The sequence below is a fragment of the Candidatus Pelagibacter sp. HIMB109 genome (assembly GCF_052048155.1).
Lineage (GTDB): Bacteria > Pseudomonadota > Alphaproteobacteria > Pelagibacterales > Pelagibacteraceae > HIMB114.
This window is the reverse complement of record NZ_JBNAIK010000008.1, coordinates 1-41,830: the sequence shown is the minus strand read 5'-3', so window position 1 is coordinate 41,830 and position 41,830 is coordinate 1. Positions and strand designations below refer to the sequence as shown.

Genomic DNA, 41,830 nt, shown 5'->3' with positions numbered 1-41,830 from the left:
TCAAAGTTAGATCAGATTCCACAAGAGTTTAGAGAAGTTGCAGAAGAATTTTCTGAAAAGGGTTTTGTTACCATTGCAAGTGACACTTTAATTAATTGGGCGAGAACTGGATCATTACATTGGATGACATTTGGACTTGCGTGTTGTGCAGTTGAAATGATGCAAGCATCAATGCCTAGATATGATCTTGAAAGATTTGGCGCAGCGCCAAGAGCATCACCAAGACAATCCGATGTTATGATTGTAGCAGGAACTTTAACAAACAAGATGGCACCAGCTTTGAGAAAAGTTTATGATCAAATGCCAGAGCCCCGTTATGTTATCTCAATGGGCAGCTGTGCAAATGGTGGTGGTTATTATCACTATTCTTATTCTGTAGTGAGGGGCTGCGATAGAATTGTTCCCGTTGATATTTATGTTCCAGGATGTCCTCCAAGTGCAGAGGCTTTGTTGTATGCAATATTACAATTGCAAAAAAAAATAAGAAGAGAAGGATCTTTGCAACGATAATGAAAACATTAGATGAAGTAAAAACTATCATTGAAGGAAGCCCAAATTTTAGACTTGCTAAAATTGAAATTCAAAATGATAATTTAGTTTGTAACTGTAATGCAGATCTATTGATTGATAATGTTGTTCAATTAAAAAGACATTCAGATTTAAAATTTAGACAACTAGTTGATATTCTTGCAGTAGATTATCCAAATAGAGAAAAACGTTTTGAAATTATTTATTTATTTTTAAGTCATGAAAATAATTTAAGAATAAGTATTAAAATTGATTTAGAGGATCAACAAAAAATTCAAACTCTAACCAATGTGTTTCCTTCTGCAAACTGGTTGGAAAGAGAAGTTTTTGACATGAATGGTATTGAATTTAGTGACCATCCTGACTTAAGAAGAATTTTAACAGATTATAATTTTGAAGGTTTTCCTTTGCGAAAAGATTTTCCTTTAACTGGTTATAAAGAAGTCAGATATGATCCAGAGACAAAAAAAGTAGTTTACGGCCCAGTAAAGTTGCAACAAGCCTATAGAGATTTTGATTTTAAAAGTCCTTGGCAAGGACCTGATTACATTAAAAAAGAACAAGAAAAGAGTGGGGAATAATGTCTAAAGAATTTAAAACAGTTAACTTAAACTTTGGACCTCAACACCCTGCAGCGCACGGTGTTTTAAGACTTATTTTAGAATTAGATGGTGAGGTTGTTGAAAGAGCAGATCCTCACATTGGATTATTACATAGAGGAACTGAGAAACTTATAGAGCATAAAACGTATACTCAGGCCGTTCCATATTTTGATAGACTCGATTACGTAGCGCCAATGAATCAAGAGCATGCATTTGCGCTTGCTGTAGAAAAATTACTTAATATTGACGTTCCAATTAGAGCTAAAAACATCAGAGTTGCTTTTTGTGAAATTGGTAGAATTTTAAGTCATATTTTAAATATCACTACACAAGCTTTAGATGTTGGAGCGCTAACACCTTCTCTTTGGGGGTTCGAAGAAAGAGAAAAATTAATGGTATTTTATGAAAGGGTTTCAGGTTCAAGATTACATGCTAATTACTTTAGACCAGGTGGAGTTCATATTGATTTACCAACCGGATTAGACAAAGATATTTTAGAGTTTTGTAAATCTTTCCCAAAAGTAATTGATGATTTAGAAAATTTATTAACTGATAATAGAATTTTTAAACAGCGAAATGTTGATATTGGAATTGTTTCTGTTCAAGAAGCTTTAGATCATGGTTTCTCAGGAGTTATGATTAGAGGTTCAGGCATACCTTGGGATTTGAGAAAATCTCAGCCATATGATGGTTATGAAAACTATGAGTTTAAAGTACCGGTTGGAAAAAATGGAGATTGCTATGACAGATACCTTTGTCGTATTGAAGAAATGCGAGAAAGTGTAAAAATTATAATTCAAGCTCTTTCTAATTTACCAGATGGTCCGATTATGACTTTAGATACTCGAGTTGGACCTCCCAAGAGATCAGATATGAAAACTTCAATGGAAGCATTGATCAATCACTTTAAACTTTACACTGAAGGTTACAGTGTTCCAAAAGGCGAAACTTATGCAGCTGTTGAAGCTCCTAAAGGTGAATTTGGAGTTTATTTAGTAGCTGATGGAACAAACAAACCTTATCGTTGTAAAATTAAAGCACCAGGTTTTACACATTTACAAGCAATGGATTATTTAATTAAAGGCCATATGTTAGCTGACGTTCCAGCATTACTCGGATCAATGGATATTGTTTTTGGAGAAGTTGATCGATGAGCGGAAAACATGTAGCCAAAAATCAACCTTCATCTTTTGCGTTCACAGATGAAAATAAAATGAAGATTGAAGAGGTTTTAAAAAAGTATCCTGAGAGTAAAAAAAAGAGTGCGGTGATGCCTCTTTTATATATCGCTCAAAGACAAAATAATAATTGGATACCACTCGCTGCAATACAATTAATCGCAGATATGTTAGAAACTACATATATCAAGGTATATGAAGTAGCTACGTTTTACACAATGTATAATCTAGCGCCTGTTGGAAAATATTTTGTACAAGTATGCACAACAACTCCATGCATGATTAGAGGATCAGGAAAAGTTGTTGAAGTATGTAAAAAACATATCTCTGAAAAACAAGGACATTTAAATAAGGAATTAGATAGTTCATGGATAGAAGTTGAATGTTTAGGAGCTTGCGTTAACGCTCCAATGGTTCAGATTAATGATGATTATTTTGAAGATTTAAATGCTGAAAAAGCTGAAGCTATAATTAAAGGTTTTAAAGAAGGTAAATTGCCAAATATAGGCTCTCAATCCGGGAGAAAAGGTTCTGAACCAATTCAAAACCGTACAACACTATTAAATAAAAATGCTTAAAGATACAGACAGAATTTTTAGGAACTTATATGGAGATGAAAGCTTTAATCTTTCCAACGCTTTGAATCGAGGTGATTGGAAAGATACAAAAGAAATTATTGCAAAAGGAAAAGAGTGGATCATTGATCAAGTAAAAAAATCTGAATTAAGAGGAAGAGGCGGTGCAGGATTTCCAACTGGAATGAAGTGGTCTTTTGCTCCAAAAGAACCAACTACTGATAGACCTCATTATCTTGTTATTAATGCAGATGAGTCTGAACCAGGAACTTGCAAAGATAGAGATATACTTAGATATGAACCACAAAAATTGATCGAAGGTTCTTTAATAGCTGCATACGCTGTGGGAGCTAAAGCTTGTTATGTTTATATTAGAGGAGAGTACGTTAATGAGGGTAAAGTTTTACAACAAGCTATCGATGAAGCTTATGAAAAAAATCTAATTGGAAAAAATGCTGCTGGCAGTGGTTGGGATTTTGATATGTATATTCATTTCGGTGCTGGTGCATATATTTGCGGTGAAGAAACTGCACTGCTAGAAAGTTTGGAAGGTAATAAAGGTCAGCCAAGATTAAAACCACCATTTCCAGCATTAGTTGGTTTGTATGGCTGTCCAACAATTGTAAATAATGTGGAAACTATTGCTGTTGTGCCTACAATTTTAAGACGCGGACCCGAATGGTTTGCCTCTTTTGGAAGGCCTAAAAATAGAGGAACAAAAATTTTTTGTATATCAGGTAACGTTGTTAATCCTTGTAATGTTGAAGAAGAAATGAGCATACCGTTAAAAGAATTGATTGAAACTCATGCAGGTGGTGTCATAGGTGGATGGGATAATTTGCAAGCTGTAATTCCAGGTGGATCTTCAATGCCATTATTACCGAAAAAAGTTTGTGATAATATTTTGATGGACTTTGATGCTTTAGTAGAAGCTAAAAGTGGGATGGGAACTGCAGGAATAGTTGTGATCGATAAATCACAAGATATTGTCTCTTGCATTTCAAGAATTTCAAGATTTTATAAACACGAAAGTTGCGGTCAATGCACACCATGCAGAGAAGGGTCTGGTTGGTTATGGAGAATGATGGAAAGAATTAATAGAGGTGAAGCTGAAATACATGAAATTGATATGTTATTAGAAGTTACAAAACAAATTGAAGGACACACGATTTGTGCATTTGGAGAAGCCTCAGCTTGGCCAGTTCAAGGTTTATTAAGACACTTTAGAGAACAAATGGAAGAGAAGTGTTCAAACTTAGCTAATAGAAAGATTGCTTAATGCCAAAAGTAACTGTTGATGGAATAGAAGTAGAAGTTGAATCTGGGTCAACAGTACTGCAAGCGTGCGAAGCTGCAGGAAAAGAAATCCCAAGATTTTGTTATCATGAAAGATTATCAATAGCTGGTAATTGCAGAATGTGTTTAGTTGAAATGGAAAAATCACCTAAACCTGTAGCATCATGTGCGATGCCTGTAATGGATGGACAAGTGATAAAAACAAATACTCCAATGGTAAAAAAAGCAAGAGAAGGAGTCATGGAGTTTTTATTAATTAACCACCCATTAGATTGCCCGATTTGTGATCAAGGAGGCGAATGTGATCTTCAAGACCAGGCATTTAATTATGGAGGCGGTAGATCCAGATATGAATTAAACAAAAGATCAGTTGATCAAAAATATATGGGTCCTTTGATCAAAACCCACATGAATAGATGTATTCACTGTACTAGATGCGTTAGATTTTCTGAAGAGGTAGCAGGGGTTTCTGAAATCGGAGCAATCAATCGTGGTGAAAATATGGAAATTACAACCTTCTTAGAAAACACAATTGAATCTGAAATGTCTGGAAATGTAATTGATTTATGTCCCGTTGGTGCACTCACTTCAAAACCTTATTCATATGAAGCAAGACCGTGGGAGCTTAATAAAGTTGAAACTATCGATGTTATGGATGCTGTTGGCTCCAATATTAGAATGGACTCAAAAGGTTGGGAAGTTAAAAGAGTTTTACCAAGAATTAACGATGAAATTAATGAAGAATGGATATCAGATAAAACCCGTTATGCTTGTGACGGTTTATTAAACAATAGAATAGATACACCTTTCATTAAAAAAGATGGTGAATTCAAAGAGGCATCATGGAAAGAAGCTTTAAATTTTATAAACCAAAACTTAGAAAATAAAAAAACTTTTGGCGGACTAGTTGGTCAACTTGTTGATCTTGAAACAAGTTATGCTTTTAAAAAGTTATTCAAGAATGTTTTTAATTCTGAGTTAGTTGATTTTAGACAAAAGGATATTTTATTTGATACATCAAATACTTTTAATTTTAAATTTAACACAACAATAAGCAAAATTGATGAAGCTGATTTTATTTTATTAGTTGGAGCAAATCCTAGATTAGAAGCTACGATAATAAGTTCAAGAATTAGAAAAGCAGTTAAATCTGGATGCAAAGTATTCTCAATCGGAGATCCTGGAGACCAGCATTATAAACTTAAGGTTATTGGCAATAATATCTCTATTTTAGATGATTTGGTATTTGGCAATATATCAGAATCAAAACTATTTAAAGAAGCAAAAAATCCTGTAATTATAATAGGTGAGAGTGTTTTAAAATCTGAAATATCTAAAAATGTAATTTCTTCAGTTCAAACCTTATTAAAAGATATTAACAAATTAGATAGCTTTAATATACTTCACCAGTCTGCATCAAATGTAGGTTCATTAATTTTAGGTTTGCAAACAGAAAATTTACAGAAAGTTTATGATGCTGATGTTTTATATTTATTAAATGCTGATGAAGTGAATATAGATAAAAAAAATAATCAATTTATTATTTATCAAGGTTCGCACGGTGGTGAAAATTCTAGATTTGCTGATGTTATATTACCAAGTGCTGCCTACTCAGAAAAAAATGGTTCTTTTGTAAATTTAGAAGGAAGGGTACAAAGATCTTATAAAGCCAGCTACCCTCCAGGTTTTGCAAAAGAAGATTTTGAAATATTTAATGATATTGCAAAAGGTAAAGGATCTAATCATCATTATGTTTCTTTTGAAAGTTTAAGAGAAGAAATGATTAATGAGCATAAATTTCTAGGCATTTATGATGAAATTCAACCATCAGATATTGAAAATCTTAAAATTGAAAGACATGTTAAAAAAGAACATCTAATTGAAATAAATAATGTCGATTACTACCAGACTAATATTGTAGCAAGATCTTCTCAAACAATGAATGAATGCAAATTAGCTAAACAACAACCAAGAAAAACTGGAACAGAAAATTAATGTTAAACGATTATTTAAATATCATATTTTTTGATGTCTTAAAAATTATGTTTTTGCTCGTACCTGTTCTTATTGCAGTAGCAATGATTGTTTGGGTAGATAGAAGAGTTTGGGGTTTGGTTCAATTAAGAAGGGGACCAAATGTTGTAGGACCTTTTGGTTTGCTTCAAACTGCAGCGGATGCTTTAAAATATATTTTTAAAGAAATTATAATTCCTGCTGGTGCAAACAAAGTAATATTTATTTTAGCTCCAGTTGTTACGATGTCATTAGCTCTTTTAGCTTGGGCCGTTATCCCATTTGGTGAAAATATTTATGTAGCTAATATCAATGTTGGTATTTTATATTTATTTGCTGTTTCATCTCTTGGTGTTTACGGAATTATTATGGCGGGCTGGGCTTCAAATTCAAAATATCCTTTTTTAGGAGCGTTAAGATCAGCTGCGCAAATGGTTTCTTATGAGGTTTCGATTGGTTTTATTATAGTGACGGTTTTATTGTGTGTTGGATCCTTGAATCTAATTGATATTGTAGTTGCACAAAAAAAAGTTTGGTTTGCAATACCACTTTTTCCAATGTTTGTAATTTTTTTTATATCAGCTTTAGCAGAGACGAATAGACCGCCATTTGATTTACCAGAGGCAGAAGCAGAGTTGGTTGCAGGTTATCAAACAGAATATTCTGGTATGATGTATGCTCTTTTTTGGTTAGGTGAGTATGCAAATATTTTATTAATGTGTGCCATGGGTTCTATATTATTTTTAGGAGGGTGGTTACCTCCAGCAGATATTTTTCCATTAAATGTAATACCTTCTCCTTTATGGTTAGTTCTAAAAATTCTTTTATTGTTTGTTGCGTTTGCATTAATTAAAGCAATTGTTCCTAGATATAGATATGACCAATTAATGAGATTAGGTTGGAAAGTTTTTTTACCTGTATCTTTAACTTGGGTAATTCTTGTGTCAGGTTTTTTAGTTTATTTTAAAATGTTGCCGGTAAATTAATATGAAATTTAATAGATTATTAAAAACAATATTTTTAAGTGAGTTTGTTAAAGGATTATATTTAGCAATCAAATTCATGTTCAAGCCAAAAGCAACAGTTAACTATCCCTTTGAAAAAGGTCCTATTAGTCCAAGGTTTAGAGGTGAGCATGCTCTTAGAAGATATCCTAATGGTGAAGAAAGATGTATAGCTTGTAAACTTTGCGAAGCTGCGTGCCCGGCTCAAGCAATTACCATTGAGTCAGAGCCTAAAGACGATGGCTCAAGAAGGACCACGAGATACGACATTGATATGGTGAAATGTATATATTGCGGTTTATGCCAAGAGGCTTGTCCAGTAGATGCAATTGTTCAGGGACCTAATTTCGAATTTACAACTGAAACCAGGGAAGAATTATACTACACAAAAGAAAAGCTTCTCGAAAATGGCGATCGTTGGGAGACTGAAATCGCAAATAACATTAAATTGGATAAACCTTATAGGTAATTATGTTAGCGCACGCTTTAATTTTTTATTTATTTTCTTTTATTGCCATTTCTTCATCATTGGCTGTTATTTCATCAAAAAATACCGTGCATGCTGTATTTTTTTTAATTTTAGATTTTGTCAGTATATCTTGCCTCTTTATTATGATGGGTGCTGAGTACTTAGGTATGTTGACATTGATTGTTTATGTAGGCGCGGTGGCAGTATTATTTTTGTTTGTAGTAATGATGTTAAATGTAAATTTTAAAGATCTTAGAACTGGCTTTCTAAGTTACTTACCTTTTGGTTTATTAATCGGAATAGTAATAATCATTGAGCTTGGAATGATGATTGGTACGTGGAAATACAAAGACTCTTTTATCAAAACATCAGAAATTAAGATAAGTTCTAAAGTTTCAAATACAGAAGCATTAGGAAATGTTTTGTATACTGATTTCATTCATTATTTTCAAATTTCAGGGATAATTCTATTAGTTGCAATGATTGGTGCAATTTTATTGACCTTTAGACAAAAAGAAAATTTAAAAAGACAAGACATTACCAAGCAAGTTTCAAGAGAAAGAGATGATGGTGTTTCATTAGAAGAAGTTGAAAGCTTTAAGGGAGTAAAATTAAATGATTGATATTTCACTAGGTCATTATTTATTTTTAGGAGCTATAATTTTTACTATTGGAATTATTGGTATATTTTTAAATAGGAAAAACGTTATTGTTCTTTTAATGTCAATTGAGTTGATTTTGATTTCAGCGAACATTAACCTTGTAGCTTTTTCAGTTTATTTACAAGATATAGTTGGACAGGTTTTTACAATGTTTGTTTTAACGGTTGCAGCAGGTGAAGCTGCCATTGGTTTGGCGATATTAGTAGTATTTTTTAGAAATAAAGGAAGTATTCATGTTGAAGACATCAATACTTTAAAAGGTTAGAGCGTGGCTTATACAATTATTTTCGCACCTTTGATCGGTTTTTTAATAACAGGATTATTTGGAAGAAAAATTGGTGACCTTGGTTCACAGATTGTTACAAGTTCACTAATTTTCTTATCAGCTATAATATCTTGTTATTATTTATATCAATTCATCATTGGATCTAATGTTTTAAATTTTGTTATTTTTAACTGGATTTCATCAGGTCAACTTAATTTAAATTGGTCTATCTATATCGATACACTTACAGCTGTAATGCTTGTAGTTGTAACATCAGTCTCATTTTTAGTTCATGTATACTCAATTGGTTACATGAGTCATGATCCAGATAAACCTCGTTTCATGAGTTATCTATCCTTATTTACATTTGCAATGTTAATGCTGATCACTTCAGATAATTTTTTACAATTATTTTTTGGATGGGAAGGTGTTGGGCTAGCTTCATATTTGTTAATTGGTTTTTGGTTTAAAAAACCAAGTGCAAATGCTGCTGCAATAAAAGCATTTGTGGTTAATAGAGTGGGTGACTTTGGTTTGGCAATTGGAATATTTTTAATTTATAAATATACAGGCTCTTTAAACTTTTCAGAAGTATTTAAAGCAGTTCCAAGTTTACTTGATAAAAAGATTAATTTTATAGGAACAGATGGAAATTTAATTACTTATATTTGTGTGTTTTTGTTTATAGGTGCTATGGGAAAATCAGCTCAACTTTTTCTCCACACCTGGTTGCCAGATGCCATGGAGGGCCCTACACCAGTTTCAGCACTAATTCATGCAGCTACAATGGTTACTGCAGGTGTATTTTTAGTAGTAAGATGCTCCCCGATTTTTGAATTTTCACCTTTTTCACAAAGTTTAATTGTAACCATTGGTGCTTCAACTGCTTTTTTTGCTGCCACTATTGGTTTGGTTCAAAATGATATTAAAAAAGTCATAGCTTATTCTACATGCAGTCAGCTAGGTTATATGTTTTTTGCAGCAGGTATAGGCGCTTATCATATTGCAATATTTCACTTGTTTACTCATGCTTTTTTTAAAGCTTTATTATTTTTGTGTGCAGGCTCTGTAATTCACAGCTTACATGAAGAGCAAGATATTCGAAAAATGGGAGGAATTTATAAAAAAATTCCATACACATATGCCTTTATGGTTGTAGGAACTCTAGCCATAACTGGGTTTCCTTTTTTGTCAGGATTTTATTCAAAAGATGCAATTTTAGAAGCTGCATATTTTTCAACAAATAGTATGGGCATGTACGCAACATCAATTGGTGTTTTCACCGCTTTGCTAACGTCAATTTATTCTTGGAGATTGATTTATAAAACTTTTCATGGAAATTATAAAAATGAAAGTTATGAATTCCATAAGGTTCATGAGTCACCTCCAGTAATATTAATTCCGTTATTTGTATTAACGATAGGCGCAATATTTGCAGGCTTTGTATTTAAAGATATATTTATTGGTACTGACCATCAAAATTTTTGGAAATCAGCTATATTTTTTAAAGAACAGTTTGAGCTAAAACATCCTCCTTTATGGTTTTTATTATTTACTCCAATTTCTGGTGTTATCATAATATTCGCTGCCTATTATTTTTATGTAAGAAATGAAAAAATTTTAGAAAATTTAAAACAAACACATAAGCCATTATATAATTTTTTACTCAATAAGTGGTACTTTGATGAATTGTATGACTTTTTATTTACAAGGCCTGCTAAAGCAATTGGCTCATTTTTTTGGTCAAAAGGCGATGTAAAAATTATAGATGGTTTTGGGCCAAATGGATTTGCAAAGATAATAAAAATTTTATCTGACCGTGCTGTATTATTTCAATCTGGGTATTTATATCATTATGCGTTTGTCATTTTAATTGGATTAACAATTTTATTAACTTATTTAATAATATGAACGAAATACCTATCTTAACATTAACAACATTTATACCTCTAATTGGTGTTTTCTTTTTACTTTTTTTAAAAGGAGAAGAAGAATTTGTTAACAGAACATCAGGTTATATTTCTTTATTAACAAGCGGAATAGTATTTTTAGCTTCAATTTTAATATTAAATAATTTTAATTATAACAATCCTGACTTCCAATTTATTGAGCAACATGACTGGATATTTAATTTTGTAAATTACAAAGTTGGAATAGATGGAATTTCTTTATCATTTATATTACTAACAACTTTCATTACTCCAATTTGTATTTTAGCAACGATTAATAGTGTTAAAAAAAGATTGAGGGAATTCTTGATTGCACTTCTATTAATGGAAACAATGATGATAGGTGTCTTTTGTTCATTAGATTTGTTTATTTTTTACTTATTTTTTGAAGCTGGGTTAATTCCAATGTTTTTAATTATTGGAATTTGGGGCGGTGAAAAAAGAGTGTATTCCGCGTTTAAATTCTTTTTATACACTCTCTTTGGATCAATATTTATGTTGATTTCAATTATCTATATTTATTTTGATGCGGGAACTTTAGATGTTGAAAAGCTTTTAAATATTCAAATTAATAAGGATTATCAAAAATATTTATGGCTTGGTTTTTTTGCATCTTTTGCTGTCAAAACACCGATGTGGCCGGTTCATACCTGGTTACCCGATGCACACGTTGAGGCGCCCACATCTGGATCAGTAATTTTAGCTGCAATTCTACTTAAAATGGCGGGTTATGGTTTTATAAGGTTCTCATTGGGTTTATTTCCAGATGCATCAGTTTATTTTGCTCCATTAGTTTTTGCCTTAAGTATTATCGCAATTATTTACACATCTTTGGTTGCTCTTGTACAAAAAGATATGAAAAAGTTAATAGCATATTCATCCGTTGCCCATATGGGTTTTGTAACAATAGGTATTTTTGTATTTAACAAACAAGGAATTGAAGGAAGTATATTTCAAATGATTAGTCACGGAATAATATCATCCGCCTTATTTTTATGTGTAGGTGTAGTTTATGACAGGATGCATACAAGAGAAATCTCAGAATATGGTGGTGTTGTAAATATAATGCCAAAGTATGCGGTAATGTTTATGGTATTTACACTAGGTAGCTTAGGTTTACCTGGAACTAGTGGTTTTGTTGGTGAGATTCTAGTTTTAATTGGGTCATTTAAATACAATTATTGGATCGCATTTTTTGCAGCAACAGGGGTCATTTTATCTGCCTGTTATAGCTTGTGGTTATATAGAAGAATTGTGTTTGGAAAAATCACAAATGAAAAAATTCAAAAATTAACTGACTTAAACAAAAATGAGTATTTAATGTTAACACCATTATTAATCATGACTATTGTTTTAGGTTTTTATCCTGCTTTAATACTTGATCTAATTTCATCAAGCGTTGACAAAGTTTCTAACAATATGACGGATTATATTAAATTGGTGGGAGCTGTAAAATAAAATGATAGAATTACAAAATATTTTTCCTGAAATTTTTCTAACGCTTTCACTTTTAATTTTATTGGTTGCCGGTGTATTTTTAAAAAATTCTTTTTCGTTGATCAAAAAAATAACCATTATATTATTATTAATTTGTATACCGCTTGTATATGTTAATTATGATAACCAAATTTTGATTTTTAATAATAATTATTCAATTAATAATTTTTCAAATTTATTAAAAATAATTATTTTAATTTCTTCAGCCTTTTCATTAATTTTTACTGGTCAATATTTAAAAAGATTAAAGATAGAAAAATTTGAATATATGATACTGATTTTATGCTCAACATTAGGAATGTTTGTAATGGTGAGTACAAACAATTTAATTGGTCTATATTTAGGTATCGAGTTACAATCATTATCATTATATGTGCTCTCTTCAATTGACAGAAATTCTTTAAAATCCTCTGAGTCTGGTGTTAAGTATTTTGTTTTAGGAGCATTATCATCAGGATTATTTTTATATGGCTGTTCATTGATTTACGGATTCACTGGTTCTACAAATTATTTAATTATTAACGAGAATTTTACTGTTGAAAATATTGGTTTAATATTTGGTTTAGTTTTTGTTATCGTTGGATTAGCATTTAAGGTTTCTGCTGTACCTTTTCATATGTGGACACCAGATGTTTATGAGGGTTCGCCAACTGCGGTTACAGCGTTTTTTGCTCTTGCCCCAAAAGTTGCCGGTATGGGAGCATTTATTCAAATTTTATTTGTTGCTTTTGGTGGAGCTTTTGCTGAATGGAAAACTATTATTATATTTATATCAGTTGCATCTATGATTTTAGGATCAGTAGCCGCGATAGGTCAAACGAATATAAAAAGACTAATGGCTTATAGTAGTATTGGGCATATGGGTTATGGCCTTGCAGGTCTTGCTACAGGATCATTATCAGGTATTTCTGCAACATTATCTTATATTTTTATTTATGTAGTGATGAATATTGCGGCTTTTACATCAATTCTTTTTTTTAGTAGAGATAAAAAATATTGTGAAGACATAAGAGATTTAGGAGGGTTATCAAAAAACCATCCAGTAGTTGCTGTTTGTTTTTGCATTATATTATTTTCACTTGCAGGCATTCCACCTTTAGCTGGATTTTTTGCAAAGTTTTACATCTTTAAATCTGTAATAGAGTCAGAAATGTATATTTTGGCTGTGATAGGTTTGTTAAGTTCCGTGATATCAGCTTTCTATTATCTAAGAATAATAAAAATTATGTATTTTGATACTGAACAGGAAAAATTTGATGATATATCTGGACTTGGCATGAAATTTTCATTGTTTTCATCGTCTTTTTTAATTTTGTTCTATTTTATAAATCCATCTTTTTTAGTTAATATAACTGAAATAGCATCTAAGGTTTTTAATTAAATTTGAATTTATCGCACGTTTCTTTATTGGACAAAACAAATAGCACAAATGAATTTTGTATTAATTTGATTAAGAATAACATCTCAACAAATGGTATTGTTTCTGCAGAAATCCAAACAAATGGAAGAGGACGATATGGAAATAAATGGGTTTCAAAAAAAGGAAATATTTTTTTAAGTTTTTATAAAAAAATTAGATTACAAAGAGATATTATAAAATATCAGTATAAAGTTTTAAAAATAGTAAAAAACTTTTTAATAAAAAAAGGCTTAAAAGAACAAAATATTCAAATTAAAGATCCTAACGATATTCTAATAAATAATAAAAAAGTATGCGGAATATTAGTTGAGAGTTATAAAAATAATAAAAGTTTATTTGTAATAGCTGGAATTGGGCTTAATTTAGCCTCGAGTCCTAACTTAAAAAAATACAAAACTACATTTTTAAATAAATATTTAAAAAAAAAGGTTAACAAATTAGACTTTTTAGAGTTTATAAAAAAAAATTTTAATAAATTATAAAATGATTTTATTAGTTGATATTGGTAATACGAGTATAAAATTAGCTTTATACAATCCCAGAAATAATAAAATTGCCAAACCAATTTCATTGCTTACATACTCAAAAAAAACTTTATCATTCATTAAATCTTATTTAAAAAAAAATAATATTAGAGTGATATTCTCAACCTCTGTTGTCCCAAAAATTTTTAATATTTTAAAATCATTTACTTCTAAGCAAAATATAAAACTTTATGAATTTAATGATAAAAAAATTACCAAATCAATTAAAATTAATGTTAAAAAAAAATCTCAAGTTGGTTCAGACCGAATTGTAAATTCTGTAGGCGCTTTAAGCTGTTACAACAAAAATTGTATTATTATTGATTTTGGCACTACTACAACATTTGATATTGTCCAAAAAAACAATATTTATCAAGGAGGAGTTATTGCACCAGGTATCGAGCTAGCTTTGAAAGCTTTAAATCGATTTACAGCAAAATTGCCTTTAGTAAAAATTACTAAACAAAAAAATGTCATTGGAAAAGATACAATTGCAGCTATCAAATCAGGTGTATTTATTGGATATACTTGTTTGATTGACGGCATTATTGATAAAATTCAAAAACAATCCAAAAAAAAATACCTTATTATTTTAACTGGTGGTTATTCAAAATTATTTAAAAAATCCTTAAAGTATAAAACAATTGTAAATCAAGACATTACCATTTATGGACTTGTTAAAACTATTAAACAGAATAGAGAAATTTTTGATGAGTTCTAAAGAAGAAATTTTGTTTTGTCCTCTTGGGGGATCCGGCGAAATTGGTGCAAATATGAATTTATATGGTTTTGGTGAGCCTAATAATCATAAATGGTTAATGGTAGACTGTGGTATTACATTTGCAGAAGAAAGCGTTCCAGGGATTGATGTTATAATTCCTGACCCAGACTTTATTTATCAAAATAAAAATAATTGTGCTGGAATTATAATAACTCACGGTCATGAAGATCACATAGGCGCCTTAACACATGTTTGGCCAAATTTAAAAACTAATATATATGCAACACCTTTCACAGGTGCATTAATTAGAGAAAAATTTAAAGAAAAAAGAATTAGTATAGATGAATATTTGAAAATAATTCCTTTAAATGGAAATATAAATTTAGAATTTTTAAAAATTGATCTTGTATCTTTAACACATTCAATTTTAGAGCCCAACGCATTGTTAATTGAATACAAGGATAAAAAAATTTTTCATACTGGTGACTGGAAATGTGATCTTAATCCAATGATGGGTAATAATATTAATGAAAAAAAATTAAAGGAAATTGGAGACAAGGGGATATTAGCAATGATTTGCGACTCAACTAATATTTTTACTGAAGGAAGATCTGGTTCAGAAAAAGATGTTAAAGAAAGTATGCTTAGAATTTTTGAAAAACAACAAAAAAGAATAATTGTAACAACCTTTGCTTCTAATGCTGCTCGAATGCAAACTGTATTTCAATGTGCTGAAAAAGTTGGAAGACATGTGAGTTTAGTTGGTAGGTCTATGCATAGAATATTTAATACTGCAAAATCTTGTGGATATTTTTCTGATATCAAACCACCATTAGATCCAAGAGATACTAAACAAATGCCAAGGGAAAAAATTGTTTACCTTTGTACTGGAAGTCAAGGAGAACCAAATGGAGCAATGAATAGAATTTGTAACGAAACACATCCTGATATTAATGTTGCTCAAGATGATACTGTGATTTTTTCATCAAGAATTATTCCAGGTAATGAAAAAAAACTTTATTCAATGCACAACATTTTAGTAAGAAGAGGTATAAACGTTATATCTGAAGAGAACGCATTTATTCATGTATCTGGTCATCCTGGCAGAGAGGAAATGCACGAAATGTATGATTGGATTAGACCAGAAATTTCAGTACCGGTTCATGGTGAGCACCGTCATTTAAAAGAGCACAACCTTTTTGCAAAGGAAAAAAAAATAAAGCAACCAATGTTGATAGAAAATGGAGATGTCCTTAAGATTTTTCCAAATAAAGCAGAGATAATAAATAAAGTAAATTCTGGTAAGCTCTTAGTCGATGGTAATAGATTAATTGATGAGGAGTCTCCAGCTCTAAAAGAGAGAAAAAATATTTCATATAATGGTTTAATGGATATTAATTTAATAATTTCAAGAAATGGTAATGTAGAAAGATCTCCTTTGATAAATCTTAGAGGACTTCCTTTGCATAATCAGGAATTAAATGAAATTAAATATGAATTAGAAGATAAAATATTAGATATTTGCAGAAGTTACTCTCTAAATAATAAAAAACAGGAAAATAATCTTATTGATAATTTAAAAAACTCTCTCAGAAAAATTTTACAATCTAGATTATCAAAAAAACCTTTTACTAATATAAATTTAATTCGTTTATAATGTCCATTACAGGATCAATTGTTGTTTTTATAATTTTATGGTGGCTTGTTTTATTTATAATTTTACCTAGAAATATAAATTCACAACATGAGAAAGGAAATATAATTGAAGGTACCGATCCTGGAGCACCTATCAACCCTAATATTGTTAAAAAATTAGTTATAACGACATTTATTACGTCTTTATTATTTGCGATCATCTTTGTTTTGACTTATTTTAATATTTTAAACATTAGAGAAGTTTTATCTTAATGAAATTATCAAATTATTTTTTACCCATTTTGAAAGAAAATCCCTCAGAGGCTAAAATTAAATCTCATCAACTAATGCTAAGAGCGGGTATGATAAGACAGTCCACCTCAGGTATTTACTCTTGGTTACCAATGGGCTTTAAAGTTTTAAAAAATATTGAGCAAATTGTTAGAGAAGAGCAAAATAAAGCTGGAGCTATAGAATTATTAATGCCAACAATTCAGTCTGCAGATATTTGGAAAGAGAGCGGTAGATATGATGATTATGGTAAAGAAATGTTAAGAATTTCTGATCGGCATGAAAGGGATTTGTTGTATGGCCCAACAAATGAAGAACTAATTACTCAAATCTTTAGAGATAATATTAAATCTTACAAAAATTTACCTTTAATGCTTTATCATATTCAATGGAAATTTAGAGATGAAATAAGACCAAGATTTGGTGTTATGAGATGCAGAGAGTTTCTGATGAAAGATACTTATTCTTTTGATATAGATAAAGTTGCCGCAGAGTTTTCTTATAAGAAAATGTTTTTGTCATATCTTAAAACTTTTCAAAAATTTGAACTTAATGCAATTCCTATGAAAGCAGAAACTGGACCAATAGGAGGAGACCTGTCTCATGAGTTTATAATTTTAGCAGATACTGGTGAAAGTGAGGTTTTTTTAGATAAAAATTTATTAGATATAGATGTTAATGAAGTAGATTATTCAGAAAAAAATATTAATGAAATTATAGAAAGATTTTCTAAATTTTATTCTGCTACAGATGAAAAACATGATGTTAATGAGTTTGAAAATAACGTATCCAAAGAAAATCAATTAAGGACGAAAGGTATTGAAATTGGTCACATCTTTTATTTTGGTGACAAATATTCAAAATCTATGAAAGCTTTAGTTAATAATAAAGAAGGAAAAAACATAAACCCTCAAATGGGCTCATATGGAATTGGTGTTTCAAGGTTACCAGCAGCAATTATTGAGGCAAAATACAATGGTACTTTTATGAAATGGCCAAAGACAGTTACTCCATTTAAAGTAGCAATTATCAATCTCGGCAAAAATGGAGATGAGGCTGATCAAAAATCCAATGAAATATATCAGTATTTAATTAATGCTAATCTTGATCCAATTTTAGACGACACATCTGAAAATCCATCTAGTAAATTTAAAAACTTTGATTTAATTGGAATTCCATATCAAATTATAATTGGATCAAAATTAAAAAAAGATGAATTTGAATTTAAAGAAATTGGTGAAGAAAAATTAATTCTATCAAAAGAAGAAGTTATTAATAGGTTAAAAGAAATCTATAACATTGATAAATAAAGCTGAAATTTTAATTATCTCAAGATATCTAAAACCAAAAAACAAAGATGGTTTTTTAAGAGTCATATCTAATTTTTCTTTTATTGGAATAATGCTAGGTGTAGCGACATTAATTATAGTAATGTCTGTTATGAATGGCTTTAGAATAGATTTGCTGGATAAACTTTTAGGGTACCAACCACATATTTCATTTCAATCTAAAGGAAAATATAATTTAGAAAAAAAAAGCATCATAAACCTTGCTAAAAAAAATAATTTAAAAATTTCAGATCTTAATTTAGTAAATAATTCTGAAGCATTAATTCTTACACAAAATAAAAATTATGGAGTTTTAGTAAAAAGTTTTTCTAAAAATGAGATAAAAGATATTTATTTTCTAAAAAATTCTATTGTTAAAGGAAAAGTAAATGAAAATGGAATTGGAGTAGGATTAGAATTGGCAAGCAAATTGTCTTTAGATATAGGTAATAATCTAACCTTATTATCAAATAATACAGAAACAACTCCTTTTGGTATTTTGCCAAGACAATTTAATTTTAAAGTTAGTTTTATATTTAATACTGGAATGTATGAATTTGATAATAACTTTTTGATTTCAGATTTAGATCAAAGTAAATTTTTTTCAAATAAAGAAAATGAAATTGAAATAAGAATAAACAACCCTGATAACTCAAATAACTTTACAAGTATCTTAAAACAAAAATATAATGATCGTCTCATATATTCATGGGTAGATAGTAATAAAACATTTTTTGATGCTCTAAAAGTTGAAAGAAATGTAATGTTTATTATTTTAACTTTAATTATAGTTGTTGCAGCTTTTAATATAATTTCGGTATTAACCATTTTGATTAAAAACAAATCTAAAGAAATATCGATTTTAAGATCAATAGGTTTTAGAAAAAATTCAATACTTAAAATTTTCCTACTAACTGGAACAACAATAGGTTTATTAGGAACGGCACTTGGTGTTATACTCGGTATTTTTATATCTTATTATCTAGAAAATATCAGAAGTTTTTTGAATAATAATTTTAATATTAATATTTTTCCTTCAGAAATATATTTTTTAAGTGAATTGCCATCTTATATTAATTATGACTCTGTTTTATTGATTTCAATTTTTTCAATTTTAATTGTTTTTATTGCATCCTTATTTCCTGCTTTAAGCGCCTCCAAACTTGAACCAATTAAAAACTTAAAAAATGAATAAAAGTTTTTTGCAAATTAAAAGTTTAAAAAAAAAATTTATTGATTCGACTGATGAAATTGTAGTTTTAGATGATATAAACCTTGATTTAACAACAAATAAATTGGTAGCATTAACAGGGCCATCAGGCTCTGGAAAATCAACATTTATTCATTTACTAGGATTGTTAGATATACCCGATAGGGGAGAATATAATTTAGATACTTCAAAGAATTTATTTAATTTAAGTGATAAAGAAAAATCTGACTATAGAAGAGGAAATATCTCAATTGTTTTTCAGAATTTTAATTTAATTTCAGATTTAACTGCATTAGAAAATGTAATGTTGCCCAATCTCTATACAGGTGAAAGCAAATCTAAATCTTTAGAGTTAGCAAAAAATTTATTAACAAAAGCTGGTTTAGAAAATAGATTAAATCATACACCAAAGGAATTATCAGGTGGAGAGCAGCAAAGAGTTGCCATTGCTAGAAGCTTAATAAACAAACCCAAGCTTATATTAGCAGATGAACCAACTGGAAGCTTAGATTCAAAAAATGCAGAAGTAATTTTAGATATGTTTATAAATTTTAAAGATGAAAATTCTTTAATATTGTTTGCAACTCACAATAAATCACTTGTTAATAAGTCAGATTTAGAATTAACAATTTCAAATGGAACTGTTAATTTTAATTAATGTCTGCAGAAGCAATTAATTTAAAAATACATTCCCAATTTTCAATTTGTGAAGGTGCAATAAAAATTGATAAATTGGTTAATTACTGCAAAGAGCATAGTGTTACAGCAGTAGGACTTTGTGACTCTGAAAATTTATCTGGAGCTTTAGAATTTTCTTCACAACTTAAGAAAGAAGGCATTCAACCTATAATAGGAACAAAAATTTATATAAAAGAAAATGTAGATGGAAAAATAACCTACGGAACAGCATCGCTGTATGCAAAAGATCAAATAGGCTATAAAAATTTACTAAAACTATCTTCTAAATCTTATCTCGATCTACAAGAACATGACGACAAGCCAAATATCAATTTAAATATATTAAAAAAATATCATGAGGGAATAATTATACTAATAGGTGGAAGTTTTAGTTTTTTTTCAGATTTATTAGTAAAAAATAAAGATGAATACTGTTTCAACGAGGTAAAAAAACTTAAAGATATTTTTAATGATCATATTTATATAGAAATTCAAAGACATGATGAGCTTCATGAAAAACAACTTGAAAAAAAGTTAATTAAATTATCATCTGATGCAAACATACCATTAATTGCAACCAATGAAGTATTTTATCTGGAACAAGATTCATATAATGCTCATGACGCTTTTATTTGTGTTGGTGAAAAAAGCTATGTTAATGAAAAAAACAGGTTAAAATATTCTAATCAGCATTATTTTAAAAAAACAAGTGAATTTGACATTCTTTTTGCTGATTTGCCTGACGCTCTCGAAAATAACAAAAACTTTAAATATAAATTTAATTATTTCCCAAAAAAAAGTAATCCATTACTTCCATCTTTTTCTGAAAATGGAAAAGATACTAATCAAATATTAAAAGATAAAGCAGAGAAAGGTTTAGAAGAAAGATTAGAAAAATACGTCTATCCAAGGTTAGGTGCCAATGCTGAAAAAAATGAAACAAGAAAAGATTATTTTGACAGACTGAATTATGAAATTTCCGTAATTTCAAAAATGAAATTTTCTGGGTATTTTTTAATTGTATCTGATTATATAAATTGGGCTAAATCAAATAATATACCTGTTGGGCCAGGAAGAGGATCGGGTGCTGGATCGCTTGTTGCTTGGTGTTTGTCTATCACAGATTTAGATCCTATTAGATTTGGTCTACTCTTTGAGCGTTTTTTAAACCCAGATAGAATATCAATGCCAGACTTTGATATAGATTTTTGCCAAGAAGGTCGCGATGAAGTTATCAATTATGTTAAAGACAAATATCCAAATAAAGTTGCACAAATCATCACTTTTGGAAAACTTCAAGCTAGAATGGCATTACGAGATATTGGTAGAGTTTTGGGTTTACCTTATGGAAGAGTGGATCAGCTTTGTAAAATGATACCATTCGACCCGTCGAGACCATTATCTTTAGCGGAGTCAATTGCAATAGAACCAAGATTACAAGAAGCTGAAAAAAATGATCCAGTAATAAAAAAATTAATTAATTACGCTTTGAAACTTGAGGGATTATATAGAAATGTAGCTACACACGCGGCAGGAGTTGTTATTGGTGATAGAAATTTAGATGAATTAGTTCCTCTTTATAAAGATTTATCCTCAACCTTACCAATTCCAGTAACTCAATTTGATATGAAATCATCAGAGGACGCTGGTTTAGTTAAATTTGATTTTCTTGGTTTAAAAACTTTAACAGTAATTAAAAAAACTATCGAGTTTATTCAAAAGGACAAGCGTGATTTCGATATAAGTAAAATTAATTTAGCAGATCAAAAAACTTTTGAGCTGCTTAGTTCTGGGGAAACTATGGGTATATTTCAACTTGAAAGCTCTGGTATGAGGGAGGTTTTAAAGCAGTTAAAACCAAATAAATTTGAAGATATTATAGCATTAGTAGCATTGTATAGACCTGGCCCAATGCAGAATATTCCAGCTTATATTTCTAGAAAACATAAAAAAGAGGAAGTTGATTACATTCATCCAAAATTAGAAAATATTTTAAAGGAAACATATGGGGTAATAATTTATCAAGAGCAAGTAATGCAAATTGCTCAAGCGTTATCAAGTTTTAGTGCAAGTAAAGCAGATATTTTAAGAAAAGCTATGGGTAAGAAAAAATCAGCAGAAATGGAGCGTCAAAAAAAGGATTTTATAGATGGGGCTGTTAAAAATGGTATTTCAAAAGATCAGGTTATTTACATTTTTCAATTAGTAGAAAAGTTTGCACAATATGGTTTTAACAAAAGTCATGCTGCCGCATATGCATTAATTGCTTTTCAAACAGCATACCTTAAAACCCATTATCCAATATATTTTTTTTGCGCTTCCATGAATACAGAACTATCAAATACTGATAAATTAAATTTATTTTATGAAGAATTAAAAAGATTAAAAATTGATATAAAGCCACCAAATATTAACTTTTCATATGCAGAATTTTTACCTCGTGATAAAACTATTTATTACGCATTATCAGCAATAAAAGCTGTTGGTTATGATGCTATTTCAAAAATTGTAGATGAGAGAGAGAGAAATGGAAAATTTAATTCAATTTCTGAATTTTTAAGCAGAGTAGAAAGTAAAAACTTAAATAAGTTACAATTAGAGGGATTAATCAAGTCTGGATCGTTAGATATTTTAGATAATAATAGAAAAAAACTTTTTGAGAATGTTCCGGAATACATAAAACAATCAAAATCCTCAGATGAAGTTAGTGATAATGAACAAGATCAATTATTTTCAAATGAATTAGAGAATGATCAAAGTAATATAAAAGAATTAAATGTATTAGATTGGGATAAAAATGAAAAAATAAAAAAAGAATTCGAGTCAATTGGTTTTTTTGTTGGAGAACATCCTTTAAAATCAAATTTTCAAGTCTTAAAAAAATATAACGTATATTCATATCAAGAATTAAAAGATAATAATACTCTTAAAGATGGAATGATTGCTGGAACATTAATTTCAATTCAAGAAAAAAAAACTGCAAAAGGCAATCCTTATGGGATCATCAAGTTAGTTGATCTCAGTTCAATGTATGAACTTTTCATATTTTCAGAAAAATTAGTAGAAAATAGATCTAATCTTGTTGTCGGTAATTCTTTTTTAGTAAAAGTAAAGAAAGAAACCACCAAAGATAATATTGAAAGAATTAATTTAGAAAATATATTTTTTATCGATGATTTGAAAAATCAAACTATTGATCAGGTAAGTTTTAAAATTGAAAACATCAAATCTTTAGATGTTATTAAAAATAGATTGAAAGAGAAAGGTTCTTCAATTGTAAATATTATTTATAAAGATAAAAATTCTAAAGAGTATTCTTTCAAAATACACCATAAATTAAATGTAAGACCATCTGATATTGAATTTCTTGAAAATTACCAGATTAAGCCAATTTTTTAGTAAATTTTCAGTTGAAATTTTAGCGACCAGATATATAAGCCACATAAAAAAACGCACAGAGAAAGTGGCTTTTGCCCCCGGTCTGCATTTGCAGTAGCTTCTCTGGAGGATTAACCGGAAAGGATAAAATGAACTTACCAGAAGTAACAGTAAAGGACCTGTTAGAGGCAGGCGTACATTTAGGACATAAAACTTTTAGATGGAATCCAAAAATGAAACCATATATTTTTGGAGAAAAAAACTCTATTCACATTATAGATTTATCAAAAACATTAGAACTTTTAAAAACAGCCCTATTAGAATTACATAAATCTGTATCAAGCGGTGGAAAAGTATTATTTGTGTCTACAAAAAAGCAAGCTTCAGAACTTATAGCTGAGGTTGCCAAAGAAACAGACAATTATTATGTAAATTTTAGATGGTTAGGGGGAATGTTAACCAATTGGAATACAATTAGTAATTCAATAAAAAGATTAAAAAACCTTAAGAAAAACTTATTACAAGAAGACTCTGGTTTTACTAAAAAAGAGTTAATCAAAATGAATCTTGAAAAAGAAAAGCTAGAAAGATCTTTAGGCGGAATTTCTGAAATGAAAAAATTACCAGATATAATTTTTGTGATAGATACAAACATTGAGTCATTAGCTATTTTAGAAGCTAAAAAACTTCATATTCCTATTATTGGAGTATTGGATAGCAATTCTGATCCAGATAACATTGATTTTCCAATTCCAGGAAATGATGATGCGCGCAGGTCAATTAATCTTTATTGTGATTTAATAAAAAAAACTATTTTAGATGCAAAGAAAAATATTAAAGTTTCTGAAAAAAAAGAAAAATCAAATGAGGATTCTAAAGATCAAAAATTAAGTAATAAAAAGGAAATAAATAAGGAAGATAAAAATGTCAGTGCTTGAGAAAGTTAAAGAATTAAGAGAAGTTACAGGAGCAGGTATGCAAGATTGCAAAAATGCTCTTAAAGAAAATAATAACGATATAGATAAATCGGTAGAGTATTTAAGAAAAAAAGGTGTTTTGAAAGCATCAAAAAAAAGCTCAAGAGACGCAGCTGAAGGATTAATTATTATTGGTGAAAATGAAAATAATTTTACTTTAACAGAAATTAATACTGAAACTGACTTTGTTGCTAAGAATAATGAATTTATAGAATTTTGTTCAAAGATTTCAGAAGTAAGTCCAAATGCAAAAAGCTTAGATGAATTACAGAATCAAAAATTAAATGATTCTAACATTCAAGATTCTATTATTAATCTAATTTCAAAAATTGGAGAAAATATTAAATTAAGACGATTTGAAAATATTAATAAAGATGGGCAAAAAATCGGTTATTATATTCATAATAAATCGAGTGATTTAACTGGAAAAATTGTATCTGTAGTTAAATATAAATCAAATAAAGGTGAATCAAAAAGTTTTGCAAATAATATTTGTATGCATATAGCCGCAATGTCGCCAATGGCATTAGATGAAAAGAATTTAGATAAAAATTTTCTTGAAAGCGAAAAAAAAATAATTGAAGAGCAATTAAGCAAAGAAGGAAAAAAACCTGAGATAATCGAAAAAATTATGACTGGAAAATTAAATAAAGTAATATCAGAAAATACTTTGTTAGGGCAAAGCTGGGTTGTTGATCAAGACATAACAGTAAAAAAGGCTATTGATAAATTTAATAAAGACAATTCAGATAATTTTGAAATAATTAGCTATTATAAGTTCAAAGTAGGAGAAGGTATTGAAGTTAAAAAAACTGATTTTAGTGAGGAAGTAAAATCTTTAGCAAAATAAAAAAATGACTACTGACAGTAGATTAAAATCTTTCGAAAAAAAAATGGAAGACTCAATTGTCTCTCTTGGAAAAGATCTTTCGACTATAAGAACTGGAAGAGCACACTCCTCAATGTTAGATTTAGTAAAAGTCGAAGTTTATGGCCAATCATTACCAATTAATCAAATTGGAACAATTAGTATTTCTGATCCTCAAACTCTATCAATTCAAGTATGGGATTCAAATAATGTAAAATTTTGTGAAAAAGCCATTAGAGAGAGTGATTTAAATTTAAATCCTATAGTTGATGGCCAGTTATTGAGAATACCAGTTCCAAAATTAAATGAAGATAGAAGAAAGGAGCTATCTAAAATTGTAGGCCAACAATCAGAAAAAATAAAAATATCTATTCGAAATATTCGAAGAAGTGGGATGGATTATTTGAAACAAGAAGAAAAAAATAAAAATATTAGTGAAGATGAAAGCAAGAAACTTTCCAATGATTTACAAAAATTAACAGATGAATTTGTAAAAAAAATAGAAGCTAAAATAAAAGAAAAAGAACAAGAAATTCTTAAAGTATGATACGCCTTAATCATGTTGCCATAATAATGGATGGTAATGGAAGATGGGGAATTAAAAATTTCAAAAATAGAACGAAAGGGCATGAATACGGTGTTAAAAATATAAAACCAATTATAGAATTTTGTATAAGAAATAAAATTAAAAATCTTACTTTGTATGCTCTGTCAAAAGATAATTTTATTAAAAGAAAAAAAGGAGAATTAAATAATATTTTCTATTTATTTGAAAAATATTTAAATGATCAAAAAACTTTTTTTGAAAAAAAAAAAATAAATTTAACTTTTATTGGTGAAAAATCTGGACTACCTAAAAATATAAAAAAAATTATGTCCTCAATTAATAAAAAGCCAAATGTTCTAAATTTAAATTTAAATCTATGTATTGCATTCAATTACAGTTCAAAATTAGAAATTATAAAATCGTTTAAAAAAACTTTATCTCAAAATAAAGCATTAAATATAAAAAATATTGAACAAAACTTATATACTGTAAAAAGTAATGATCCAGAAATTATAATTAGGACTGGTGGCATGAATAGATTAAGTGACTTTTTATTATGGCAATCAGCATACTCTGAGTTATATTTTGTCAAAACTCTTTGGCCAAGTTTTACTGTAAGAAAATTGAAAGACATTTTAAGGAAGTTTATTACAATTAAAAGAAACTTTGGTGCATGAATTCAAATTTTAAGCAGAGAACGTTATTTTCAATAACTTTTGCACCAATTGTATTACTAGCTATTTTTTTCGGTAATATCTATTTTAATATTTTATTATTTATTATTATGATTATTGGACTTTATGAAATAAGGAAATTAAAAAATCTTAATACAAAAATAATTATTTCCTTATTATTTTGTTATTTTTTATATTCATGTTTAATTTTAAATAACCACAGTAACGGAAAACATTTAATATTTTTATTATTAATTATAACTTGGTTATCTGACGTAGGCGGGTATATGTTTGGAAAATTTTTTGGTGGCAAAAAAATTGGATATATTAGTCCAAATAAAACATACACCGGCATATTTGGTAGCATTTTATTTTCGCAGTTTTCACAAATTTATATTTATTATTTTAATTTATTTTCAAATGAAAATAATTTTTATAAATTTATATTTGTATTTATCTCATGTTTTTTTGTGATTATTGGAGATTTGGTATTTTCTTACATTAAAAGATTAAATAAAATAAAAGATTACTCAAACATGTTAAAAGGTCATGGTGGATTGTTTGACAGAATTGATGGTTTAATTTTTTTAACAATTATTTTTAATATTTACTTTACTTAAAAATGAAATCTATTGCTATTATTGGTTCAACAGGTTCTATAGGAAAAACATCTCTTAAAATTTATTTAGAAAATAAAAAAAATTTTAATTTAAAGTGTTTAGCCGCAAATTCAAATCTTAAAAAACTTTTAAATCAAAAAAAAAAGTATAACCCAACTTATTCTTTTTTATTAAACAAAAATATTACAAATAAAAATTTAATTAATAAGGATCAATTTATTAATAAATTTAAAAAAAAAAAAATAGATTTCATTATTTCAGGCCTAGGTGGATATGAAGCAATAAATATAAATTTTGATTTATTAAAAGTTTGTAAAAATCTGTTAATTGCTAATAAAGAAACAATAATTTGTGGTGGAGAAATATTTTTAAAGAATGCAAAAAAAAATAAATGCAATGTGGTTCCAATAGACTCTGAACATCATTGTATAGATTTTTTTTATAAAAATTTTTTTAAAAAAAAAGAAATTAAGGAAATTTTTATAATTGCTTCAGGAGGACCCTTTTATAACAAAAGGTTAATATATAATGAAAGTATTAAAAAAGTTATAAATCATCCGAATTGGAAAATGGGGAGAGAAATTAGCGTTAATTCATCAACTTTTGCCAATAAAGTTTTGGAAATATTTGAAGCAAAAATACTTTTCAAATTACGAAACAATCAAATTAAAATAAGAGTAGAGCAAAACTCTTTAATACATGCTATAATAAAATTAAATAACAATTTTTTAATTCCTATAATCCATGCTCCAAACATGGAAATACCCATTAAAAATTCATTGGGTTTAGAAAATAATTTTAACTTGAATTTAGAATACATGAAACTTGATATTACTAATCCAAGTGTTTTCAAGTTTCCAATAATTAAAATAGGTTTTGACATCTTAAGAATGAATAATCATGCTGCTATGATATTTTTTACTGTAATCAATGAAAGATTAGTAAATATGTATCTAAATAAACAAATTAAATATGGTGAAATTGTTAAAATTTTAATAAAAACATTCAGAAATAAATATTTTTTAAAAAAAATTACAGTTAAAAATATTAATGATATAAATTACGTTATAAATTTTGCAAAAAAATTTAATCTATGAAAAAGTTTATTATAAAAATAAAGTTTATTATAAAAATATTGTTAATTTCTAGTTTACTATCGAGTATTTCTTATTCTGAAGTAATTAATAAAATTGAAATTAACGGAAATAGTAGGATTAAAAATGAGACTATTTTAGGATTAACAAATATCAAATTAAATGAAAATTATACTGCTAGTCAAATAAATAATTTTCAAAAAAAACTTTATGAGTCTAATTTTTTTAAACAAGTTAATTTTGACTTTAAAAATAATATTTTATTTATTAATGTCAGTGAAAATCCAATTATAGATTTTTACTACATTGATGGAGTTAAAAGTAAAATAAGAGAAGACTTTTTTAATAATAGTTTAAATCTTGGTCCAAATAAAATTTTTTCAGAATATTTTTTAAAAACCGATATCGAAAAAATTAAAAATAATTATTTAGAAGCGGGGTATTTAGATGTAAAAATTTTGCCAGAAATATCACAAATTTCTGGAAATGCTTTAAATATAGTAATTAATATAATTGAAGGTAAAAATTATAAAGTTAGAAGAGTTTATTTTAATGGTAATACATTTTTTTCACCCTCAACACTATTAGATGTTATATCAACATCAGAACACAGTTGGTGGAAATTTTTATCATCAGTGACAAACTATAATCAAAATAGAATAGATTTTGATAAATCGTTATTGAAAAATTTTTATTTAGATAATGGTTTCTACGACGTTCAAATTATATCTGCTGATACTAATTTTATAAAAAATAAAGGTGTTGATTTAACTTTTTCAATTAATTCTGGAAATAAATATAATTTTTCAAATTTTAAAATTTTTGATAAGAATAATAATTTAAGAAAAAAAGATATTTTAAATATTCAAAAAATAATACAAAAAGATTTAAAAAATACTTATTCCAGAAGTACTTTATTAAAAATACAAAATAAAATTATTAATTATTTAAACTTGAATAATATAGAATTTGTGGATTTAAATATATCCGCAAATAAACAAGAAAAAAATAAAATTGAAGTACTATTTGATTTTTATAAGACTGATAGATTATTTGTAAATTTAATTAACGTTAAAGGAAATTCAATAACAGAAGAGTCTGTAATAAGGAATAACTTATTATTTTCAGAAGGTGATACGTTCACAAGAAAAAAATTGGATGAATCACTAAAAAAATTGAGGAACACAGGTATTTTTTCAGATAACAAAATTACTTCAAAAAAAATAGAAAATGAATTAGTTAATATAGAGGTTGATGTTGAGGAGCAACCCACAGGGTCTATAAGTGCCGGGTTAGGTGTTGGAAGCGCAGAAAGTTCTATTGGTGGTGAATTGAAAGAAAAAAATTTATTTGGTAAGGGTATAGTATCAAATGCTAATGTCAGAATTGGAACACAAAAAATAAGCGGATCAATCAATGCAATAGTTCCAGATTATAATAATACAGGCAACAAGGTTGGTGGATCATTATTCGCATTATCAACTAAATTTGATAATGCAGGTTATGAAAGCAAAAAAATTGGCGCTAGTGCTTTTACAGAATATAATTTATTTGAAGATATATCCCTTAATTATGGTTTAGGTTTTGATTTGGATAAAATTAGCACAAATAAAAATGCATCTAGTTTATATAAATCAAGGGCTGGTAATTATATAACTTATAAAACATTTTATAATATAGATAATGATAAAAGAGATAGAAATTTTAAGCCAACATCTGGATACAAAACTGGGTTTGGTCAAAGTTTAGCTGTTCCTGGTAGTGATATTTCATATTTAAGTAATAATCTTTACTCAAACTTTTATCATCAAATTAAAAAAGGTTATGTTTTTAATGTAAAAGCTGGCCTAAATACCATTAACAGCATTGGTGATGATGATATTAAACTTAGTGACAGAAACTTCTTATCTAGCAAAAAATTACGAGGTTTTGAAAGCTATGGTATAGGTCCAGTTGATGGTAAAGATCATATTGGAGGCAATTACTCATTTTACTCAACTATTGGTTCTACATTTCCAAATCCACTTCCAGAAAAATGGAATGCAGATAGTATTGTTTTTATAGATGCGGGAAATGTGTGGGGTGTAGATTTTGACTCATCTAAGGACTCTAACAAATTGCGAAGTTCGGTTGGTATTGGTTTAGACTGGACATCTCCATTGGGCCCACTAAGCTTTACCTATGCAGAAGTTTTATCTAGTGCAAGCACTGATAAAGAAGAGTCTTTTAGTTTTCAGATAGGTAGTTCATTTTAAATTTAGATTTATGAAATCTTTTTTTTTGAAAACAGGACCTCATGATATTAACAAACTTTTGAAGCTTTTAATTTACTCTAATAAAAATAAAATAAAAAAACAAAAAGTAAATGATATTTCAAATTTAATAGACGCAAAAAGGGGAGATATTACTTTTTTTGATAATCCAAAATACATAGCAGAGTTAAAAAATACTAAAGCTTCATTTTGTATAATTCAAGAAAAATTTTTAAATTATATTAATCATGAAACAAAACCAATTTTATCAAAAAATCCACTTTTGGATTTTATTTTAATTGCAAAACTTTTTTATCCTGATGCTGATTTAGATATTTATAAGTTTAAACAAAATAAAAAATATTTAAAATATGTTAAACAAAACACACTAATTGATAACACTGTAAAAATTGGAAAAAATTTTAAAGTTGGTTTAAATACTACTTTAAAAAAAAATTTAATAATTGGAAACAATGTAAATATTGGATCAAATTGTGTTATTTCAAATTCAATAATATCAGACAATGTGACTATAAATGATGGATCTGTGATAGGGAAGATAGGATATGGTTTTAAATATATAAATAATAAATTTCATTTTATACCACATATTGGTCATGTTATTATAAAATCAAATTCTTATATTGGATCAAATTGTACAATCGATAGAGGCTCATTTTCTAATACGATTATAGGAAAAAATACAATGATAGATAATCAAGTTCATTTAGCTCATAATGTAAAGATAGGAGACAACTGTTTTATCGCCGGTCAAGTTGGCATAGCGGGTAGTTCTATTATTGGGAATAATTGTATGATCGGTGGACAATCAGGTGTATCTGGTCATTTAAAAGTTGGTAATAATGTATATATAGCTGGAGGATCTGGAGTTATAAAAAATTTAGAAGATAATATTAAGGTTATGGGGTATCCAGCTACAAATATTAAAAACTTTTTAAAAGAAAGAAAAAGAAATGATTGATAGTAATTTGCCATCAATAAATAAAAATGAAATTGAAAATTTGCTACCACATAGAGACCCTATGTTGCTTATAGATAACCTTTACAATATTAAACCCATGAAATCAGCAATTGGACATCTTAAATTAACAAATGATAAATTTTTTTTACAAGGTCACTTTCCTGGACAACCAGTTATGCCAGGTGTAATGATTGTTGAAGCTTTTGGTCAAGCTGCAGCTGCTTTAGCGGCTTATAGCATAGATAAAAAAGAAGTAGAGAATAAATTGGTTTATTTAATGTCTGTTCAAAATGCCAGATTTAGAAATCCCGTAATACCACCTTGTGATTTATATCTTGAATGCAGTGTAGATAAGATTAAAGGAAAAATATGGAGATATAAAGGTACAGCATTTTGTGATGGTAAAAAAATGGCAGATGCTGAGTGGATGGCAACTATTGTTGACAGAAATGATTAGTTCAAAAGCTTCAATTCATAAAAATGCAAAGATTGGAAAAAATGTCAAAATTGGTGACTTTTGTATAATTGGTGAAAATGTAGAAATAGGTGATGATTGTCAATTATTAAACACTGTAAATATTCAGGGAAATACTAAAATTGGAAAAAAAAATACTTTTTATCCGTTTGTTAGTATTGGAACTACACCTCAAGATTTGAAGTTTGGAGGAGAAAAAACCTTTTTAGAAATAGGTGATAATAACTCCTTTAGAGAGTATTGCAATGTAAGCGTTGGAACCGAGCAAGGTGGTAAAACGACCAAAATTAAAAACAATTGTCTATTTATGGTTGGCGTACACATAGGACATGATTGTCAAATAGGAAACAATCTAGTTATTGCAAACAATGCTGCTATTGCGGGTCATTGTATTTTTGATGATGACGTAATAATTGGTGGGAATTCAGCAGTTTTGCAATTTACAAAAATTGGTAAAGGCGCGATGATTGGCGGTATGACCGGCGTAGACAAAGATGTTCTTCCTTTCACTTTGGTTAAGGGAAATAGATCCTATTTTGAAAATATTAATCTAATTGGTTTGAAGAGAAAAGGTTTTAAAAATACAGAAATTGAAAATTATAAAAAAACAGTGAATAAATTATTTAATAGTGAAAATATGAAAAAATACACTTCCACTTTGAAAAACGATAGTGAATTAGACAATATTTTAAAAAAGTTTATTGAAAACAAAAATTCGAACAGAGATATTTGTAGACCAAAAAAATGATCGCAATATTTGCTGGCACAGGAGATTATCCAAAAGAAATAATTTATTCTCTAAAAAAAAATAATAAAAAATTTATAATTATAAATATTACAGAAAAGAGACTAAATAATTCGTTTAAATTTCAATTAGGACAATTTGGAAAAATATTGAAATTTTTAAAGAATTACAAAGTTAAAGAAGTAATTTTCGCTGGTTATGTTAAAAGACCGACCCTAAGTAATTTAAAACTTGATTTAAAAGCCGTTTCATATTTACCACAATTAATAAAAGCTTTTAAAAGCGGTGACGGAAATATTTTAAATTTAGCTAAAAAAATTCTTAATCATAATAAAATTAAAGTAGTTGAAAGTCATAAATATTCAAAAAATCTTTTATTAAATAAAACTGCTACTCAAAAAAAACCTAATAAGGTTGATTTTTTAGATGCAAAAAAAGGAAAAAAAATTTTAGATAATTTAAGCAAATTTGATAATGCCCAAGGGATAGTTATTGATGAAGGGTATATAGTTGCAATAGAAGCTGCCGAGGGCACTGATAATATGTTAAAAAGAGTAATCAAATTAAATAAAAATAAGAAAAAAAGATCTGGAGTATTAGTAAAATTTCCAAAAAAAAGACAAAATCTTAAATATGATCTACCAACAATTGGATTAAAAACTGTAGAGTTATGTATAAAATCAAAATTAAACGGTATTTTTCTAAAAAAAAATCAAAATATTTTTTTAAATCAAAAAAAATCAATCAATTTTTCAAATAAAAATAAATTTTTTATTTCAACTATGTAATGACAAAAAAAATTTTTATTATTACAGGGGAGACGTCAGGGGATCTTCTAGCATATAAAGTAATTAAAAATTTAATTTCGAGTAATATCGAAATTAAAGGAATAGTTGGGAATAATCTTAAAAAATTGAATATCAATGGTCCTTTTGAGTCAAAAGATATTACTTTTTTTGGAATTACAGATGTTATTAAAAATATTTTTTATATTAAAAAAAAAATTAATCGAGCTGTTCAATATATTGAAAATTACGATCCAGATATTGTTTTTTCAGTTGATTCACCAGATTTTGTATTTCAGGTGATAAAAAAAATTAAATTAAATAAAAAAATTAAACCCAAGTTTTTTCATTATGTCGCTCCATCAATATGGGCTTGGAGAGAAAAACGAGCTAATAAAATAAAAAAATTATTAGACAAAATTTATTTACTTTTTGAATTTGAAAAAAAATATTTTGATAAATATTCAATAGAAAATGATTTTGTTGGTCATCCTTTTTTTGAAAATTTTGAAAAAAATCAAAACAATTACAATGCTGACAGTAATATAATATCTTTTTGCCCCGGTAGTAGACAAAGCGAAATAAAAATTTTTATGCCAATTTTTTTAGAAATAATGAATTCTTTGGGAAGTAAATATACATATCACTTTGCTATTACAAATAGTACTCATTATAGTGTTCAAAAATATTTAGAAGATATAGATAAATCACAAATTATTATTACATCAGATGAAAATGAGAAAAAAAAATATTTTACTAAATCTTTAATTTCTATAGCTAAATCTGGAACAATAAGTTTGGATCTTTGCAAATCACAAATTCCTTTTTTTACAATTTACAAATTTAATTGGCTAAATTATTTTCTAATTATACCTTTTGTAAAAGTGAAATTTGTAAATATAGTAAATATAATTGCCAATAAAGAAATAATACCTGAATTTATCCAAGCTAATTGTAATTCAAAGAAAATTATGAATCATTTACATTTTTTATTGAATAACAAAAATGAACTAAAAAAAATGATTGTTGATTACAATGTAATTTTACAAGGTTTTTCTAATAAGAATACTTCTGAAAAAATTGCTCAAGATTTGGTTGATAATTTAAAATAACTTTATCTTTTAGATAAATCTTTAAATTCTCTTGGTTCTGCACCGGTATATAGTTGCCTAGGTCTTCCAATTCTAGCAGACTTGTCGACCATCATCTCTTTCCAATGCGCTAACCAACCAACAGTTCTAGCTAATCCAAATAATACTGTAAACATTGTAGTAGGAAAACCCATGGCACTTAATGTAATTCCTGAGTAAAAATCAATATTTGGATAAAGTTTCTTTTCAATAAAATACTCATCACTTAAAGCAATTTTTTCCAATTCTTTTGCAACTTGCAATAATTTATTATCATTATTACCAATTTCGCTTAACACATCATGACATGTCTTTTGCATAACTTTCGCTCTTGGATCATAATTTTTATAAACTCTATGTCCAAAACCCATCAATTTAAATGGATCATTTTTGTCTTTAGCTTTTTTTATATACTCAGGAATATTTTTAACATCACCAATTTCTTTAAGCATATTAAGAGCCGCTTCGTTTGCGCCACCATGTAATGGACCCCATAAAGAGGTAAAACCAGTTGAAATTGATGCAAATGGATTAGCACCTGAAGATGCAGCAAGTCTTACGGTTGATGTAGATGCGTTTTGTTCGTGATCTGCATGTAAAATAAATATTTTATCCAATGCTTTAGCAAATGTTTTATTTATTTTATAAGGTTCAGCTGGAACAGCAAAACACATTTTCATAAAATTTTCTGAATAATTTAATGAATTATCAGGATAAACAAATGGTTGTCCTAAACTATATTTAAAAGCCATAGCAGCGAGAGTAGGTATTTTTGCCACCATTCTTCTGGCAGATATCCTTCTTTGAGCTGGATCAGAGATATTAATCGAGTCAGGATAAAATGCCGATAGTGCAGCAACAACAGCAACCATAATTGCCATAGGATGAGCGCCTCTTCTAAAACCATTAAAAAAGGTATTTAGCTGCTCATGAACCATTGTATGGTTTTTGATTGCATCTGAGAATTCATTCCATTCGTTTTTTGATGGAAGTTCACCATACCAAAGTAAATAAGCAACTTCTAAAAAATTACTTTTTTCAGCCAATACGTCCATTGGATACCCACGGTAATAACATTCACCTTTGTCTCCATCTATGAATGTAATTGAAGACTCGCAGCTACCAGTTGATGTAAATCCAGGGTCAAAAGTAAAATGATCAGTTGCTGAATACAATTTTGAAACATCTATCACTGATGGTCCAACTGAACCTTTTTTTATGGGTAAATCTATTTCTTTTTTTCCAACTTTTAATTTAGCTACTTCAGACATTGCGAAACGTATTATCAGTTTTGATATGAATTGTCTAACTTATATGCAATTTAATTCTATTAATTGTTTCACTTATACCCAATATTTTAATGATATCTTTTATACTTGGCGCTTGATTTGAACCAGTTAAAATTAACCTAAGTGGTTGTCCCAAATCTTTAAATTTAATATTATTATTTTTTATTATATCTTGATTTATTTGTGATATTTTTTCCTCATCATATGATTTTAATTTGACAAGTTCACTATAGAACTCGTTAATAATGGTTTTATTTTTATCATTTATTACATCTAATTTTTTTTGAAAATCATAAATAAAATTTGAATTATTATAAATATCTTCAAGGGTTTTAGCTTTATTTTTAAGAATATTGATATTGTTAGTTATATTATCAATAATTTTATCATCTAGTTTTTTTTTATAAGTTTTTATGTATGTGATCAAATTTTCTATTAGAATATTTTCATTTAAATTTTTAATATAAAATTCATTTAAAGATTTAATTCTTTCAAAATCTAATTTAGATGGCGATTTACCAATATTTTTAAGAGAAAAATATTTTATACTTTCTTCATCATTAAAAATTTCTTTATCTTTATATGACCATCCCAATCTTAAAAGATAGTTTCTAAGTGCAATTGGTAAAATCCCAATCTTTTTATAATCTTCGGTTGTAGATGCATTATCTCTTTTGGATAATTTTTTTCCATCTTCAGAATGAATTAATGGGATATGAAAATACTTTGGTAATTTCCAACCCATATATTGAAAAATCATTATTTGTTTTAATGCATTTATTTTATGATCATCCCCTCGTATCACATGTGTAATATTCATTAATTTATCATCTACTGAAGCTGATAAATTGTAAGTGGGGGTATTATCTGATCTTAAAAGAATAAAATCTTCCAGTGTACTTGTGTCTATTTCAACGTCGCCTTGTACACCATCGTAAAGCATTATTTTTTTATTTTTTTCTATTTTTAATCTAATGACATATGGTAAGTTTTTTTCTTCTCTAAGATCTCTACATTTTCCATCATATATATAATTAACACTGTTTTGTTTTGCTATCTCTCTTTTTTGATCAAGCTCTTCTTGAGTACAATAGCATTTGTATGCAAAATTATTTTTCAAAAGTTGATTTGCTACTTCTATATGTTTTTTAATATTTTGAGATTGATAAAAAACATTATCATCAAAATTAACTCCTAACCAACTGAGGCTATCAATTATTTGATTTTCATGTATTTTTTTAGAACGTTCTTTATCAGTATCCTCAATTCTTAATAAAAATTTTCCTTTTTGATTTTTTGAATATAAATAATTAAATAAAGCTGTCCTGGCGCCACCAATATGAAGCTGTCCTGTAGGAGAGGGTGCAAATCTAGTAATAACCATAAATATTAAGTTGTTACTATTATAACAGTTAATTAGAAATTTCTATAAAGAGAAACTAAAATTCCTTGAATTTTTACTCTTTCAGGATTAAAAATTCTTGTTTCATATGCAGGATTTGCACTTTCAAGCGCAATTGAATTTGTTTTTTTTCTTAATCTTTTTAAAGTAGCTTCATGATCATCAATTAAGGCAACTACAATTTTTCCATTTTCAGCAGTATTTGTTTTTTTAATAATGACGGTATCACCATCATTTATTCCAGCATTTATCATGCTATCACCCTCTACTTTTAATCCATAAAATTCATCGTTTTTATCTGATAAATTTGGAGGGTAGGGAATATTTTCTGATGAGTCTTCAATGGCTTCAATAGGAAGACCAGCGGCAATTTTTCCAACAACTGGTATATATTTTTTTTCTTTCTCTTTTTTAATTTTGTCTAATCCCCCAGATATTACGCTAGGAGTAAAGTTGTTATAAAGATCTTTCACCCCGGCATTTTCTGGAAGTTTAACTACCTCAAGAGCTCTAGCTTTATGGGCTAATCTTTTTACAAATCCTCTTTCTTCTAAAGCTGAAATTAATCTGTGAATTCCAGATTTTGATTTTAAATTTAACGATTGTCTCATTTCGTCATATGATGGGGAGACACCATCATTTTTCAACTTCTCGTTGATATAAATTAATAAATTTTTTTGTTTTTTAGTTAACATAGAACAAAACCTAAACTTTTTTTGTTCTATAAAAGTTCTTTTAAAATTGCAATCTATAAAAATTCTTTAAAATCAATAATTTATTTAATAAATTTTTGGAAACACTCAGTAATTGAATCAGATTTGATTAGTGATTCACCAATTAAAAAATTGTTTATCCCAGTTTCGTTTCTTACTTTTTTTATTTCTTCATTTGAATGGAAACCGCTTTCGGAAATGACTATTTTATTTTTTAAAGCGCTTTCAAATTCTTTGTAAATATTAATCGTAGTGTCCAAGGATACGGAAAAGTTTTCTAGATTTCTATTGTTTATACCGAGTAGAGCGTTTTTGAAATTCAGTGCGATCTCCATCTCTTTTTCAGAGTGTACTTCTAAAATACTATTCATGCCCAATTCATCTGCTGTTGAAATTAATTCATTAATTAAAGTTTCATCAGATGAGTTAATAATTACTAATATACAATCTGATCCATTTTGATTTGCTTCTATTACTTGGTACGGATCAATAAAAAAATCTTTATTTAATACAGGGGTGTTAAATTTTTTTTTAATATCTCTTACAAATTTCTTATTTCCAAGAAAATATTTCTTTTCTGTTAAAACAGACAAACAAGCTGCATTATTTTTTATATATTCTTCTGCAATTTTTAAGTGATCGAAATCTTCTTTTATTATACCTTTTGATGGACTTGCTTTTTTTATTTCAGCAATAATTGCTATTTTATTTTCTTGCTTATAATTTTCTAAGGTATTTGAAAAAATATATTTTTTATTTGAAACTTTTTTTTTTAATTGATCGATTGGACTTTTGATTTTATCTAATTTGACCTCTTTTTTTTTGTCATTAATTATTTTTTCTAAAATATTCATTTTTTTATAAGATTTAAATAATGAGAAACTTTTTTTGATTTGATATATTTTTTTGCAAATAAAAATGCATCATTAAGATTTTGATATTTATCAAGAACTATTAAACCTGCAGCTGTATTAAGTGACACAATTTCAAGCAAGGCACTTTCATCTCCATTAAACAAATCTAAAATTTTTTTTGAGTTGTACTCAGCGTCATTTCCTACTATATCCTCAAAATTATATTTTTTATTTATATATTCAGTCGGGTCAATTTCAAAAGATGTAATTTTTTGGTTATTTAACTCATAAACTTTTGTTTTTTTAAAAATAGATATTTCATCTAAGCCATCATAACTATGATAAACCCAAGCTTTTTTTATATTAAGATTTTTTAATACTTTTATATATTTTTCTAATATATCATTTGAAAAAACACCTATACATTGTCTATTTACACTTGCGGGGTTACATAAGGGTCCTAACAAATTAAAAATTGTTCTTTGTTTTAAATCTTTTCTAACATTAGCAACATTTTTCATTGCTGAATGAAAGTTTGGCGCAAACATAAATGCAAAATTATTCTCTATGATTGATTTTTCCACCTCTAAAGGCTTTAAATTAATATCAATTCCTAATTTTTCTAATAAATCAGCAGATCCAGATTTTGAGGAAACGCTTTTGTTTCCGTGTTTAGCAACTTTATGACCCATACTAGCTAGAACTAAAGCAACTGCTGTTGAGATATTTATTGTATTTTTTCCATCTCCGCCAGTACCACAAGTATCTATAGCATCACCCTCTATGTTTACTTTCAAAGATTTTTCTCTTAGAACTTCAGCTCCTCCAGTTATTTCCTCAACAGTTTCTCCTTTTTCTGAAAGATTAACTAGGATTTTTTTTAAATCTTCATCTTCAATTTTTCCTTCCATGATATTTGAAAATAAATATTTACTTTCATCTTTCTGCAGGTCAGTTTTATTTATTGTTTTTTTTATTATTTCTTCAATTTTCATAATTTTATAAAGTTTTTAATAATTTGTTGCCCATATTTAGTTTTATAACTTTCTGGATGAAATTGAATGCCATATAATGGATAATTCTTATGTTCTATTGCCATAATTATCTTATCGGTAGTTTGAGCGGTAATTTCAAAAGATTGATTAAGTGTTTTTTTATCAATTATCAAGCTATGATATCTTGTTGCATTAATAATTCTTGGAATTTTTTTAAACATTTTGCTTTTTGTATTTAATATTTTAATTTTGCTAATTTTTCCATGCATTAACTTTTTAGCTTTGATAATTTTTGCCCCAAATGATTGGGCTATAGCTTGATGGCCCAAGCATATTCCAAGTATTGGTTTATTTTTAAAATAATATTCTATTAATTCTAAACATTTTCCAGCCTGGCTTGGATTTCCTGGCCCTGGGGAAATTACAATTTTATCAAAATTTCTTATTTGTTTTATTTTAAACTTGTCATTTCTGAAAACTTCAACTTCACACTTTATATTTTTTAAATAATGGTAGACATTAAATGTAAAGCTATCGTAGTTATCAATTAGTGCTATTTTCATTTTGAAGCTTCGAGTAAGGCCTTAGCTTTATTGATTGTTTCTTGGTATTCTTTAGCGGGAACACTATCAGCTACAATGCCTGCACCGGCTTGTACATAAATTTTATTATTTTTTACAAGAGCTGTTCTTAAAGCAATACACGTATCCATATCACCATTGGCTGAAAAATAACCAACGCCGCCTGCATACAATTTTCTTTTTTTATTTTCTAATTGATCAATGATTTCCATGGCTCTTATTTTTGGCGCACCAGATACTGTTCCGGCTGGAAAACCTGAAAGTAAGCCGTCTATTAGTGAAATATTTTTTTTAAACCTCCCTACAACATTCGAAACAATATGCATAACATGTGAATATTTTTCTATTTTAAATTTTTCATTAACTTTTACTGTATTATCCTCAGATACTCTACCTACATCATTTCTTCCAAGATCTAGTAACATTAGATGTTCAGATATTTCTTTTGGATCATTTAAAAGATCTTTTGCAAGCTTATTATCTTCATTTTTATCCTTTCCTCTTTTTCTAGTTCCCGCAATTGGCCTTATGGTTATTTTTTGATCTCTAACTCTTACCAAGATTTCGGGACTGCTGCCAATAATTTGAAAGTCTTCAAAATTAAAGAAATATAGAAAGGGCGAAGGGTTTGAAACTCGGATTTTCTTATAAATTTCCAGTGGATCTTTTGTTAATTTTTTTTCAAATCTTTGACTTATTACCACCTGAAAAATATCTCCTATAGATATATATTTTTTTGCCTTGTTCACCAATTTTAAAAACTCTTTTTTGGTAAAATTTGATTTTATTTTTGAATAAAAATCTCTTTTTATTTTTATTTTATTTTGAATTTTAGATGTATTGAAATCTTTTAATATTTCGTTTTTGAGAGAGTCTATTTCTTTTTTATAATTTGATTTATTATTAAAATTTAATTTTAAATAAAACATTTTATTAGTTTGATTGTCATGAATATAGATAAAATTAGGTCTAATAAGTTTGACATCAGGTATATTTAAATCATCTTTATTTTTATCAGGTATATTTTCGTAATATCTAATTATATCGTACCCTAAATATCCTGATAACATCATTGACATTTTAGGAAGGGTAGAGGGTAATTTAAAATTAAAGTCTTTAATAAATTTTTCTAAAAATAATTTTGGTTCTAATTTTTTTTTTATTTTTTTATTATTAAGAAAAATTTTTTTATTTATTATTTTGAGTGTTAAATCTGGTTTGAAACCAAAAATAGTGTACCTACCTCTAGTCTTTGCTTTTTCAACAGACTCAAATATGAATGAATTTTTTTTTCGAAGAACATTATTTATCAAAATATCTATTTTATTAATTGGGGTATTTTTTTCGATTATATATGTAATTGAGAATTTATTTTTTTTTTTAAATTTATTAAATTCAATTTTTTTTTGAGAAATCATTAAAAACTATTTTTAACCTGATTTAAAACTCTTTCGTTTAAATTTATGGGATATTTTTTAATTAAATAAGCATCCAGGTCTCTTAAAATTAAAGTTTTAAATTCTTGTTTTGTTTGATTTTTAAGAATTTTATCCAAGTTATCAATTTTATTTTTATTTTTAGATATTTTTTTTATTTTTAAAATATAAATTTTGTTCTTTTCATT

Annotated in this window: 41 protein-coding genes; 33 read left to right on the top strand and 8 right to left on the bottom strand. The window is 27.7% G+C overall.

The window, feature by feature from the left end; translation table 11 throughout:
• From ACTTAQ_RS05515 to lpxB, 33 genes are all read left to right on the top strand, one after another.
• A partial coding sequence (locus ACTTAQ_RS05515) for a NuoB/complex I 20 kDa subunit family protein (RefSeq protein ID WP_440696287.1) occupies positions 1-510 on the top strand: 510 nt, incomplete at its 5' end.
• A complete protein-coding gene (locus ACTTAQ_RS05510; RefSeq protein ID WP_440696285.1) occupies positions 510-1,109 on the top strand; it encodes an NADH-quinone oxidoreductase subunit C in 600 nt (199 codons plus the stop codon). The genes ACTTAQ_RS05515 and ACTTAQ_RS05510, both read left to right, overlap by 1 nt.
• Entirely contained in the window at positions 1,109-2,284 is a 1,176-nt protein-coding gene (locus ACTTAQ_RS05505) for an NADH-quinone oxidoreductase subunit D (protein WP_440679321.1), read from the top strand. Before ACTTAQ_RS05510 ends, ACTTAQ_RS05505 begins: the two co-directional genes overlap by 1 nt.
• Positions 2,281-2,886, top strand: coding sequence for an NADH-quinone oxidoreductase subunit NuoE (gene nuoE / locus ACTTAQ_RS05500; protein WP_440696283.1), 606 nt, complete (start codon positions 2,281-2,283; stop codon positions 2,884-2,886). The genes ACTTAQ_RS05505 and nuoE overlap by 4 nt, the downstream gene beginning before the upstream one ends.
• Positions 2,879-4,162, top strand: coding sequence for an NADH-quinone oxidoreductase subunit NuoF (nuoF, locus tag ACTTAQ_RS05495; protein ID WP_440696281.1), 1,284 nt, complete (start codon positions 2,879-2,881; stop codon positions 4,160-4,162). The genes nuoE and nuoF overlap by 8 nt, the downstream gene beginning before the upstream one ends.
• The gene (gene nuoG / locus ACTTAQ_RS05490; protein ID WP_440696279.1) at positions 4,162-6,174 is read left to right on the top strand and encodes an NADH-quinone oxidoreductase subunit NuoG; all 2,013 of its coding nucleotides are present in this window, start codon (positions 4,162-4,164) and stop codon (positions 6,172-6,174) included. Before nuoF ends, nuoG begins: the two co-directional genes overlap by 1 nt.
• Positions 6,174-7,178, top strand: coding sequence for an NADH-quinone oxidoreductase subunit NuoH (nuoH, locus tag ACTTAQ_RS05485; RefSeq protein WP_440696277.1), 1,005 nt, complete (start codon positions 6,174-6,176; stop codon positions 7,176-7,178). Before nuoG ends, nuoH begins: the two co-directional genes overlap by 1 nt.
• A 1-nt stretch (position 7,179) precedes the next feature.
• Positions 7,180-7,665, top strand: a complete 486-nt coding sequence (gene nuoI / locus ACTTAQ_RS05480) for an NADH-quinone oxidoreductase subunit NuoI (RefSeq protein WP_440696275.1) — start codon at positions 7,180-7,182, stop codon at positions 7,663-7,665.
• 2 nt (positions 7,666-7,667) lie between these two features.
• Positions 7,668-8,288: an NADH-quinone oxidoreductase subunit J gene (locus ACTTAQ_RS05475; protein WP_440696273.1), complete on the top strand. Its 621-nt coding sequence runs from the start codon at positions 7,668-7,670 to the stop codon at positions 8,286-8,288.
• Complete coding sequence (gene nuoK, locus ACTTAQ_RS05470) at positions 8,284-8,592, top strand: NADH-quinone oxidoreductase subunit NuoK (protein WP_440696289.1); 309 nt, start codon at positions 8,284-8,286, stop codon at positions 8,590-8,592. Before ACTTAQ_RS05475 ends, nuoK begins: the two co-directional genes overlap by 5 nt.
• A 3-nt stretch (positions 8,593-8,595) precedes the next feature.
• Positions 8,596-10,503, top strand: coding sequence for an NADH-quinone oxidoreductase subunit L (nuoL, locus tag ACTTAQ_RS05465; protein ID WP_440696271.1), 1,908 nt, complete (start codon positions 8,596-8,598; stop codon positions 10,501-10,503).
• On the top strand, positions 10,500-11,999 hold the full coding sequence (locus ACTTAQ_RS05460; RefSeq protein ID WP_440696269.1) for an NADH-quinone oxidoreductase subunit M: 1,500 nt from the start codon (positions 10,500-10,502) through the stop codon (positions 11,997-11,999). Before nuoL ends, ACTTAQ_RS05460 begins: the two co-directional genes overlap by 4 nt.
• Before the next feature lies 1 nt (position 12,000).
• A complete protein-coding gene (gene nuoN, locus ACTTAQ_RS05455; protein ID WP_440696267.1) occupies positions 12,001-13,419 on the top strand; it encodes an NADH-quinone oxidoreductase subunit NuoN in 1,419 nt (472 codons plus the stop codon).
• 26 nt (positions 13,420-13,445) lie between these two features.
• The gene (locus tag ACTTAQ_RS05450; protein WP_440696265.1) at positions 13,446-13,940 is read left to right on the top strand and encodes a biotin--[acetyl-CoA-carboxylase] ligase; all 495 of its coding nucleotides are present in this window, start codon (positions 13,446-13,448) and stop codon (positions 13,938-13,940) included.
• 1 nt (position 13,941) lies between these two features.
• Positions 13,942-14,703 carry a type III pantothenate kinase gene (locus tag ACTTAQ_RS05445; RefSeq protein WP_440696263.1) on the top strand — a complete coding sequence of 254 codons (762 nt, stop codon included), beginning with the start codon at positions 13,942-13,944 and terminating at the stop codon, positions 14,701-14,703.
• Complete coding sequence (locus ACTTAQ_RS05440; protein WP_440696261.1) at positions 14,693-16,360, top strand: ribonuclease J; 1,668 nt, start codon at positions 14,693-14,695, stop codon at positions 16,358-16,360. Before ACTTAQ_RS05445 ends, ACTTAQ_RS05440 begins: the two co-directional genes overlap by 11 nt.
• Positions 16,360-16,611, top strand: a complete 252-nt coding sequence (locus ACTTAQ_RS05435; RefSeq protein WP_440696260.1) for a DUF1467 family protein — start codon at positions 16,360-16,362, stop codon at positions 16,609-16,611. The genes ACTTAQ_RS05440 and ACTTAQ_RS05435 overlap by 1 nt, the downstream gene beginning before the upstream one ends.
• Positions 16,611-17,939: a proline--tRNA ligase gene (proS, locus tag ACTTAQ_RS05430; protein WP_440696258.1), complete on the top strand. Its 1,329-nt coding sequence runs from the start codon at positions 16,611-16,613 to the stop codon at positions 17,937-17,939. Before ACTTAQ_RS05435 ends, proS begins: the two co-directional genes overlap by 1 nt.
• A complete protein-coding gene (locus tag ACTTAQ_RS05425; protein WP_440696256.1) occupies positions 17,929-19,152 on the top strand; it encodes an FtsX-like permease family protein in 1,224 nt (407 codons plus the stop codon). The genes proS and ACTTAQ_RS05425 overlap by 11 nt, the downstream gene beginning before the upstream one ends.
• Entirely contained in the window at positions 19,145-19,825 is a 681-nt protein-coding gene (locus tag ACTTAQ_RS05420) for an ABC transporter ATP-binding protein (RefSeq protein WP_440696254.1), read from the top strand. The genes ACTTAQ_RS05425 and ACTTAQ_RS05420 overlap by 8 nt, the downstream gene beginning before the upstream one ends.
• Entirely contained in the window at positions 19,825-23,244 is a 3,420-nt protein-coding gene (gene dnaE / locus ACTTAQ_RS05415; protein WP_440696252.1) for a DNA polymerase III subunit alpha, read from the top strand. Before ACTTAQ_RS05420 ends, dnaE begins: the two co-directional genes overlap by 1 nt.
• Positions 23,245-23,372: 128 nt before the next feature.
• A complete protein-coding gene (gene rpsB, locus ACTTAQ_RS05410) occupies positions 23,373-24,161 on the top strand; it encodes a 30S ribosomal protein S2 (RefSeq protein WP_440696250.1) in 789 nt (262 codons plus the stop codon).
• The gene (tsf, locus tag ACTTAQ_RS05405) at positions 24,148-25,050 is read left to right on the top strand and encodes a translation elongation factor Ts (RefSeq protein ID WP_440696248.1); all 903 of its coding nucleotides are present in this window, start codon (positions 24,148-24,150) and stop codon (positions 25,048-25,050) included. The genes rpsB and tsf overlap by 14 nt, the downstream gene beginning before the upstream one ends.
• A 4-nt stretch (positions 25,051-25,054) precedes the next feature.
• Positions 25,055-25,615, top strand: coding sequence for a ribosome recycling factor (frr, locus tag ACTTAQ_RS05400; RefSeq protein ID WP_440696246.1), 561 nt, complete (start codon positions 25,055-25,057; stop codon positions 25,613-25,615).
• Positions 25,612-26,292 carry a polyprenyl diphosphate synthase gene (gene uppS / locus ACTTAQ_RS05395; protein ID WP_440696244.1) on the top strand — a complete coding sequence of 227 codons (681 nt, stop codon included), beginning with the start codon at positions 25,612-25,614 and terminating at the stop codon, positions 26,290-26,292. The genes frr and uppS overlap by 4 nt, the downstream gene beginning before the upstream one ends.
• Positions 26,289-26,909: a phosphatidate cytidylyltransferase gene (locus ACTTAQ_RS05390; RefSeq protein ID WP_440696242.1), complete on the top strand. Its 621-nt coding sequence runs from the start codon at positions 26,289-26,291 to the stop codon at positions 26,907-26,909. The genes uppS and ACTTAQ_RS05390 overlap by 4 nt, the downstream gene beginning before the upstream one ends.
• Positions 26,910-26,911: 2 nt before the next feature.
• A complete protein-coding gene (locus ACTTAQ_RS05385; protein ID WP_440696240.1) occupies positions 26,912-28,006 on the top strand; it encodes a hypothetical protein in 1,095 nt (364 codons plus the stop codon).
• Positions 28,003-30,258: an outer membrane protein assembly factor BamA gene (gene bamA, locus ACTTAQ_RS05380; protein ID WP_440696238.1), complete on the top strand. Its 2,256-nt coding sequence runs from the start codon at positions 28,003-28,005 to the stop codon at positions 30,256-30,258. Before ACTTAQ_RS05385 ends, bamA begins: the two co-directional genes overlap by 4 nt.
• Before the next feature lie 10 nt (positions 30,259-30,268).
• Positions 30,269-31,237, top strand: a complete 969-nt coding sequence (lpxD, locus tag ACTTAQ_RS05375) for a UDP-3-O-(3-hydroxymyristoyl)glucosamine N-acyltransferase (protein ID WP_440696236.1) — start codon at positions 30,269-30,271, stop codon at positions 31,235-31,237.
• On the top strand, positions 31,230-31,694 hold the full coding sequence (gene fabZ, locus ACTTAQ_RS05370; protein WP_440696234.1) for a 3-hydroxyacyl-ACP dehydratase FabZ: 465 nt from the start codon (positions 31,230-31,232) through the stop codon (positions 31,692-31,694). Before lpxD ends, fabZ begins: the two co-directional genes overlap by 8 nt.
• Positions 31,687-32,460, top strand: a complete 774-nt coding sequence (gene lpxA / locus ACTTAQ_RS05365; RefSeq protein WP_440696232.1) for an acyl-ACP--UDP-N-acetylglucosamine O-acyltransferase — start codon at positions 31,687-31,689, stop codon at positions 32,458-32,460. The genes fabZ and lpxA overlap by 8 nt, the downstream gene beginning before the upstream one ends.
• Positions 32,457-33,245, top strand: a complete 789-nt coding sequence (locus tag ACTTAQ_RS05360) for an LpxI family protein (RefSeq protein WP_440696230.1) — start codon at positions 32,457-32,459, stop codon at positions 33,243-33,245. The genes lpxA and ACTTAQ_RS05360 overlap by 4 nt, the downstream gene beginning before the upstream one ends.
• Positions 33,245-34,354 (top strand): lipid-A-disaccharide synthase, encoded by a 1,110-nt coding sequence (lpxB, locus tag ACTTAQ_RS05355; RefSeq protein WP_440696228.1) that lies wholly within the window; start codon positions 33,245-33,247, stop codon positions 34,352-34,354. Before ACTTAQ_RS05360 ends, lpxB begins: the two co-directional genes overlap by 1 nt.
• 2 nt (positions 34,355-34,356) lie before the next feature.
• On the opposite strand, the gene ACTTAQ_RS05350 is transcribed toward lpxB, so the two are convergent.
• The 8 genes from ACTTAQ_RS05350 to ACTTAQ_RS05315 all read right to left on the bottom strand — a co-directional run.
• On the bottom strand, positions 34,357-35,643 hold the full coding sequence (locus tag ACTTAQ_RS05350) for a citrate synthase (RefSeq protein WP_440696226.1): 1,287 nt from the start codon (positions 35,641-35,643) through the stop codon (positions 34,357-34,359).
• Between the two features lie 34 nt (positions 35,644-35,677).
• Positions 35,678-37,045, bottom strand: coding sequence for a glutamate--tRNA ligase (gene gltX / locus ACTTAQ_RS05345; protein ID WP_440696224.1), 1,368 nt, complete (start codon positions 37,043-37,045; stop codon positions 35,678-35,680).
• A 32-nt stretch (positions 37,046-37,077) separates the two neighbouring features.
• Positions 37,078-37,758 carry a transcriptional repressor LexA gene (gene lexA, locus ACTTAQ_RS05340; protein ID WP_009360274.1) on the bottom strand — a complete coding sequence of 227 codons (681 nt, stop codon included), beginning with the start codon at positions 37,756-37,758 and terminating at the stop codon, positions 37,078-37,080.
• Between the two features lie 80 nt (positions 37,759-37,838).
• Complete coding sequence (gene trpC, locus ACTTAQ_RS05335; RefSeq protein ID WP_440696222.1) at positions 37,839-38,630, bottom strand: indole-3-glycerol phosphate synthase TrpC; 792 nt, start codon at positions 38,628-38,630, stop codon at positions 37,839-37,841.
• Positions 38,627-39,625, bottom strand: coding sequence for an anthranilate phosphoribosyltransferase (gene trpD / locus ACTTAQ_RS05330; protein ID WP_440696220.1), 999 nt, complete (start codon positions 39,623-39,625; stop codon positions 38,627-38,629). Before trpD ends, trpC begins: the two co-directional genes overlap by 4 nt.
• A complete protein-coding gene (locus ACTTAQ_RS05325) occupies positions 39,622-40,188 on the bottom strand; it encodes an anthranilate synthase component II (RefSeq protein WP_440696218.1) in 567 nt (188 codons plus the stop codon). Before ACTTAQ_RS05325 ends, trpD begins: the two co-directional genes overlap by 4 nt.
• Positions 40,185-41,624, bottom strand: a complete 1,440-nt coding sequence (trpE, locus tag ACTTAQ_RS05320; protein WP_440696216.1) for an anthranilate synthase component I — start codon at positions 41,622-41,624, stop codon at positions 40,185-40,187. The genes ACTTAQ_RS05325 and trpE overlap by 4 nt, the downstream gene beginning before the upstream one ends.
• Positions 41,624-41,830 (bottom strand): hypothetical protein (locus ACTTAQ_RS05315; protein ID WP_440696214.1); only part of this gene is annotated, 207 nt, incomplete at its 5' end. The genes trpE and ACTTAQ_RS05315, both read right to left, overlap by 1 nt.

Excerpts from the sequence above, each read along its gene's own strand:
- nuoN (WP_440696267.1), top strand. The coding sequence starts at position 12,001 with ATGATAGAATTACAAAATATTTTTCCTGAAATTTTTCTAACGCTTTCA.
- ACTTAQ_RS05510 (WP_440696285.1), top strand. The coding sequence starts at position 510 with ATGAAAACATTAGATGAAGTAAAAACTATCATTGAAGGAAGCCCAAAT.
- uppS (WP_440696244.1), top strand. The coding sequence starts at position 25,612 with ATGATACGCCTTAATCATGTTGCCATAATAATGGATGGTAATGGAAGA.
- tsf (WP_440696248.1), top strand. The coding sequence starts at position 24,148 with ATGTCAGTGCTTGAGAAAGTTAAAGAATTAAGAGAAGTTACAGGAGCA.
- ACTTAQ_RS05460 (WP_440696269.1), top strand. The coding sequence starts at position 10,500 with ATGAACGAAATACCTATCTTAACATTAACAACATTTATACCTCTAATT.
- gltX (WP_440696224.1), bottom strand. The coding sequence starts at position 37,045 with ATGGTTATTACTAGATTTGCACCCTCTCCTACAGGACAGCTTCATATT.
- ACTTAQ_RS05505 (WP_440679321.1), top strand. The coding sequence starts at position 1,109 with ATGTCTAAAGAATTTAAAACAGTTAACTTAAACTTTGGACCTCAACAC.
- ACTTAQ_RS05445 (WP_440696263.1), top strand. The coding sequence starts at position 13,942 with ATGATTTTATTAGTTGATATTGGTAATACGAGTATAAAATTAGCTTTA.
- ACTTAQ_RS05435 (WP_440696260.1), top strand. The coding sequence starts at position 16,360 with ATGTCCATTACAGGATCAATTGTTGTTTTTATAATTTTATGGTGGCTT.
- proS (WP_440696258.1), top strand. The coding sequence starts at position 16,611 with ATGAAATTATCAAATTATTTTTTACCCATTTTGAAAGAAAATCCCTCA.
- trpD (WP_440696220.1), bottom strand. The coding sequence starts at position 39,625 with ATGAAAATTGAAGAAATAATAAAAAAAACAATAAATAAAACTGACCTG.
- lpxA (WP_440696232.1), top strand. The coding sequence starts at position 31,687 with ATGATTAGTTCAAAAGCTTCAATTCATAAAAATGCAAAGATTGGAAAA.
- nuoI (WP_440696275.1), top strand. The coding sequence starts at position 7,180 with ATGAAATTTAATAGATTATTAAAAACAATATTTTTAAGTGAGTTTGTT.
- lpxD (WP_440696236.1), top strand. The coding sequence starts at position 30,269 with ATGAAATCTTTTTTTTTGAAAACAGGACCTCATGATATTAACAAACTT.
- dnaE (WP_440696252.1), top strand. The coding sequence starts at position 19,825 with ATGTCTGCAGAAGCAATTAATTTAAAAATACATTCCCAATTTTCAATT.
- ACTTAQ_RS05390 (WP_440696242.1), top strand. The coding sequence starts at position 26,289 with ATGAATTCAAATTTTAAGCAGAGAACGTTATTTTCAATAACTTTTGCA.
- nuoG (WP_440696279.1), top strand. The coding sequence starts at position 4,162 with ATGCCAAAAGTAACTGTTGATGGAATAGAAGTAGAAGTTGAATCTGGG.
- ACTTAQ_RS05350 (WP_440696226.1), bottom strand. The coding sequence starts at position 35,643 with ATGTCTGAAGTAGCTAAATTAAAAGTTGGAAAAAAAGAAATAGATTTA.
- frr (WP_440696246.1), top strand. The coding sequence starts at position 25,055 with ATGACTACTGACAGTAGATTAAAATCTTTCGAAAAAAAAATGGAAGAC.
- rpsB (WP_440696250.1), top strand. The coding sequence starts at position 23,373 with ATGAACTTACCAGAAGTAACAGTAAAGGACCTGTTAGAGGCAGGCGTA.
- nuoH (WP_440696277.1), top strand. The coding sequence starts at position 6,174 with ATGTTAAACGATTATTTAAATATCATATTTTTTGATGTCTTAAAAATT.
- ACTTAQ_RS05475 (WP_440696273.1), top strand. The coding sequence starts at position 7,668 with ATGTTAGCGCACGCTTTAATTTTTTATTTATTTTCTTTTATTGCCATT.
- ACTTAQ_RS05420 (WP_440696254.1), top strand. The coding sequence starts at position 19,145 with ATGAATAAAAGTTTTTTGCAAATTAAAAGTTTAAAAAAAAAATTTATT.
- ACTTAQ_RS05440 (WP_440696261.1), top strand. The coding sequence starts at position 14,693 with ATGAGTTCTAAAGAAGAAATTTTGTTTTGTCCTCTTGGGGGATCCGGC.
- nuoF (WP_440696281.1), top strand. The coding sequence starts at position 2,879 with ATGCTTAAAGATACAGACAGAATTTTTAGGAACTTATATGGAGATGAA.
- lpxB (WP_440696228.1), top strand. The coding sequence starts at position 33,245 with ATGACAAAAAAAATTTTTATTATTACAGGGGAGACGTCAGGGGATCTT.
- ACTTAQ_RS05360 (WP_440696230.1), top strand. The coding sequence starts at position 32,457 with ATGATCGCAATATTTGCTGGCACAGGAGATTATCCAAAAGAAATAATT.
- bamA (WP_440696238.1), top strand. The coding sequence starts at position 28,003 with ATGAAAAAGTTTATTATAAAAATAAAGTTTATTATAAAAATATTGTTA.
- lexA (WP_009360274.1), bottom strand. The coding sequence starts at position 37,758 with ATGTTAACTAAAAAACAAAAAAATTTATTAATTTATATCAACGAGAAG.
- fabZ (WP_440696234.1), top strand. The coding sequence starts at position 31,230 with ATGATTGATAGTAATTTGCCATCAATAAATAAAAATGAAATTGAAAAT.
- ACTTAQ_RS05385 (WP_440696240.1), top strand. The coding sequence starts at position 26,912 with ATGAAATCTATTGCTATTATTGGTTCAACAGGTTCTATAGGAAAAACA.
- trpC (WP_440696222.1), bottom strand. The coding sequence starts at position 38,630 with ATGAATATTTTAGAAAAAATAATTAATGACAAAAAAAAAGAGGTCAAA.
- trpE (WP_440696216.1), bottom strand. The coding sequence starts at position 41,624 with ATGATTTCTCAAAAAAAAATTGAATTTAATAAATTTAAAAAAAAAAAT.
- ACTTAQ_RS05325 (WP_440696218.1), bottom strand. The coding sequence starts at position 40,188 with ATGAAAATAGCACTAATTGATAACTACGATAGCTTTACATTTAATGTC.
- nuoE (WP_440696283.1), top strand. The coding sequence starts at position 2,281 with ATGAGCGGAAAACATGTAGCCAAAAATCAACCTTCATCTTTTGCGTTC.